The organism is Pseudoalteromonas sp. TB51 (assembly GCF_000498055.1).
Taxonomy (GTDB): Bacteria; Pseudomonadota; Gammaproteobacteria; order Enterobacterales; family Alteromonadaceae; genus Pseudoalteromonas; species Pseudoalteromonas atlantica.
In genome coordinates, this window is sequence record NZ_AUTO01000315.1 from 1 (window position 1) to 44,166 (window position 44,166).

40 protein-coding genes, 1 other RNA gene and 4 pseudogenes are annotated in these 44,166 nt (G+C 40.6%); 13 read left to right on the forward strand and 32 right to left on the reverse strand.

The features are described 5' to 3' along the window. From L650_RS0119280 to ssrA, 7 genes are all read right to left on the reverse strand, one after another. A partial coding sequence (locus tag L650_RS0119280; protein ID WP_029774095.1) for a DUF927 domain-containing protein occupies positions 1 to 2,319 on the reverse strand: 2,319 nt, incomplete at its 3' end. A gap of 30 nt (positions 2,320 to 2,349) precedes the next feature. Beyond that, positions 2,350 to 2,676, reverse strand: a complete 327-nt coding sequence (locus L650_RS0119285; protein WP_029774096.1) for a hypothetical protein — start codon at positions 2,674 to 2,676, stop codon at positions 2,350 to 2,352. Between the two features lie 8 nt (positions 2,677 to 2,684). After that, positions 2,685 to 2,942: a helix-turn-helix transcriptional regulator gene (locus L650_RS0119290; RefSeq protein ID WP_029774097.1), complete on the reverse strand. Its 258-nt coding sequence runs from the start codon at positions 2,940 to 2,942 to the stop codon at positions 2,685 to 2,687. 94 nt (positions 2,943 to 3,036) lie between these two features. Continuing rightward, positions 3,037 to 3,732, reverse strand: coding sequence for a hypothetical protein (locus L650_RS0119295; RefSeq protein WP_029774098.1), 696 nt, complete (start codon positions 3,730 to 3,732; stop codon positions 3,037 to 3,039). Between the two features lie 93 nt (positions 3,733 to 3,825). Continuing rightward, positions 3,826 to 4,257, reverse strand: a complete 432-nt coding sequence (locus L650_RS0119300) for a hypothetical protein (protein ID WP_128081076.1) — start codon at positions 4,255 to 4,257, stop codon at positions 3,826 to 3,828. 12 nt (positions 4,258 to 4,269) lie between these two features. Next, positions 4,270 to 5,517: an integrase domain-containing protein gene (locus L650_RS0119305; RefSeq protein ID WP_029774100.1), complete on the reverse strand. Its 1,248-nt coding sequence runs from the start codon at positions 5,515 to 5,517 to the stop codon at positions 4,270 to 4,272. Between the two features lie 165 nt (positions 5,518 to 5,682). Beyond that, positions 5,683 to 6,039, reverse strand: a transfer-messenger RNA (tmRNA) gene (gene ssrA, locus L650_RS23930). Between the two features lie 266 nt (positions 6,040 to 6,305). On the opposite strand from ssrA, the gene L650_RS0119310 reads away from it, so the two are divergent. Beyond that, complete coding sequence (locus L650_RS0119310; protein WP_029774101.1) at positions 6,306 to 7,931, forward strand: DUF342 domain-containing protein; 1,626 nt, start codon at positions 6,306 to 6,308, stop codon at positions 7,929 to 7,931. On the opposite strand, the gene rnt is transcribed toward L650_RS0119310, so the two are convergent. Then, positions 7,915 to 8,607 carry a ribonuclease T gene (rnt, locus tag L650_RS0119315; RefSeq protein WP_029774102.1) on the reverse strand — a complete coding sequence of 231 codons (693 nt, stop codon included), beginning with the start codon at positions 8,605 to 8,607 and terminating at the stop codon, positions 7,915 to 7,917. The genes L650_RS0119310 and rnt overlap by 17 nt on opposite strands. 363 nt (positions 8,608 to 8,970) lie before the next feature. On the opposite strand from rnt, the gene L650_RS0119320 reads away from it, so the two are divergent. Continuing rightward, the gene (locus L650_RS0119320; protein ID WP_024032261.1) at positions 8,971 to 9,849 is read left to right on the forward strand and encodes a flagellar protein MotY; all 879 of its coding nucleotides are present in this window, start codon (positions 8,971 to 8,973) and stop codon (positions 9,847 to 9,849) included. A gap of 13 nt (positions 9,850 to 9,862) precedes the next feature. Here the strand turns inward: L650_RS0119320 and L650_RS0119325 are convergent, their stop codons facing one another. Then, positions 9,863 to 10,750 carry a DMT family transporter gene (locus L650_RS0119325; RefSeq protein ID WP_029774103.1) on the reverse strand — a complete coding sequence of 296 codons (888 nt, stop codon included), beginning with the start codon at positions 10,748 to 10,750 and terminating at the stop codon, positions 9,863 to 9,865. 206 nt (positions 10,751 to 10,956) lie between these two features. On the opposite strand from L650_RS0119325, the gene L650_RS0119330 reads away from it, so the two are divergent. Further along, on the forward strand, positions 10,957 to 12,159 hold the full coding sequence (locus L650_RS0119330; RefSeq protein WP_029774104.1) for an aromatic amino acid transport family protein: 1,203 nt from the start codon (positions 10,957 to 10,959) through the stop codon (positions 12,157 to 12,159). A 44-nt stretch (positions 12,160 to 12,203) separates the two neighbouring features. Here the strand turns inward: L650_RS0119330 and ggt are convergent, their stop codons facing one another. After that, positions 12,204 to 13,877 (reverse strand): gamma-glutamyltransferase, encoded by a 1,674-nt coding sequence (ggt, locus tag L650_RS0119335; RefSeq protein WP_029774105.1) that lies wholly within the window; start codon positions 13,875 to 13,877, stop codon positions 12,204 to 12,206. Positions 13,878 to 13,972: 95 nt separating this feature from the next. Next, positions 13,973 to 14,493: pseudogene (locus L650_RS0119340) on the reverse strand (GNAT family N-acetyltransferase). Between the two features lie 57 nt (positions 14,494 to 14,550). On the opposite strand from L650_RS0119340, the gene L650_RS0119345 reads away from it, so the two are divergent. Then, complete coding sequence (locus L650_RS0119345) at positions 14,551 to 14,919, forward strand: hypothetical protein (protein WP_024032265.1); 369 nt, start codon at positions 14,551 to 14,553, stop codon at positions 14,917 to 14,919. Positions 14,920 to 15,155: 236 nt separating this feature from the next. Here L650_RS0119345 and L650_RS0119350 read toward each other — a convergent pair whose 3' ends face one another. Next, positions 15,156 to 15,494, reverse strand: a complete 339-nt coding sequence (locus L650_RS0119350) for a P-II family nitrogen regulator (protein WP_004588371.1) — start codon at positions 15,492 to 15,494, stop codon at positions 15,156 to 15,158. A 179-nt stretch (positions 15,495 to 15,673) separates the two neighbouring features. Here L650_RS0119350 and L650_RS0119355 point away from each other — a divergent pair, with 179 nt between their 5' ends. Next, positions 15,674 to 16,225: a GspH/FimT family pseudopilin gene (locus tag L650_RS0119355; RefSeq protein ID WP_029774106.1), complete on the forward strand. Its 552-nt coding sequence runs from the start codon at positions 15,674 to 15,676 to the stop codon at positions 16,223 to 16,225. 79 nt (positions 16,226 to 16,304) lie between these two features. Further along, on the forward strand, positions 16,305 to 16,835 hold the full coding sequence (locus L650_RS0119360) for a GspH/FimT family pseudopilin (protein WP_024032267.1): 531 nt from the start codon (positions 16,305 to 16,307) through the stop codon (positions 16,833 to 16,835). Between the two features lie 14 nt (positions 16,836 to 16,849). Here the strand turns inward: L650_RS0119360 and L650_RS0119365 are convergent, their stop codons facing one another. From L650_RS0119365 to murJ, 13 genes and pseudogenes are all read right to left on the reverse strand, one after another. Further along, complete coding sequence (locus L650_RS0119365; protein ID WP_024032268.1) at positions 16,850 to 17,272, reverse strand: type IV pilin protein; 423 nt, start codon at positions 17,270 to 17,272, stop codon at positions 16,850 to 16,852. 9 nt (positions 17,273 to 17,281) lie between these two features. Continuing rightward, the gene (locus L650_RS0119370; RefSeq protein ID WP_029774107.1) at positions 17,282 to 20,506 is read right to left on the reverse strand and encodes a PilC/PilY family type IV pilus protein; all 3,225 of its coding nucleotides are present in this window, start codon (positions 20,504 to 20,506) and stop codon (positions 17,282 to 17,284) included. 1 nt (position 20,507) lies between these two features. After that, positions 20,508 to 21,011 carry a hypothetical protein gene (locus L650_RS0119375; RefSeq protein ID WP_029774108.1) on the reverse strand — a complete coding sequence of 168 codons (504 nt, stop codon included), beginning with the start codon at positions 21,009 to 21,011 and terminating at the stop codon, positions 20,508 to 20,510. Beyond that, the gene (locus L650_RS0119380) at positions 20,999 to 21,994 is read right to left on the reverse strand and encodes a PilW family protein (protein ID WP_029774109.1); all 996 of its coding nucleotides are present in this window, start codon (positions 21,992 to 21,994) and stop codon (positions 20,999 to 21,001) included. Before L650_RS0119380 ends, L650_RS0119375 begins: the two co-directional genes overlap by 13 nt. A gap of 1 nt (position 21,995) precedes the next feature. Further along, positions 21,996 to 22,522, reverse strand: a pseudogene (gene pilV, locus L650_RS0119385) (type IV pilus modification protein PilV). 263 nt (positions 22,523 to 22,785) lie between these two features. After that, complete coding sequence (locus L650_RS0119390) at positions 22,786 to 23,490, reverse strand: LytR/AlgR family response regulator transcription factor (RefSeq protein WP_029774110.1); 705 nt, start codon at positions 23,488 to 23,490, stop codon at positions 22,786 to 22,788. After that, complete coding sequence (locus L650_RS0119395) at positions 23,487 to 24,521, reverse strand: sensor histidine kinase (RefSeq protein WP_029774111.1); 1,035 nt, start codon at positions 24,519 to 24,521, stop codon at positions 23,487 to 23,489. Before L650_RS0119395 ends, L650_RS0119390 begins: the two co-directional genes overlap by 4 nt. Positions 24,522 to 24,561: 40 nt before the next feature. Further along, on the reverse strand, positions 24,562 to 25,491 hold the full coding sequence (gene ispH, locus L650_RS0119400) for a 4-hydroxy-3-methylbut-2-enyl diphosphate reductase (protein ID WP_029774112.1): 930 nt from the start codon (positions 25,489 to 25,491) through the stop codon (positions 24,562 to 24,564). Further along, the gene (gene fkpB, locus L650_RS0119405) at positions 25,491 to 25,931 is read right to left on the reverse strand and encodes an FKBP-type peptidyl-prolyl cis-trans isomerase (protein WP_004588360.1); all 441 of its coding nucleotides are present in this window, start codon (positions 25,929 to 25,931) and stop codon (positions 25,491 to 25,493) included. Before fkpB ends, ispH begins: the two co-directional genes overlap by 1 nt. Then, complete coding sequence (gene lspA / locus L650_RS0119410) at positions 25,928 to 26,428, reverse strand: signal peptidase II (RefSeq protein ID WP_004588359.1); 501 nt, start codon at positions 26,426 to 26,428, stop codon at positions 25,928 to 25,930. The genes fkpB and lspA overlap by 4 nt, the downstream gene beginning before the upstream one ends. 12 nt (positions 26,429 to 26,440) lie before the next feature. Continuing rightward, positions 26,441 to 29,215 (reverse strand): isoleucine--tRNA ligase, encoded by a 2,775-nt coding sequence (gene ileS, locus L650_RS0119415; RefSeq protein WP_029774113.1) that lies wholly within the window; start codon positions 29,213 to 29,215, stop codon positions 26,441 to 26,443. Between the two features lie 29 nt (positions 29,216 to 29,244). Further along, on the reverse strand, positions 29,245 to 30,171 hold the full coding sequence (ribF, locus tag L650_RS0119420) for a bifunctional riboflavin kinase/FAD synthetase (protein ID WP_029774114.1): 927 nt from the start codon (positions 30,169 to 30,171) through the stop codon (positions 29,245 to 29,247). 84 nt (positions 30,172 to 30,255) lie between these two features. Further along, complete coding sequence (gene murJ / locus L650_RS0119425) at positions 30,256 to 31,794, reverse strand: murein biosynthesis integral membrane protein MurJ (protein ID WP_411157030.1); 1,539 nt, start codon at positions 31,792 to 31,794, stop codon at positions 30,256 to 30,258. A 294-nt stretch (positions 31,795 to 32,088) separates the two neighbouring features. Between murJ and rpsT the strand changes: the two genes are divergently transcribed. Beyond that, positions 32,089 to 32,349 carry a 30S ribosomal protein S20 gene (gene rpsT / locus L650_RS0119430; protein WP_004588355.1) on the forward strand — a complete coding sequence of 87 codons (261 nt, stop codon included), beginning with the start codon at positions 32,089 to 32,091 and terminating at the stop codon, positions 32,347 to 32,349. A gap of 111 nt (positions 32,350 to 32,460) precedes the next feature. Here rpsT and L650_RS0119435 read toward each other — a convergent pair whose 3' ends face one another. Then, a complete protein-coding gene (locus L650_RS0119435) occupies positions 32,461 to 32,844 on the reverse strand; it encodes a response regulator (RefSeq protein WP_004588354.1) in 384 nt (127 codons plus the stop codon). A 102-nt stretch (positions 32,845 to 32,946) separates the two neighbouring features. On the opposite strand from L650_RS0119435, the gene L650_RS0119440 reads away from it, so the two are divergent. The 3 genes from L650_RS0119440 to smrA all read left to right on the forward strand — a co-directional run bounded on the left by L650_RS0119440 (position 32,947) and on the right by smrA (position 34,447). Continuing rightward, complete coding sequence (locus L650_RS0119440) at positions 32,947 to 33,384, forward strand: hypothetical protein (RefSeq protein ID WP_029774116.1); 438 nt, start codon at positions 32,947 to 32,949, stop codon at positions 33,382 to 33,384. 106 nt (positions 33,385 to 33,490) lie between these two features. Next, positions 33,491 to 33,736, forward strand: a complete 246-nt coding sequence (locus L650_RS24660; RefSeq protein ID WP_083901815.1) for a hypothetical protein — start codon at positions 33,491 to 33,493, stop codon at positions 33,734 to 33,736. A 129-nt stretch (positions 33,737 to 33,865) separates the two neighbouring features. Next, the gene (gene smrA, locus L650_RS0119445) at positions 33,866 to 34,447 is read left to right on the forward strand and encodes a DNA endonuclease SmrA (RefSeq protein ID WP_024032280.1); all 582 of its coding nucleotides are present in this window, start codon (positions 33,866 to 33,868) and stop codon (positions 34,445 to 34,447) included. A 148-nt stretch (positions 34,448 to 34,595) separates the two neighbouring features. Here the strand turns inward: smrA and L650_RS24375 are convergent, their stop codons facing one another. Both L650_RS24375 and L650_RS0119455 read right to left on the reverse strand, forming a co-directional pair. Beyond that, entirely contained in the window at positions 34,596 to 34,736 is a 141-nt protein-coding gene (locus tag L650_RS24375) for a hypothetical protein (RefSeq protein WP_024032281.1), read from the reverse strand. 96 nt (positions 34,737 to 34,832) lie between these two features. Continuing rightward, the gene (locus L650_RS0119455; protein WP_029774117.1) at positions 34,833 to 35,753 is read right to left on the reverse strand and encodes a 2-hydroxyacid dehydrogenase; all 921 of its coding nucleotides are present in this window, start codon (positions 35,751 to 35,753) and stop codon (positions 34,833 to 34,835) included. Positions 35,754 to 35,915: 162 nt separating this feature from the next. Here L650_RS0119455 and L650_RS0119460 point away from each other — a divergent pair, with 162 nt between their 5' ends. Then, on the forward strand, positions 35,916 to 37,622 hold the full coding sequence (locus L650_RS0119460; RefSeq protein WP_029774118.1) for a GNAT family N-acyltransferase: 1,707 nt from the start codon (positions 35,916 to 35,918) through the stop codon (positions 37,620 to 37,622). A 363-nt stretch (positions 37,623 to 37,985) separates the two neighbouring features. Here L650_RS0119460 and dapE read toward each other — a convergent pair. Next, a pseudogene (dapE, locus tag L650_RS0119465) lies at positions 37,986 to 39,144 on the reverse strand (succinyl-diaminopimelate desuccinylase). Positions 39,145 to 39,405: 261 nt separating this feature from the next. On the opposite strand from dapE, the gene L650_RS0119470 reads away from it, so the two are divergent. Then, positions 39,406 to 40,059 carry an OmpW/AlkL family protein gene (locus tag L650_RS0119470; protein ID WP_004588347.1) on the forward strand — a complete coding sequence of 218 codons (654 nt, stop codon included), beginning with the start codon at positions 39,406 to 39,408 and terminating at the stop codon, positions 40,057 to 40,059. A 60-nt stretch (positions 40,060 to 40,119) separates the two neighbouring features. Here the strand turns inward: L650_RS0119470 and L650_RS0119475 are convergent, their stop codons facing one another. After that, the gene (locus L650_RS0119475; RefSeq protein ID WP_004588346.1) at positions 40,120 to 40,656 is read right to left on the reverse strand and encodes a thioesterase family protein; all 537 of its coding nucleotides are present in this window, start codon (positions 40,654 to 40,656) and stop codon (positions 40,120 to 40,122) included. Between the two features lie 103 nt (positions 40,657 to 40,759). Here L650_RS0119475 and L650_RS0119480 point away from each other — a divergent pair. Continuing rightward, a pseudogene (locus L650_RS0119480) lies at positions 40,760 to 41,253 on the forward strand (hypothetical protein). 18 nt (positions 41,254 to 41,271) lie between these two features. Here L650_RS0119480 and tyrR read toward each other — a convergent pair. Next, positions 41,272 to 42,828, reverse strand: coding sequence for a transcriptional regulator TyrR (tyrR, locus tag L650_RS0119485; RefSeq protein WP_004588344.1), 1,557 nt, complete (start codon positions 42,826 to 42,828; stop codon positions 41,272 to 41,274). Positions 42,829 to 43,037: 209 nt separating this feature from the next. Next, positions 43,038 to 44,166, reverse strand: a 1,129-nt coding sequence (gene bcsG / locus L650_RS0119490; RefSeq protein ID WP_029774119.1) for a cellulose biosynthesis protein BcsG, incomplete at its 5' end; no start/stop codon positions are given.

The window sequence follows — 44,166 nt, forward strand, 5'->3', positions numbered from 1 at the left end:
CCCCACCAAGGCAAACTTTGCGGCGGCGCGTTGAACTTGACCACCAGCCTCAGCGGTTAAATTAGATGAAACAAACTTATCAACCTCTTTAACGAGCCAAGCCACCAACTCTTTAAAATCTTGTTGAACCAACATTTTTATAAATTCAGGAAATGCTGTTCCGTGGTTGTTTTTCATGTTGCGGTTTAAGTGATTCGATAAGTCAGCACCACCAGCGAACTCATGGCAATCATTAAATATCCCTTTGTTTTTCTTATCTGCTTCACTATCGTTAAAAGTGGCCTTTATTCCGATAAAGCGCATTTCCATACCGCCAGTGACTTTTTTCCCCCCTTCTAACAAGTATTGTTCTAATGTTTTTTCGCCATTAGTTAAATAAGTCAATTTCCATCTATGTTGTGAGTCTCCTGCTTGGCCACGTTCATTTGCTCTGTGTTTACCTTGGCCATTACCTAACATATAGATAATATCGCCGATGATCCTTGAGTCGACTTGGTTAATTTCATCAAGTGCCAGCAACATATCTGAATGAGATGATGCAAGGCTTTCTAATGCGTTATCTGTAGCTCTAAAAGTACATTTATATTTTTCAGGGTTGCCAAAAACTGAGCACGCAACATTTAACAAAGTAGATTTACCCCACGAACTATCCCCAAAAAAATGAAAACCCATTGACTCATAACCCATAAGCTCAACCAGTGGCGCAGACAAAGCCGCACTAACCGCGAATAAAGCTAAGGGGTTACCAGAGCAATATTTACTTATATTACTTTTCCATAGCTCTAATGTGCCATTGATACCCAATTTACACATTGCTGGGCGCTCGCTGTAATACATAACATTAGAATCAGAGCCTATTACGCTATCAGGTAATACAAATGACTTATTATGCCACCCCATTTTATAAACTAACGACATACGCCTACTTGTTTCATATTCTTGCAAGTATTCTAATATCTTTCTTTTTGCATCTCTGTGGGAACTAATATCCAAACCTCGCTCTAATAGCCCCCTAATAACTTCTGAGCCGCCATCGGTAGCAAAAGCTTGCATTGGTATGTTCCAAAGCTTTTCCTGTCCGTCAAAATCTTTAAAACGCAGTAAAATGCCCCAGTTACGCCCATCACCTAGCCCACTCCGAGACCTAGCAATTAACTCTATTGGGCTGCATAAACGTTTACTATTACTTTTATCATCTGTGTACCAGATACCACGGTCATCCATGTTATAACCAAAGGGAACAGAATCATCGCCCGCTTTGCTTTCAGGTAATTCACTGGTAAGTAATAAACCTTTATCCAAGGCGGTTTTAATATGCTCTTGAGTCCAACCTAGCCCAATAGCGTCAAATGCATCGGCTTTATCAGGCCACTTACCACCACTTTCTAAAGTGCCGTTATAAGCTGGCTTATAGTCTTTAAATAAACCCATCCCAATTACATTAAACGATTTAACACCGGCCTTATCTAACTCGGCTTTCAAACCATTAATAGCTGTCTGACCTGCATCATCGTTATCAGGCCAAAAAGTAATGGCTTTATCTTTTAAGGGGGTAAAATTTGTTTTAGTGATCGCTTTAGAGCCACCAGCCCAACATGTAACAAAGCTATTGGGGAATAATGCCACGGCTGCATCTGCGGCCTTTTCTCCCTCACAAATAACAACCTCATTAATAGTCTTAAGGCTGTTAAGTCTATACAGTGGTCTATTGTCTAGTAATTGACGCCAGTACCAACGCTGCGAACTGCTGCCAATAGAACCAAATGCTAGTGGCCTATAATCTTTTTTTCTGTGACCAGCTTTATTAGAATCAAACCGCATAACACGCATTACTAATACGCTATCAGTAGAAAGATAATCCCAATACTTCGACGGCTTACCGTTTTTAGGATGCTCTAACGGGCACTTACTTTGTGCGCTTGCTGGTGGGTTAAAGTTCGGCTTAAATTCATTAGCAGTATTTGCTGGTTTAGATTGCCTTTGTATTGGCGCACTTGTGTTTATAGTGTTATCAGCTATCCCTAAAAACTTGCTTAGGCTTTTAGCTGCATCCCCTTGGCTACACTTCTCAACATATGCAACAAGGCTAATCAAGTCAGCCCCACCGTCATTAGTAGCAAAGTCTTTCCAAACACCTGTATTTATATTTATTGAGAATGAGCCTTTAGCCCCATCGTTCCGCGTAGGGTTCAAGGCTACCCATTCGCCTCCCTTTCTAACACCATCGGGAACCCAATTGACAATTACATGTTCAGAGCTGGCTAGGGCTGTATCATTTATCTGCTTGAAATTTATATTTGGTTTATTATGGCCGCTCATACAGAACAAAGCTCCTAACTAATATTTGTATTAAGCTGCTGGTTTAAAACTTGGGGTATAACCAAATTCATGCACCAGTACGTGATAAGCGGCCTCTAAGTTTTCTGTATTGTTTGTCAGCCAGTAACGGGGGCAGATAGTCGTCATATTATTTTGACAACGAGAAAATTCACTTTGCCTTGAGAACTCAAGAAAGTGAATAGCTCTAAATTTTGAGATAGCCTCAGCTAAGGATTTATAATTAAACTGTTCTATTGCTTCAAACCTATTAAGCGTTCCACCTTGATAAAAATGATGAAGCAATAATGCTTTTATTGGCGGTTTCTTTGCTGGTGGAGTTAATTGAATATGATTCATAGCGCCACCTATACCGCAGACTTACGAGCGGCCACCAGCTCACTAACTAAGGTTTTTACTTCCTCGTCAGTTTTGCCAGCACCACGAGCGGCGATAACCTGTTTAACTTCGTGCTCATACCAGCCCGTAGCTCTACAGCCAAGACTGAACGCAGGGGGGAATATATTTGCAGTTATTTGACGATAAAGGGATGCATTCGACAAACCAAATAAAGCTAATACCTCTGGCTTACGTATAATTTTTAATTCTGTTTTCTCTGTGTACATCGTGCTATTTCCTAGTGTCTAACGGGTATAACACGATATTCTGTACATTATTGCTTTCTTAGGAATGGGGTTTATTCGCAAATTAATTTTAACTTTATCCCCCGTTGGTATCTAAGCTTTGTAAATGCTCTAAAGCATCTTTAATATGATTCGAGGGATCTTGTAAGGGAGTGCCTATAATGAGTAGAGCTAACTTCACGACTTGCCATAAGGCTATTTCTGGGGTTCGCTTTCCTCGCGTAACATCTCGCCAAGGCATATTACGAGTGTCTATCGTCAGTGTAGTAACCGAGTATTTAAGCCAGTGTTTTATTATATGCTCGACTAAAAATGATAGTGCGTTATCTCTTGTGTATTTGTCTTTATGAATATCATTTAGCTGTTGCTGTGCTGCTTCAAGCATTATTGATAATTCATCAGCAGGATTGTTCGTTAGTCTGTTTATATTCTTGCTACCAGATAAATCAAATTCAGAAAAATAACAATGCTGAGAATAAATAGCTTGTGCATGGGAGTCTAGCGACTGTAGTGCATTTATAGACTTAGTTAAGCCATTTATTATTTTATTCAATTTACTAATCGTTTCTTTACGCTTATCTAAAAGGTCATGATCAGCTTTTATCAATAAATATTTAGTAATGGTTGTTTCTAAAGAGCAAATAAAATGCTCCTCATCAATAGTATTGCGGAAAAACCCTTTTAAGTATGACTTTAAAGTATTTATATCAGATTCTTGAAAACTAAAAGAGTTAACCCATTGCCCTGAGTTTTCACCCCAAGTATTTTCCATATCGCCCCCGCGATACCCAATAATTAAGAACAAAGCCAGAGGCGCTTGGGTGTGCGCCCTTTTCGGGAGCTATCCTAGGCTTTGCCAACTCGGTTAAGCTGCTTGTGCTGCTGGTGGGTTCTCTATCATGCTTTCGTACAACTCAACTAAGTCAAATAACATTGAGTGTGCAGCACATAACGCATCCGTGTAATTAATTTTTAGCTCGCAAGATTTAGATTCGTCATATCCAATTTCCATTACACAACATTCAACTCCAGCACTTGCTAAAACTGCGTTTTTATAGCTTTTTGTTAATGACGCTAAGGGTATTATTTGTGGTTCATTCTCAGTGAAGTGCTCAATTAAATCATTACTATCACTTAAATATCTTAAAGCTTGAGAAACTGAGTTATAGGCACTATTTAAAGCCCCTTGTTCAAACTTCTGCCCTAATAACTCAAGACAATAAAGAACCCCTTTAGCCTCCTTATGCTTCGTCATAACTTCACATACTTTTTCTTTATCTAAATTAATGTTCATCACTTATACTCCATATTAACCATTTACAAGCCTAAGCCCTTTAACGCCACCAGCTAAAGTAATACTGTTGATTGCTGCATCTTCTATATGACTAGACCACCATTGCATCAAATGCCGTCTACGTTCCAAATAATCAGCCCTATTGTAAGCTCTACGCACTTCGTTTTTATCGACATGAGCAAGCGCCGCTTCAATAACATCAGCGTCAAATGCTTGTTCATTTAATACTGTACTAGCTAATGCCCTCAAACCATGTGAAACCAATTTTCCACCGTACCCCATGCGCTTTAATGCCATATTTGCGCTTTGACTATTGGCATGTTTGCGGGGGTCTCTATCAGCGGGGAATAAATATTCTCTATGGCCGCTTATAGGGTGTAAGGTTTCAAGTATCTGCAAAGCTTGATCAGATAAAGGAACTGTATGCTCTCGTTTCATCTTCATACGTTCCGCAGGAACTATCCAAACACGATTTTTTAAATCAAGTTCAGCCCAACGCGCCCCAGCCGCCTCTGTAGGTCTGACCATAGTGTGAAGTTGCCATTCAATTAAACACCTTGTAACTAGCTTAATGCTAGTAGTGTTAAGGCTTTTCATTAGTTGGGGCAATTCATCGGGCTTTATTGTTGCCATCAATTTAGCTTTTGGCGCTTCAAAAGCATCACTAATACCAGATAGCGGATTGCTGTATATAAGACCAGTGTTAACTGCAAAGCTCATAACCTCGTTAACTCGTTGGCATAAACGCCTAACAGTTTCCAAGTTACCTTTTGCAGCTATCGGATTTAAAACTTCTATTACGCTGGTGGCCGTCACTTTGCTTATAGGCCGCTCGCCAAGTTTGGGGAATATATGAAGCATTAAAGAACGCCATATATCAATGGCGTAATCTGGTGATACTTTTGTTTTCTTCACTAAATGCCAGTCACAACAAACTTTATAAAAAGTATTTGAATGCGCTTGTTCTACTGCTAGTTGCTCTTGCTCCCTAACTTCTTTAGGGTCGCTATTATCGGCTAATTGCTCTCGGGCGCTTAACCGTTTCGCTCTTGCCTTAGCTAAAGAGACATCAGGGTAAACACCAAAGCTAATATTCTTCCTTTTCTTGGTGTAAGGATGGGTGTAGTTGAATAACCAAATTTTAGAGCCGTTAGGCTTTACACGTAACATCAGCCCTTCACCATCAGATAAGTTATATTCCTTTTCTTTAGGTTTAGCCTGTAAAATCTCTGTATTTGTCAGTGGTTTAACTATTTTAGCCATGATGTAACACCAGTTTAGTAACATTGATTGGAGTGTTACATATAATGTTACTATAAAAGTGAGATGTTACGATATTGAATGATATTCACAGACATTAAAAAACCCTTTAAAACGTTAATTTTAAAGGGTTTTTGATGCTTCCTGATACTCTAGGAAACCTTGAAGTGGTGGAGCTGGGGGGATTTGAACCCCCGTCCGAAAAGCCTCGACCGTCGGTACTACATGTTTAGTATTGTCATTTAATTAACCTTTAAATCCCGGACAAACACGGTAGATAAAGGCGAGGCCGCTTAGTTTTAACGCTTCAACCCCGGCCAGGGTTTCCGTCGCGATCAGGTGTTAGGGTGACACTCCAAAATCCAGTCCACAAGAATACATGGAAGGAGCGCTAGCCAGCCTAAGCTGCTAGAGAGTAGTTATCGTCGTTTGCGATTACTTTAAATTGCGGCTTTTTTACGAGGCAAACCGCACCTCGACATGCACCTCAGGCTTCTTGAATTCCGTCGAATCCTAATCAGCCCCTGAAATATGAATTTCTTTCAGTGGGGGCAGTATAACTGAGTAAACGACTGATACTCAAGGGGTGTGACACTTTTATTTTAGCTAACTGAATCAACTGAACAGTAAACAAGCACAAGTTTGTAAAAAAGCAAACAAATACTGAACATTTACTTAACATGTCGGTCAAGTTGTGCTCAAATAAGGAGTTAAATTTTACACTAGCTATAAGGCTTTAGTAGTAAAAGTAATAATCATAATAACAGGCATATTACGTAGGGAATTTATAAATGTCGGTTTTTTTATTTAATGAACAAACGGGCGAGCTGGCGTTATCTGCACACCCTATTGATAATGGATTTCCGGTGACGAGTGCTCAACTTATTGAGCTACTTGAACAGTCGGATTATTGCGAGTTTGAAGTACTCTCTAGCAATATTGGTAAGTTATTTTCACCGAGTAAAAATTATCAGCAAGAATCATTAGTAATTGCCAAAGCCACGGACGCGAGCATTGTTATTAACGTTGATGAAAAAAACATGGTTGCAGAGGCAACGCTTACCACGGCCAAAGGCGGCGCATTACTCTCTATGGAGGCAGCTCAAGCAGCTTTAGTTAAAGCCGGTGTAAAAAAAGGCATTAGTCCTCGTGCACTTGATACGTTTTTAGGTCAGCAGTTTTCTCACCCTGCAGGTACATCATACAGCGCTATTGTGGCTCATGGCCGAAACCCTAAAGAAGGCAGTGATGCGAGGTTTGTTCGCCTTTGCTCTACTGCGCAAGACCGCGTACTTAGCCCCCAAGCAAAAGAAGGTGGCAAGGTCGATATGAAAGACCTTGGCGCGATTATTACGGTAAAGCCCGGCACCCCTTTAATGCAGCGAGTAGCAGCTACTCCAGGTGAAGATGGCTATACGGTTTTTGGCGATATGATCAAGGCAACGCCTGGTAAAGAACACCAATTACAGCCCTTTGAAGGCACAAAAATAGATCCTAATAACCAAAACATGCTCATTGCCGATTGTAAAGGTGTGCCTGTGGCCTTACCTAGAGGCATGCGGGTTGACGATGTTTTGTGTTTTCATAATGTAGATGTAAGTACAGGCCACGTTGATTTTGATGGCAGTGTAATTATATCTGGTGATGTAAAAGATGGTATGCGGGTTAAAGCCAATGGCGATATTACTGTATTAGGGTTTGTAGAATCAGGCACGATTGAAAGCCAAAGCGCGGTAACTATTATGCTCGGCGCTATTGGTCGTAAGCGTGAAAATGAAGAAGCATTTACTTGCGAAATTTCTGCCCAGCGTACTATTTCTATTGGCTATGCCCAGTACTGTAATATTAAAAGTGCGCAAGATTTATTTATAGAACGCCAAGCATTGCATTGTAATTTAAGTGCAAGGCGCTTAATACGTGTGGGTAAAGCAGGTAACCCTCGCGGCAAAATAATTGGGGGGAATATTCTTGATGCTATGCGTATAGAAACAGGTGAGCTAGGTGCGCCGGCAGGGACTAAGACCCGTGTGTTTTTAGCTCAAAACTGGCATGAACTGCGCTCAAAGCAGTCTCAAATAATTGATTTTGAAAAAGTATTAGCAAGTAAAACATCTGCACTTAAACAAGCTAAAGAAAAAGCGATAAAAATTCCAGTTGCTGCTCAACGCCAACAGCTACTAGATAAAATTGCCGCTAATGAGCAGCATATAAAAACTCGCGCTATGCACGTACAACGTCAAAAAAGATTGGTGAAGCAAAAAATTTCTCAGCTATTGGCAACTAGCCGACTTAAAATTAACGAAATAATGCACCCAGGTGTGGAGCTTAAAATAGCAAAAGACACAAAACAGTTTTCGCGTATTTACCCACCCCACTTAGTAAAACTTTCTGAGGGAAAAATCACTCAGTCGTTTTAGTATCCTCTTCGGTGTTTTCAGTTTCTTGGGCGTCACTTTCAGGTAGTGGCGCTAATGGCCAGCCCCCTAGCTCTTGCCAACGGTTTACTATTAAACAATATAGTTCTGCTGTGCGTTCTGTATCGTAAAGTGCCGAGTGTGCTTGGCTGTTATCAAACTCAATCCCCGCGGCTCTACATGCTTTAGCTAGTACCGTTTGGCCTAAAGCTAACCCTGCAAGCGAGGTTGTATCGAAACTCACAAATGGATGAAATGGCGTACGCTTAATATTGTTACGCTCAATGGCTGCATTTAAAAAGCCATGATCAAAAGCGGCATTATGTGCCACTACAACTGAGCGTTGACACCCAGCAGCTTTTTGCGCTTTACGTACTGCTTTACAAATTTCTTTAATTGCTTCGTCTTCTGGTACAGCGCCGCGCAACGGGCTAAACGGGTCTATGCCGTTAAATTCAATTGCGGCTTGTTCAATATTAGCGCCTTCAAAAGGCTCTACATGAAAATGAACGGTATGATCTATGCTGAGTAACCCTTCGTCATCCATTTTTAAAATTGATACGGCAATTTCAAGTAAGGCGTCGGTTTCTTTATTAAAGCCGGCGGTTTCTACATCAATAACAACAGGAAAAAAGCCGCGAAAGCGTTGTGCGAAAAGTGTTTGCTCAGTATTTGCCATAGTCTTCTTGGTTTATGAGGATAAGCTCACTATTATGTCAAAATTGGGGGCTACTCGGCTAGGGCTTTATAAATTATTTAATTAATATATTGTAGGCATGCTATTTGCTTTTAAATAACTGCTAATTGTATTGGCTGTTATTAATCCCCATCGCATTAAATTACGGATACCAGTATGGCGCCTAGAAAATAGCGCAATAACAAGGCGAAAATTATTTATAGCTTTGTTTTACATCAGTAAGTTTAACGCAGTGAGCAGGCTATTTAATACGATACGAAGATTATGTTTTTAATTAAGTTGGTATAGAGCCCTACTTTAGCCGTACGCCAAAATATTGGCTTAGTAGATTAACCGGAGCGTTTTATGAAGTGTAAGTTGTTTTTTATTAGCGTAAGCCTTGGCACCGCCTTGATGAGTTATTCATCGCAAGCGGCTATGCGCCAATACAGCGCAAATCAAGATAACTCCAATTGGGAAGTTATAAAAACAACGCGCTTACAGTGTCAATTAAACCACGAAGTGCCCTACTACGGTGAGGCCATATTTAAGGCATCGGCCAGTAAAAACAAAAACCTAACTTTTAATCTAGATATGGTTGTGCGCCCCGACAATTACGATATAGCCGGTTTAAAGGCGGTGCCACCAGCATGGCGTTCAGGCCTGCCCGCGCGTGATATAACCACGATGAAGTTACTTAAAAAGTTTGATGGTGAGCTTGGTAATAAAACCGCATGGGAAATGCTAACTGAACTTGAAAAAGGGTTTCATCCTACCTTTTACTACCAAGACTGGCAAAATAGTGCCGACAAAATTGCCGTTGGTATTTCAAGCGTTAATTTTAAGCAAGCCTATTGGGCGTTTTTGCAGTGCCGCGATGAACTTTTACCATACAGCTTTGAAGATATTTCATTTACTGTAATGAACTACCAATCAAATAGCAGTAAGCTCACTAAAGAGTCGCAAAAGCGCTTAGATAAAATTGCTGAGTATTTAAAAAATGATACCAGTATTGAGTCTATAAGTATTGATTCGTATACCGATAGCTACGGTGGCCGTTGGAATAACTTAGATTTATCGCGTAAGCGTGCTAAAGCTATAAAAGATTATATGGTCAGCTTAGGTGTTGATGAGGGCAAAGTACAAACCACAGGCCTAGGTGAAAAACGTTTTGTTGATACTAACGAAAATATTTTAGGGCGAAATAAAAACCGTCGTTTAATTATTCAAATAGCAAAAATGTAACCGCCCTAAACTGCTAGCTACCGCTGCGCCGCTTTATGAGCTTATCGCCAAACTGAAAAAACGTTAGGCTCAAAAATATAATTATGGCTCCTATAATGAGCTCCTGACTTAAAGGCTCGTTATTAAGTAATGCGCCTAGCGCTAATGCAAAACTTGGTGTAATTAAACTACTTAAGGCTACAGTACTGGCGTTTAACTTTTGTAATACATGAAAATACGCTAAAGCCCCTACAATCGAGCCAAAAATACCTAAATACGCAATACTCCATAACGAGCGAGCACCCCAATAATCCATACTTATTTGCCCATCTACCAGCCACCACAACAGTCCAAATAAAGGAGTAACAAAAACCAGCGCTCCAAAAGTGGTTGCCATAGGATGAATAGCAATTTTTACACGTTTGATCATCACCCCACTGAGGCTAAATAAAGTAACCGCCAATAACACATACATCAGCCCTATGCCCTGAGTTTGTGAGGTTTGTAGCTGGTTATAACTTACAAAATAAAGGCCTATTAATGCACAGCTCAGCGCTATTAATTTAATAGGGCTAAATTTAGGCTCATTAAGTAACCTTTGTGCTAAAAAGCCAGAGAGAATAGGCGCAAGGCCAAACACTAATGAAATAATACCTGAAGGTACTGTGGTAGCTGCCATGTAACTTAATGACATACCACCAAAAATACCCAAACTGGAGTACGCATATAACGTGCACGCGTTTTTGCTCCAAGGTACACGAATATTGGCTATAGCAACAATTAACCCAGCAACAAATAAGCCTATAATCATGCGCATTAAAACGGCGAGCGTTGGTGCTACAGTTTCACTGCTCCATACAATACCTAATGGCGTAGTACACCAAATAATGACAAGTAGTAAATAAGATAATTTAACTGGCACACGCCATTCCTTTGCACTGAGGAGGTAGAAACCCTATTAAAGTAAATTATACGCGCGAAAGTAATACGCAGTACATATATAAACGTCTAAATACAGCTGTAAATTCATAGTTACATTATTATTTACCGGCATTTATTACAAAACTATTTATGTTTTAAGTAACTAGTTATATCTTGAGTGCCTCTCACACATTTTAGGATAGTTAAGTGCTTAAAAATAAAACAATAGGCAGCATGTTAATTGTTGCAGGCACCACCATAGGCGCAGGAATGCTGGCTTTACCAATTGCCTCTGCAGGACTTGGGTTTAATACCGCGCTTGCACTGATAATAGCCAGCTGGTTATTGATGACCTACACCGCTTTATTAATGCTAGAGCTCCACCAATACGCCCCTAGAGATGCAACGTTAAACACCTTAGCAAAGCGCTGGTTAGGCAAGCGCGGCCAGTACGTAGCTAACTTTTCGATGATATTTTTGTTTTACGCCCTGTGCGCAGCCTATATAGCCGGGGGTGGCGCGCAGTTGCAGTCGCGTATTAGTAGTGATTTGAGCATAAACATAGCGCCCCAAATTGCCTCTATTGTTTTAGCCATTGTAATAGGTAGCGTGGTTACTTTAGGCACCAGTAAAGTAGATAAACTTAACCGCGTGTTATTTACGATTAAAATTTTAGTACTAGGCAGCTTATTTTATATGCTTACACCCTATGTACAAGGTAAGCACTTACTTGAAATGCCCGTTGAGCAAGGGCTGATTTTATCTGCCTTACCCGTTATTTTTACCTCATTTGGTTTTCATGGCTCTATTCCGTCAATTGTTAAGTATGTGGGGCTAGAAACAAAAGTATTGCGTAAGGTAATGATTGCAGGGGCTGCTTTACCTTTAGTGATTTATATTTTTTGGCAACTGCTTAGCCAAGGGATTATGCAGCAAAGTGATTTACTCAATAGTAATGGCTTAACAGGCTTTGTAGAGAGTGTGGCAAGTATTTCGCATAATCCGCAGGTAACAAGCGCTGTTACACTGTTTGCCGACTTAGCATTGGCCACCTCTTTTTTAGGTGTTAGCTTAGGGTTATTTGATTTTTTTGCTGATGCATTTAATAAAGGCGACACCAAATCAGAAAGAATAAAAACCGCACTAATTACTTTTATTCCCCCTTTAGGATTTGCGTTATTTTACCCTCAGGGATTTATAATGGCGCTAGGCTATGCAGCCATCGCCCTTGTGGTATTAGCAATATTTTTACCGGTTTCTATGGTGTATAGGCAGCGTAAATCGGGCCCTCAAACGGGATACCAAGTGCGAAGTGGTAATATGGGATTAGCGGTTGCAGGGCTGTGCGGCATTGTAATTATTGTCGCTCAATTTATGCAAATGTTGGGATTAGTACCCGCTATTGGTTAATAACAAAACTAACCCCTTTAGCTTAAAGGGGTTAGTTAAAAATGTTAAAATACCCGAGACTCACCCCGGCCTGTAGCCTGAGAAGCTGCTTGTAACTCACCGTCTTTATTTACAATAACCTGCAAATCACCAAAGCGGCGCTCATCCAGTGTGTAGCCCATTTTTATAAGTTCAGCTTGTGTGTTTTCACTGAGCCCTGCATGTGTTCTGATCACGTTTTTAGGCCATAACTGATGATGAAACCGCGTGCTATTAACAATATCGTTGGCGCCCATGTTAAATTCAACCGCATTTAAAATAGATTGATACACCGAGCTAATAATTGTTGTGCCCCCAGGCGAGCCTGTGACCATTTTAACGCTGTTGTTTTTGAGCAGTATGGTTGGCGACATTGAGCTAAGCATACGCTTTTGTGGCTGAATTTCATTGGCTTTACCGCCGAGCGCACCAAAGGCGTTCATTACCCCAGGTTTAGCGCTAAAGTCGTCCATTTCGTCATTTAATATAAAGCCTGCCCCTTCAACCACAACGCCACTACCAAAGCTTAAATTAATCGTTGTGGTATTAGCCACTGCATTACCCATTTTATCAATAATAGAAAAATGCGTGGTTTGCTCACTTTCTTTGAGGCCTGGTTTTATGTTTTCGGTCGTTGAAATAGCTGTTAAAGAAATATCTTTACTGCGCGCTTTTAGGTAATCAATATGAGTAAGCTCAGTCACTGGTACATCAAAAAAGTCCGGATCGCCCAAATACTCTGCTCTATCGGCAAACACACGTTTACCTATTTCAGCAAGTAAATGTACGTATTGAGTAGAGTTATGTACCAGCCCCATTTCGCTTTTTTTAAGCTCAAACATTTTTAGCCACTGCAAAATAGCTATTCCGCCAGAGCTAGGCGGTGGAGAGGTTAATACTTCATAACCGTTCCAGTTAGCTTTAATCGGCGTGCGCGACACAGCCGTGTAATTAGCCAAATCAGTTTCGTTAATAATGCCGCCGTGCTGGTGCATAAAGTTGGCAATAATGCGGGCTGTTTCGCCTTTATAAAACCCGTCTTGACCGTTATCTCTTATGCGTTTTAAAGTAGCGGCTAGCTCAGGCTGTTTAAAAATCTGATTTGCTTTTATATCTGCAAAATAGTGTTTAAAATTTACATTTATATTTTGTTTGTCTAAATGAGCAATGTATTGTGCGACCCCTTGAGCCAATTTGGGCGGCGCTTTAAAGCCTTGCTCTGCTAAGGTAACCGCAGGCTGTACTAATGTTTGCCATTTTAAGGTGCCGTGTTTTTGATGCGCCAGCCACATACCGGCGACGCTCCCTGGTACACCACTTGCGTGAATACCATAAATTGACTTGTTTTTAATTACATCGCCCTTGGCATCTAAATACATATCTCTGTGCGCTGCTTGGGGAGCCGTTTCGCGATAGTCTATAAAGTCGCCTTTTCCCTCTTTTTGAATAAGCATAAAGCCTCCCCCGCCAATATTTCCGGCTTCGGGAAGCGTTACCGCTAATACAAATTGCGCAGCAATAGCCGCATCAACGGCATTTCCACCTTGCTCTAAAATAGCTTGTGCTGTATCTGCACTAAACGAGTCAGGCATTGCGACAGCGCTTTTAGTAACTTGCTCTGCCTGCACGCTAAATATACAAAATTGTGCAATCAACACACTCTTTACAATGAGCCGGCTTGGTCGAAAAAATAACCCCATAAAACATCCTTACTTTATTATTTGAATCTCGCTTGGCTCATTTATGCATACCATAGAATGTTAGGTCAATGTTTATACAAGTAATATTTTGTATGCTATAACGCCTTTGCGTATAAAACGGCATCCAAATCGCCTTGTTCATCAGTGTGTATATAGTTTTTGACCCAGGTAAACCCCAGCTTTTGCATGACGCTAATTGAGGCTTTATTATCGGCCAGTGCCATTGCTGATAGTGTTTTTATCTCTGGCTGCATTTTTAANTAGCCGCTTCCGTTGCATAACCCTGACCCCAACTAGATTGCTTAAAGCGCCACCCTATTTCAATATTTGTAAAATCGGGAGTTTGAGTAAAAAAGTGCATAGGCCTAATCAGCACCCACCCTATAAAAAAGTCCTCTTTTTTAAGGGTGATTTTCCACAGCCCCCAGCCTTTGTTTGCATTTTTATAGGCGAGCATTCTGGGGATCCCTATTTCTTTAATTTGTTTTAATGTCGAAGGCGTTCCTCGGTTTATGTATTTCATTACCGCGGGGTCTTGATCTAGTTCATGCAGCAGCGGCCAATCGTGTTCATTCATTAATTTGAAATTTAAGCGTGTTGTTACAGGTGTGTTCATCTTCGCTGTTCTATTATTAAGTGGAATTAATTATTTGTCTCTAAGGAGAGATAGCACATGAACAAATTAGCAGGTTTAGCTTTATTAGGCACTTTAATTACACTAACGGGCTGTGAAGATGCTCAGGAAGTACAAGAAGATGCAAAAGATAAAAGCGCGCAAATGCAAGAGCAGCTTGGTGATACATGGAACGATGTAAAAGATAAAGCCACAGAGCTTAAAAATGATGAGTCATTAAATGAGCTGCTTGAACAAAGTAAAGCAATGGGCTTAGACATGTACGACGATGGCAAAGAGATTGCCGTTGATGCATGGATAAAAAGCAAAGAAGCAGCGGGTGAATTAACCGAAAAAACAAAGCAAAAAGCGCAAGAAATTGCCGAAGAAATTGAAGAAGCGCGTGAAGAACATGCTGAAAAACAGTAATATTATTGATACTAATTCATTTAATTAAGTAATTTTCTTTGGGGTAAAAACATTGTTTAGTAAGTAAAAAATTGCTATTTAGGTGTTCTTAACAAGCGTTTTAACGCACTTAGCGTGAGGCTTAGCCCCTTAAAATACTTAATTATTATTGCTGATTAGTATTAAATAGTATTTACAAAAAAAGGCTGCAAATAACATTATTTGCAGCCTTTTTATTTATGCGCTTATTACTATAATTAAATTGCTTCTTCGTCTTCTTCTGCGGTGCGTATACGTACCACACGCTCAACATCTGTGACAAATATTTTACCATCACCAATTTTGCCTGTTTGCGCTGTTTTTACTATTACTTCTATAGCGCGTTCAACATCTTCATCGGTTAGCACAATATCAAGTTTTACCTTAGGTAAAAAATCCACCATGTACTCAGCGCCACGGTAAAGTTCTGTGTGACCTTTTTGACGACCAAAACCTTTTACTTCACTTACAGTCATACCCGTGATACCTACATCTGATAGGGCTTCGCGTACGTCGTCTAACTTAAACGGTTTGATGATTGCTTCTATTTTTTTCATGCTCACTACTTATTAAAGCTTTAGTTGCCTCGATTTTAGACAATCATGGAGTTCATAGCAAACAAAGCAATTGAATTCGATGATAAAACAACCAAGCGTGGTATAATTACTTATAAGTCTGAATTATAAATCTTTCTCAACTAGCTATAATAATAACAAATGTAGTAGGTATAAATAATATGAAAAAATTCCAAACCGGTTTAACTTTATTAGAGCTCATGGTGGCAGTAGCCATAGTCGGTATTATCGCCTCAATAGCTCTTTGGGACAGTAGCGATATGCTTGAAGAAAACCGCGCTGAGAACTTCTTGCTTGAACTAAAGCGCAATATTAGCTTTGCTCGCTCACAAGCTGCAAGTACAGATGAAATTGTTGTTTTGTGCCCTACTGGCCAAGGTAAAATTAAAAACAGCAGAGACACTTTCAACTGCAACAAAAAGTGGGACGAGAATAAAATTATAGTTGTATTTATCGATGTAGATAACGATGGGCACTATAACGGCGCTTCCGATACACTGCTTAGAGTCATGGAAGAAATATCAGATAACGACAAGTTAACCTTTACAGGAAATGAGCGTCGTTTGCGTTTTAATACCAGTGGACGAATTACCACAAACCCAGGTGACTTTGTTTTTTGCCCCAATGGTGGCACTGAAAATAATAAAGCGCTTACTTTATCTCAATCAGGTACTGCTTTTTATGCCGGTGACAGCGCACTTAAATGCGGTTAAAAAACACACAATTTAAGTTGTCATATTTTTATCATTTACTACACTGAGCTAATACATTTTTTGACTCAGGGCTTCAGGGATGAGGTTATCTACCCAAACTCAGGCTGGCTATACGCTTTTAGAATTAATGGCATCTATTGCTATTGTGAGTATTGTTAGCCAAATTTCTCTATCGGTTTTTCCTGACTTTTTAGCGAAAAACAGAGCCGACAATCATGTTAATTTGCTGCACAGAAACATTAATTATGGCCGCCTTTACGCCATTGAAAATGGCACTTATGTTACTTTGTGTGCTTTAAAAGATAATCAATGCACTAAAGATGAGTGGGATGGGCAAATGTCGCTGTTTATTGATAACGACAAGTCTACGTCATTAGACACCGACGACTTATTAATAAGCACATTTGAAAAAATCCATGATGCAGATTCTATGCAATACCCCCGAAGTGCAATTACCTTTCGGCCCGATGGCTCTTTAAATGGTTTTCAAAATGGAACATTTATATATTGCCCAAATAAAGATAAAGCCAACCTTGAGGGGCTGGCTTTATCTGTCAGTCAAACAGGCCGTATACGAATTAAATCAACCGACAAATGTCAGAACGACTAGTTAACCCGATTAAGTTAACGTCCCCAGCAATACTCAACATCTGAATTACCTTTACTGCCTTTAGCGCCTTTATAGCCTGTGTCAGTAATTGTAATTTGCGTGCAGTCACCGTCGCCTTTTACAGCACCCGCAATAGGTTTTGCAGTAATTGTAAACGTATTATCGTCATCATCCACATCAATCGACAGCTCAAAATGGCCGTTTTCTGTGGTCTCTTGTATACCTAAGTCTGAGAATGTCTCTGTGTACTCACGATTATCTACGAAGTACTGCTCTTGTTTGTTTGCAGCGTCTAAAAGCGCCGCTGCGGCCTCGGCCCGAGAAGAGCGTTTTACATACTCAGTATAATTAGGCAGTGCTATTGAGGCTAAAATACCTACAATAGCTACGGCTATCATTAACTCTATCAACGTGAATCCGCGTGCTTGTTTATTCATTAATATTCCTTAATCATCAATTTCATCATTTTCTTCACGTTTATAAATATAGGTTTGTTGGGTTTTAAAGCCAAACCCTACACTATCATCGTCATTCACTAATTGTACGGTACCATCTACAACCGTTAAGCCTGGGCCCATTATTTCTACTGGCTTCATTGGGTTTTGTGCATCTTCGCCTTTTATTCCCGGCCCAATTAGGTAAAATTGGCTTTCTTCGGTCACTTCAATGGTTGGGTTATCATCACAAAAGCCGTCGCCATTTCCATCGGCACAAGAGGGGCCTTCACCAAAGTACAATTGTGGTGTATCAGGTACATCATAGCTAGTGGTAAACTTTAAGTCGTCATATACCTTGGTGCCATAATGTAAATGGAACGCATACAACGAGCCGCCACCGCCACTTAACGAACATTGGTTCTCTGTAGAGGTTTCTGATGATGGAGTAAAGCTTGTATAGTAAGCGACACCGCCCACCACTGTGGCTGCTGCTAAAGATTTTTCACCGGTGCCTAATTCATAGCGCCAGCCTTTAAATTTAGCTAAATCGACTTCTAAATCAACAAACTCATCTACATCATCAAGAGCATTACCAAACGGGTCGCTGTTCATTAGCATTAAATCTGCTGGTTTAATCGCTGTAGGGGCGCTAGTGAATGACTGAGTTACTGTATTTTCATCTCTTATCATAAACAGCTGATCGTCTTCATTTGTACCTGTTGGTTTTGAGCGATTTCCGCTGCCTATTACAATAGCGTCATACGGCGTATCTAAACGTGTAATCACTGTTTCACCATTAATCGTTGTTTCACTTACTTTGCTATAAAGTGTACGCGCAACCAACGGCTGGTAAAAAAAGCGGCGGTCTTGGCTTGCTAAACTGCTACCTAGCTCTGCAAGTTTAAAGTGCGTAAAATTACTGGTGCTTGTGCCTGGCATGTCTATACGCCAAATATCGCCCCCGGTATCGGCAGCATAAATTCTGTCAATGTAACCATCGTAATCTGAATCAAGCGTAGAAACATTTGCTGCAATCGAGTGCTTACCTTTAAATCCATTTTCGTTTGGCGTTAAAGCCCATACTTTTTTACCTGTTTCAGCTTCTACTATATAAATACCGCGACCAACAGAGTCTTCACTTCTTACCACGGCATCTTTATTTGTATCGTACCCTGCACCAAAAACGAGTAATGGCTTATCACCAAATGCTTTTATGTACGCTATTTGGGGTTTTGACCACGTTTGAGCTAGCTCTTTAAAATCGCCAGTCCCCCCTTCTATAGGGTTATCCCATAGTTTTTTAGGCTGATCGGGGTTAGTAATATCAAAGGCGTAATAGTTTTTTCCACCACGGCGCATACCTGCAAATGCCCACACGTCATCACCATCGCTTGCATCAACAATACCATCGTTAATGCCTTCGTCATTTAAGCTTTTATCACTAAAGTAAACACTGATTGGGCCGTCCATCCCGTAGAGTTTACCGGTGTCCTCATTGCGTAAAGGCTGAATAATATCGTAAAGATCAGAAGGAATGAACGCCCAGCTTTCGCTCACTTGGTTATTGGTATCATCGTCTTTAAACATATGTAAAAAGCCGGCATTAGTACCAATCAATATACGTATGTCGTCATTGCCATAGTCGATTGCCACTGGCTTAGAATGTAAAGGGTCGCCAAAAATATCGCTGCGTTGATCGGTGTTTGAGCCATCGTTGTCTTCATCGTCAACATCTATCCCCATTGCCCATTTTATATCTGAACTAGCTAGGCTAATCGGGTTATTGGTGACTAAATCTAAAATATCGCTCACAATATTAGTAGTAAACTCAACTATATCGCCTTGCTTATCTGTATAGAGGTTGCGCCTGTCTTCAGCTGGAGTCCCCGTGAGTGTAGCTAAATGATAGTTTACACCCCCTTGTGCAACTAAGTTACCATCGGCAGACTGGCCATCTGGCAACCAAAATGTTTTAGCATCGGTGTCGATTAAACCATCAGAATCAAGCGCTGTATTATCTGCAGAGTCAACTATTTCGCTGCCTGATACTTTTAATTTTTTTAAATTCCCACCCCATCGGGTGTTTGTTTCTGGGTAAAACATGGCAAAGTAAATGGCATCACGGCTACGTGTTTGGTCTACGTTGTTACTTGCTACCGAAGGCGAAGAGAAGCTATCGTTTACTTCACGAATACGAGAAATAGCACTATTTAGCGAGTTAGAAAGCTCATCTGGGGTGCTTGCTGGTAAGTTTTCACCGCCACCCAATAAGGCTGCACGTCTTAAAAGTTCTTGCCCGCTTGCACTCATACCTGAACCAAAACCTATAGTGTATAAGCGGCCTGTTTCGTGGATATCGGCAGTGGCAGGATATAAATCAACGGTAACATCACTTGTACCATGAATAATTTTAGCCATTTGGTGTAAGTAGTTACTGTAATAACTATCGGTATTCCAGTTTAATGGCTCTCCAAAGTACTTTTCGTGTTCATCACTAATATCACTATCGCTGCCGTTATCATTAGAAGGGTCGCCATCAGTCATATAAATAATGTTGATTGAATTATCGCAACGAGCCGCTTCAGCTTCACTGTCTGCAAAGGGTGATATATAGGTGAATCTTGTTTCCGGCACATAAACCGTATTACAAACTTGTCGGCGATTCCACCAAGGCCCTTTCCAAACGCAAGACTGTTGCTCAACTTGGACAGTAGTACTGCTTTCAACACTTGTATCACGCTCTAGAGTTGTAACACCTTCTCCGTATTGAACCTCTTGACCAGTAATATACAAATATGCTTCCCAAAGTGTCTCTGTGAGTGGCGTCCCCCCATCTGCTGGTAAACCAGCAATAGAGCTACGCACTATGGATGAATCACTACCAACACCATTTACAACATACCCACCAGCTGAATTTCTTTCAAAGCGCATTAGGCCAAAATCAATAGAGTCTTCGTTATCTGATACCACTTTATTCATGGCAAATTGCGCAGCAGCAAGACGGCTATCTATACATAAGTTATATAAGCCTAAAAAGTTATTAAAACCACAGTTATTACCATTAGAGGATGAAAACGCCATACTGCCTGATGTATCAAATATGAGTAAAACCCTTGGTTTCTCATCTAAATCTAAATCATGATTGACATAAAGCTCTATATCTTCAGCAACTACTGAGGCGCTCAGTGCTAAACCAAGTAAAGAGACCAATGGCTTATTAAGATTAAATTTCATTCTAAATCCCCTTACTTATACTGGCCATTTCTTGAGCTACACCTGTTACAATTGTAAGTTCGTGCTTTGCTTTAGAGCCATATTGAATAGTGGTAGAAACTTGCAGCATGTTACACGATATACCGGCAGTAAAATTAAATCGCCGTGGGCATTCTAAATCAAGCGCCCCCTGATTTAGGTTTACCATTTTGCTTTGCATATCGTCGTGCGTGGCTATTACCATCCCTTCATCATCTGCGCCTGCATGAGTTGATACTTCATCTGGCGTTAAAAAAAACTGGTTTGCCGCACCTTTGCTTGCCTCATCAGAAATCATTCGCTGTACTTCTCCAATAAGCTCATTTTCAGCGACTTCTCGCTCTTGAGCTGCATTGGTAATTTTTATATCTACACTACTGCTGCTCATTAATGTAACGGCAATTCCCGTTACAGCAATGACCATAATAAGGGCTGTAATAAGCACAACACCTTGTTGTTTATTTGCGTGTTTACTTAGATACGCCATAAATTTGCTCCCACGTTATTTAAACGAATTGTGGTGGTAAATACTGTTCTTCTGTAAGTATCGGTAAAAGTGAGCTCTCGGGAGTCTTCATCTTCACCTAAAATATATGTCTGATTTTTTATTTTAAGACCCGGATCTGGCTGCAATGCTCTAACTAATAAAAAAACCTGCACTGTTAGAATACTTTTGCGGTTTTCCCAGTCAGAGTGCTGCATGTCCTCAATACTTCGGTACGAATCAACACGGCTATCACTGTCTGTATCTAAACCAAATACAAAGCGCATGTTTTCAACGCCCTCCATTATGGTTTCGGCCTTCATGTTGGCGCCATTTAAGCGTTTACGCATTAATGCTGGTACTGTAAGGCTTTTATTATTTACCGTATAAGTTTGCTCTGCGAGGTAATAAACATGATGGCTATAAGGCCACACCGTGGCATTAACGTTTAAACTACCCGCAGCTACAACGCCTCGGGTAAATTCTGCGCTTTCTTGCTCAGCTATAAAATAGTTTTCATCCGCTTGTGTTTCATTAGTGGCGCCATCTACCGTGAGCTGCTCACCTTGTAAAAACTTGATTTGTAAAATGTCAGTTCCTGCAATTGGCTTACTTATACAGTTAAGCTCACTTGTTGAACTGGCCTCTTTTGCATAAATAGTTCTGAAATTGCTAGAGGATGCTAAATCTGGAAAGCTGCCGTTATTAAGCCCTTCAAAGCAATCACCACCAGGGTTAGCTAACGTTTGTGTGTTTGCTGCAGTAAACGAATCATCATAATAAGTTCCCCAAAAGCCTACCTGTTCTATATCACGCTGCATAATATTAATGGCTAAGCGGCCTGACTCTTGTAACTCGCCTATTGTCATTGTGTCTTTTGTGGTTACTTTCATACCAATATAGGTAAACATCACCCCACCTAAAATAAGCCCACCAATAAATAATGAAATCATCATTTCTATTAGTGTAAAACCTTTTTCTCTCATGTTAGCTCCTTAGGTATATATAGCTATTTAATGCAACCAAACGGCGTTTTTTATCGTCAGTACCGCATTTAAGTGCTTTGGTTTCATCATTGGCATTAAACTCTTGGCGGCCTTGCCAAGACANCCTGCTGCAGCCGTAGGGTTTATACATACAGTGGCATCATCGAGAGAGCCGGTGTTTTCGCGTGCACGAATGGCGCGTTTCCACTGCTGTAAATCAAGGGCTGCAACTTGCGCTGCAGTGCATGACCCACTAAAACAAGCCGTAGAGGTAGACGTTGATGTTTTACTGGTGAAAGTTTGCGTATATAAAGTAACTAGCTGTGCGGTATCATTTGCTCTAATGCGCTGAATAATATCATTTCCTAACGCCACCGCGGCTGCGCGCTGCATAGAGTCAAAGCTTGCCTGCTTAGCTTTAGCTTGCAGTGCAACAGCGCCTAATAAGCCAAAGCTTAAAATAATAAACGCAATCAGCACTTCAATTAAGGTAAAGCCTTTTTGAGGTTTTTTGTGAGGTGAATGCATAGTAAAAACCAAATAAATTTTATCTGATTATAAGTTTATGCATTGAAAATGTAGATGCAATATATACTAGGACAAGCGGTTAAATTTGTTGATAAACGGTTAACAGCATTACACCAATTGAGCTTTGATGATTAAAGTTACTCTATCTGGAGGCGATTTAACTCCAGCGCAATGCTGCTAATTTAGTGGGCTCAATAGCGGCCTCTGCCTTACTTAAAAAGCCAAGCAACCTACTACAAATTCAACCTAAAATATAACAGGCTCTAACATAGCGCATTTTTTACTGTTTTTAGCTCTCGCCTACTTACGCTTAATTGCTCCTTACATCCGGCTAGTTCTACGCTATGTACACCAGGGCTTTGAGTATGCAAGGCAACAAGCTTTTGTTTGTTTATGAGCGTGTTTCTGTGAATACGCAATAATTGCGTTGGGAAGCGTTGCTCAAGTTGTTTTAAGCTTTGTTCAATTAGGGCCTCGCCCTTTTTAAATACCATATTGGTGTATTTTTCTTGGGCATTAAAGTAATACACTTGATCAAGTTCAATACTTTTTATTGTGCCACCAAGCTGATAACTAATTTTTGTAGATTGCTGCTTTTGCATATGCGCTTTATTTAAACGCCCTACTTGCGCTAACACTTTATTTAATGCCTGTTCAGTAACTGGTTTTACTAAGTATCCTGCGGCACTGAGCTGTAGCGCATCAAGTGCATGCTCGGGGTAAGCCGTTACAAATACTATTGCCGGTGGCACGCTCAGCGTATTTAGTTGCTGTGCTACTTCTAGGCCATTAATACCCGGCATATCTATGTCTAAAAAAACCAAATCGGGATGAACCTGCTTGATAATGGCAAGCCCCTGCGCGCCGTTATCACCTTCGCCTTTAACGAAAATATGCTCGTTGTGCTGCAGTAGCCGCTTTATTCTAGCGCGAGCTAGTGGTTCATCATCAATAATTACAACATTCATTGGGGGTTCTCAAACTGCTTAGGGATCACCACTTTTACTCTAAATACATCCTCTTTTTGTGTGATCGTTAGTTGTGCTTTTTCTTTGTAATATATAAACAATCGCTGGCGAATATTTTCAAGTGCCATGCCGTTATTTGGTCTTTTTAAAGCCTCATTATGAGTGATAGGGTTAGAAACAATCAATGTTAAATACCCTGTTGTGACGTGTAGCTCTACACTAATAACGGCCCCTGTTTCACTGGGCTCTACCCCATGGCATACCGCATTTTCTATTAACGGCTGAAGGGTTAAGCACGGAATACTAATATCTGGTAAATCAGCAGGCACTTGCCAATTAAGCTTTAAACGGTTGCCAAAGCGCCAAGTTTCCAGCGCAACATATTGTTTTGATAAGGTCAGCTCATCTTCGAGAGAAACGCGCTGCCCCGAGCGCATAGCCGCTTGCGACAGCGCCGCAAGCGCAAGTATTGCTTGCTCTGCAGCATCGGCATCATGATGTGTTAGCTCGGCGGCGGTATTAAGGCTATTGTACAAAAAATGAGGGCGAATTCTGGCTTGCAAAGCATCAAGCTCCGCGCGGGAGAGCGCTTTTGTTTGCTGCTCTTTTTCAAAATAAATCAGTAAAAACTGTACAAATAAAGCCGTGATCAAAAAAACAATTAAGCAATTTCGTAATACAAAATAAATACTCGTTTCATTATTTGTAAAATCTAAAAAATAGCGGGCACACAGCACACTAAATAAAGCGGTACTGACTAAAAAGGAAATAAAAAAAGCAAAAAGTTGGGTGGTTTGCGGCTTTCTTTGTAAAACACCCCGAAAAGAGTATAAAGCAGAAATACTAACCAAAACGGTCAAATGAGAAAATAAACTAATTACGCCAAGGCTTTGCCAGCTATCCCCCTCAACAAAAGGAGCAAACGCTAAGATGGTAGCTACAACTTGGGTAACAATAAGCGTGGCAAGTACCCCGCGCTCATTAAAAAGAGCCGAAAAAAGCAATGTTTCACCTTGCGGCAACTTGCTCATAACGGCTCTCCTTGTAATCTAAATAATTAATTTATATAGATTAACGCAGCTCAACAGGAACGGCAAATACGATATTCTCTTCTTCACCTGGGTTTTCAACTACCTGCTTGCCGCCTAGCTCTTTTAAGCGTGCAATAACTTGCTGTACAAGCACTTCTGGCGCAGAAGCCCCCGCAGTTACTCCCACAGCGTTAGTTTCGCCAAACCACTGTGCTTCAACATTTGTTGCATCATCGATTAAATAAGCGGTTGTGCCCATTTTATCTGCAAGTTCACGTAAACGGTTAGAGTTAGAGCTGTTTTTTGCCCCCACAACTAATAGCACATCTACTTTGTCTGCTAAATCACGCACAGCATCTTGACGGTTTTGTGTCGCATAGCAAATGTCATCTTTGCGCGGGCCATCAATTGCTGGGAATTTTTCGCGCAGCGCATCAATTACATCTGCAGTGTCATCTACTGAGAGCGTTGTTTGGCTACAATAAAATAGGTTATCAGCATTTTTAACGTTAAGTTTGGCAACATCTTCTGCGGTTTCTACAAGGTAAATACCACCGTCGTTATTGTCATACTGCCCCATAGTACCCTCAACTTCTGGGTGACCATGGTGACCAATTAAAATACACTCAATACCTTTACGGCTCGCTCGCGTTACTTCCATATGCACTTTAGTAACTAATGGGCATGTTGCGTCAAACACTTTTAAATCGCGGCGTTTAGCTTCTGAGCGTACCGCTTGCGATACACCGTGGGCGCTAAAAATAACAATGCTGTCATCAGGTACTTGGTCTAGCTCTTCAACAAATACGGCACCACGGTTTTTTAAACCATCTACTACGTAGCGGTTATGAACGACCTCGTGGCGTACGTAAATTGGCTTTTCAAAAATATCTAAAGCGCGCTCTACTATGCTAATTGCACGGTCTACCCCTGCACAAAAGCCTCGCGGGTTCGCTAATAAAATATCCATTAGCCTTGCACCTCAATAATATCTACTTCAAACGTTAAACGTTGGCCTGCTAACGGATGATTAAAATCTATAGTAACGGACTCACCTTGTACTTCGCGAACCAGTCCTGGCAGCTCAGTACCATCTGGCTGAGTAAAGGCAATAATTGCGCCGACTTTAGCTGGCGTTTCTGCACCAAATTTACTGCGTTCTACATAGTAAATATTATCTGGATTAGGTTGGCCAAAGGCGTCTTCTGGTTCTAACTCAAACGTTTTGCTTTCGCCTGCACTTAAACCTAGTAAGCACTTTTCAAAATTAGCCGTTAAGCTGCCATCACCCATCGTTAACTTGGCTGGTTTATTATGCACCTTGGTTGAGTCTGCGGCAGAGCCATCTTCTAGTTTAATAGAAAAGTGAAAAATAACCTCTGAGTTTTCACCAATTACAGCTTGGCTCATGCTTTATGCTCCTTCGGACTTTCGCCTGTAAAGGCATCAAATAATAATAATGCTGCACCAATACAAATTGCACAGTCGGCAATATTAAATACTGGAAAATGCGAGTTTTTATAAAACACATGTATAAAGTCAATTACATAACCATAAGCAACACGGTCATATAAATTACCAATAGCGCCAGCAAGCACTAACGCATAAGCACTACATAATATTTTATTTGTCGCTGGTAAACGCTTTAACCACCACACTAATAGCGCACTAATAGCAATGGCAATAAAACTTAAAAACCAACGTTGCCAGCCACCCGCTTCACTTAAAAAGCTGTAGGCCGCTCCATAGTTATGTACGTAGGTAATACTAAAAACAGGCAGTAAATTAATCGACTCTTGATAAGCCATGGTATTTACAACAAGTGTTTTAGTGGCAAAGTCTATTACAAGCAGTAATAGACTTAACCAAAGCCACACTAAACCACTTTTTTGGGCTAGTTTGCTCACTGAGTAAAGCTCCTAAGCGAATTGACGCTTTTCACCTTCGCCGTCAACATTGCTTACACAACGACCACAAATTTCAGGGTGTGCAGGCTCTGAACCTACATCATCGCTGTAATGCCAACAACGCTCACATTTAGTTGCATCTGTGGCTGCTACGCTAATGTACAAACCTTCAATTTCGGTTGTTTGTGTATCACTTGGCTGGCTATCTACTGCAGATACAGTGACCGCAGACGTTAGTAATACAAAACGTAGTTCATCACCTAATGCTGCTAACTTATCAGCCAGTGCTTTTTCGGCGTATAAGTTAACGCTTGCTTGTAACGTTGCGCCAATTACTTCTTCTTTACGGGCTGCTTCTAATACGCGGTTTACTTCGTCACGTACATTTAGAATCGCTTGCCAGTCATCGTTGCTAAATTGGCTGTTTGTCGGTGCGTGTAAACCGTCGTACCATACCGATGTAAATACGTAATCGCTACGCTCGCCCGGTAGTGCTTCCCAAATTTCTTGAGCTGTAAAGCTCATAATTGGTGCCATCCAACGAGTCATTGCTTCAGCAATATGATAAAGCGCAGTTTGACAAGAACGACGTGCATGACTGTCGCTTTTTGCTGTGTACTGGCGGTCTTTAATTACATCTAAGTAGAACGAACCAAGCTCACCTGTACAGAAGTTCATTAGCTTTTGCGTTACTAATAGCATTTGGTAGCTATCGTAAGCTGCTAAAATTTCTTCTTGTAATTGGGCTGCACGGCCAACAATCCACTTATCAAGCTCAACCATATCATCAACAGCAACTTGGTCTGTTTTTGGATCAAAACCACTTAGGTTAGCTAATAAGTAACGGCTANCCGTCATTTCGGCGGTGTAATCGGTAGAAGCTACCCATAAACGTAAAATGTCAGCGCCAAGTTTATTCATCACGTTTTGTGGTGAAATAACGTTACCTAACGACTTTGACATTTTGCGGCCGTTTTCATCTACGGTAAAGCCGTGCGTTAGTACTTGCTTGTAAGGTGCGTGACCGTTAATAGCAACTGAGGTCATCATTGATGACATAAACCAACCACGGTGTTGATCAGAACCTTCTAGGTATAAATCTGCTGGGCCAACTAACTCTTCTCGTGCATCAACAACACATGCATGTGTTACGCCCGAATCAAACCATACATCTAACGTATCTTGTACTTTCATGTATTGCTTGGCATCTTCTTCGCCTAACAAGGTGGCAGGCTCTAGGTCATACCATGCTTGAATGCCTGATTTTTCTACCAGCTCTGCAGCTTGCTCAATAAGCGCTTGCGTATTTGGATGTAAAGCACCAGTGTCTTTATCAACAAATAAGGCAATTGGCACACCCCAAGTACGTTGGCGTGAAATACACCAATCTGGGCGACCTTCAACCATGTTCGCAATGCGGCTTTCGCCCCACTCTGGCAACCATTGGGTGTTTTTAATTTCGCTCAACGAGTCTTGACGTAAGTTAGCCTGATCCATGCTTACAAACCACTGCGGTGTAGCACGGAAAATAATAGGCGTTTTGTGACGCCAACAATGCGGGTAGCTATGCGTAAGCGCATGATGATGCATTAAAGCACCGCGCTCTGTTAGTACGTCAATTACACTGGCATTAGCTTTAAATACATGCTGACCAGCAAATAATTCTGTATCAGGTAGGTAAACGCCATTCGCGCCCACAGGGTTTGCTACTTCAAGATTGTAATTTAAGCCTGCCGCGAAATCTTCTTGACCATGGCCTGGCGCGGTATGTACCACACCCGTACCTGAGTCAGTAGTAACATGGTCAGCTACAATTACCGGTACATCAAAATCGTAAAATGGGTGAGCAACGTGTAAGTTTTCAAGTGCTGCACCTTTAACATAACCTAGTACGTGGAAATGATTAAAGCCATAACGGTCCATTGCATCTTTAACAAGCTCTGAGCCTAAAATTAAACGTTGCTGTGAGCCTTCATCATCTACTTGTACTAAGGCGTACTCTAAATCTGCATGCACTGCTACCGCACGGTTAGCGGGTAAAGTCCACGGCGTTGTAGTCCAAATAACAGTACCTACACTGCCTTGGCCTTTATGGCCATCGGCTAAATCAAAGGCATTTACAACCGCGTCTTGATCTGCAAATGTAAAACGTACGTCAATCGCTGGAGATTGCTTATCTTGGTACTCTACTTCGGCCTCTGCTAATGCAGAGCCACAGTCTGTACACCAATGCACAGGCTTTGCACCTTTATGAAGGTGGCCATTTTTAATAATACGACCAAGCACGCGAATAGCGTTTGCTTCAAAGTCATAGTTCATTGTTAAGTAAGGTTTGTCCCAATCGCCAAACACACCTAAACGTTTAAAGTCTACTTTTTGACCTTCAACTTGCTTTTTAGCGTAAGCACGGCATTTTTCACGAAACTCGCTCGCGGTTACTTTAACGCCTGGCTTGCCTACTTTTTTCTCAACCATTAACTCAATTGGCAAACCATGACAGTCCCAACCAGGCACATAAGGTGCATCAAAGTCAGATAAAGTTTTAGACTTAACAATTATGTCTTTTAAAATTTTATTTACTGAGTGGCCTAAATGGATATCGCCGTTTGCATACGGAGGGCCGTCATGCAAAATAAAGGTCTTTTTACCTTTTTTAGCGCTGCGAATTTGACCGTACAGGTCGTCTTCATACCATGCTTTAAGCATTTTTGGTTCACGTTGTGCCAAATTGCCACGCATTGGAAACTGTGTTTCCGGTAAATTCAAAGTATGTTTGTAGTCGCTCATTAATCCTACTTTCCGTATCTATCGGCTACCTAATTTAAACCAAAACACTGTTTTGCGGCGGCAACATCGGTTGCAATTTGTGCCGTTAACTGTGTTAATGTCTCGAATTTTTTCTCATCGCGAAGTTTTTTTATTAACCCCACGTGCATAAACTGTCCATATATATCTTGTGCAAAGTCAAAAAGATGAACTTCTAACAAAGCACGAGTTCCATTAAAAGTGGGCTTGTTACCAATATTGGCTACCCCATAAACGTGTTTCCCGGCAATGTTTGCTTTTACGGCAAACACCCCATTTACAGGGCAAACTTGGCGTTTAAGCGCTATATTTGCAGTTCGAAAACCAAGCTCTCGCCCTCTTTTCCAACCATGTATTACACGCCCTGAAATAGCATAATTATGCCCTAGCATTAACTTAGCATTTTCTAAGTCGCCTGCGGCTAATGCTTCACGTATTAGTGTGCTGCTTACTCTAGCATTTAATTGGCGAAAACTCGCGGTGCTTTTTACATCCATGCCCGCTTGTTTGCCCATACTGAGCAGTAAATTAAAATTCCCTTGGCGCTGTTTACCAAATTTAAAATCATCACCTACTGTGAGTGCTTTAACGCCTAGCTTTTTAATTAAAATATCACTAACAAATTGCTCAGCGTGCATATTGGCAAATTGTTGGTTAAAGCTAATACAAATAACCCGCTCAATACCTAAGTTACTTAGTAATCTGAGTTTGTCACGTAACCGAGTAAGTCGAGCTGGCGCATTGTTTTTAGCAAAAAACTCTTGCGGCTGCGGCTCAAATAACATCACAGTACTAGGTAAGTTATGTGCTTTGGCATCTGTTAACAGCCCTTTTAATACTTCGCCATGGCCTAAATGCACACCGTCAAAATTACCAATAGTCAACACACAACCATAATGCTGCGCTCGAATATTGTGTATACCTCTAATTAACTCCATGCCACCTAATGCCTTTTTCAGCGAGTATTATTAACGACTTTAAAATCGTTCAAAACCACAGGGCTGCCGATTATAATCTTTTTTTTAGTTTGATTCAGTAGTTGCTACACTTTTTATCGTATTTAGTCTTACACCAAGTAAAAACAGCACCGCAAAGTAACTTATTGCAGCAATTACTAGCAATACAATTAACAACATTACTTGCTCATAAAAATGCCATGTAGCCCAATAATAAAGGCTGCTGACGTACCACGTTAAAGCGCCCATTACCAAGCTTGCTACTATGCACTTTACGCTAAAGCGCAGGCTCATTGCAGAGAACTGATACACGTTTTCTTTTTTAAGTTGCCTGTAAAGTAAAAAAGCATTGCAGCTGGCCGACATAGACGTTGCTAAAGCAAGCCCTAAATATCCTATAAACGGGGCTAACATAATATTAAATACCATATTAAGCACCAGCGTAATAATACCAATGCGCACAGGTGTTTTGGTATCTTGGCGCGAGTAAAAACCCGGCGCTAATACTTTAATAAGCATAAAGCTAACTAACCCTACCGAGTAGGCAACCACCCCTAGGCTTACCGCTTTAACATGATCAACATCAGCGTCTTTAAATGCACCGTGATCAAATAGCACAGTAATGATAAGCGGGCTTATAATCATTAAACCAACCATGGCGGGTATGCCTAAAAAAATCACAAAACGCACACCCCAATCTAACGTATGCTGAAAATCACTGAGCTTTTTACTGCTATGTAATTTAGAAAGTGCGGGTAAAATAACAGTGGCAATACCAATACCAAATAAACCAAGTGGAAACTCAATTAACCTATCTGAGTAATAAAGCCATGCGATAGAGCCCGTCATTAATAGCGAGGCAATCATGGTGTCGAGCAAAAGGTTAATTTGGCTTATTGAAACACCAAATAATGCCGGTAGCATAAGCTTACGCACTTTTTTAACGTTCTCGTCTTGCCACGCCCAGCGAGGACGTGCCAGCATTTTTGCTCGGTATAAAAATGGTAACTGAAACAACAATTGCACCACCCCGCCCACAAATACACCAATAGCTAACGCATACGCCCCCACGCTAAATTTGTCGTGAAATAAAATGGCGCAGGTAATAATTGAAACATTAAGTAATACGGGCGTAAAAGCAGCCACTGCAAAACGGTTATACACATTCATTACTGCACCGCTAAGTGCTACCAAACTAACAAATAACAAATACGGAAAAGTTAACTTTAATAAGGAGCTTGCCAGCACAAACTTTTCTGCATTAGGGCCACCTTGCCACCAATCTATAAACCAGCCAGTACCAAATAACGCGGCAATAACAGGCGAGGCAATAACGCCAAAAATAGTCACACAAAGCAAAATAGTGCCCAGCGTACCGGCAGCCTGTGCTACAAATAACTTAACTTTATCATCGCCATGGTGTTCTTTAATTTCGCTAAGTACAGGCACAAATGCCTGAGCAAAAGCCCCCTCTGCAAATAGACGGCGTAAAAAATTGGGAATACGGTTAGCAAACAAAAAAACATCAGCAGCTGCACTAGCACCTAATAAGTTTGCAACGACAGCGTCTCGTACTAACCCTAAAATACGCGATATCATTGTCATACAACTTACAATCATACCGGAGCGAAATAATCCTTTTGACACCTTAAACCTACTTAAAAACCTTTAGTTAGCGCAATTATGCCACAGTCTTTTTTATAAATCGCTTTAAAGCACTAGGCTGGGCGTCTGTGCTTTGTTACAATAGCGATATTAACTGCTAAAGCGGCAAATTGATGTTCGTTATAAGGAGCAGTTTTTCTTGAGTTGTTAAATTTAAATTGACATTCATGATAAAAACAGGCATATTCCACGGCCTTTAATTTAAGCTTTATTTAAGATTGTTAGGAGCAAACCTTGGCTAACATCAAGTCTGCAAAAAAACGCGCTATCACTAGCGAAAAAAACCGTCAGCACAACGCAAGCCGTCGTTCAATGATGCGTACTTACTTCAAAAAAGTAACCGCTGCTATTGAAGCTGGCGATAAAGAAGCTGCACAGCAAGCTTTCTCTGTTGCTACACCTATCCTAGACCGTTACGCAACTAAGGGTCTAATTCATAAAAACAAAGCAGCTCGTCATAAGAGCCGTTTAGCAGCTAAAATTAAAGCGCTATAATTTGTTTTATGATTAAAAAACCGGCCTAGGCCGGTTTTTTTATATCTAAAATTTGGTATTTAGCAATCCGCTGAACTCAAAGCTAATCTAACGCATTACTATTAAAGCTGGTTAAACATTTTCCAAATCGGGATAGAACTTTTTCAACATGGCCGCAATTTTTTTAGGCGTAAATGGCTTAACCACAAACCCCTTAGCACCTTTATCAATGGCTTCTTTAACATTTTCTACTGCTGAATGGGCCGACACCATCACCACATTAGTTTCAGGATTAATATCATTAATTTGCGCGATTAATTCTTTACCATCGCCGTCAGGCAGTTCAATATCTAAAAAAATCATATTGTAATTAGCTGCTTGGCACTCGCTAATGCATTGTTTAGCCGTTGAAGCCTCTTTAACGTTTTCTATTCCTAAGTGCATGAGCGTTTGGCTCAAAAAACTACGCACTGTGCTAACATCATCTACTATTAAAATTGATAGCTGCGTATCCATGTATCTTCCTCGTAGGCTAAAAGCATTGTATAAGTTATTATATAACTAGATATTTAATCATTTTATTATAGAGACCTACGCTCAAAAGGCCAGATTTGCTTTATGTCAAACAACACAAAAAAACAATCATTGCTTGGTAAAACACCACAAAAAAGAAAAACCCCTGTAAAAAAGCCCCGCAATAGGCCGCAAACAGCACCGCAATCTTCAGCTAACCCAACATCTACCCCAGCAGAGCAGCCTGTAAAGTCTAAAAAAGGGTTACTTATTACGCTGGCTGTCATTTTTTCCGTAGCCATTATTTTTCCAAAACCAACTTTGCTCACCTATAAAAAATTAGGGTTAGTGAGCGAAAGTATTTATTGGCCTGGGGTCTTTGGGTATGGCCGTACATTACTTGATTCAAACTTACACCCGCAGCTAGACGAGAAGCGCAATGCCCTTTATTTATGCGCAGATATGAAGGCGCCGCAAAGCTGTCAAAAGTACCAACTAATAAAAAATAATGGCTTTTTTGCAGCACTAACTAGCTATATTTAGCATTAAAAAAACTAATCTGAAAATTTAAAATTACTTGGTTGAAAGGTGTGCAAAAGATCAACATAATGGCGCTCCTTTTTTCAACAACTGAACTATTGAAACGACCATGCTAAACGAGCTAGATTGGCTTTTAAACACTGTATTACTTGCACTAGGTTTAGGTGCATTCTTTATTAACCACATAACAATACTGCGTGTTGCAGCGATTAGTGCATGTGGTCTGTTATTTTTGTCTTTTAGCTTGGATTTAATGTCGTCGAGTGTTATTTCGAATATGAGTTTAGTGTTGATCAATACATTTTACTTGTTCAAAGTATATACGTTTGGACAATTTAATGTAACGCAGAGTTAACATTTCCCCTTAGAATATTTTATAGCCCAGCCTTGCTGGGCTTTTTTATTTGAAAAAATTAAAAGGCTTGGGGAACAGATTGAACTAAGATAAAATTTATCTCGTATTAATCCTCATTTAGGTCTTACTATGTCTTTATCTGATTTCGATTTATTTTTATCTTCTATGGAAGATGTAAAACCTATAAACCACGATACTGTAACTCCCCTTGCAAGTAATCCCAGTGCCACCCTTGCCCAACAAGAAAAACGCAAAGCTGCCGAGCTTAGCCTTGCGAATGACGAAAATTACTTACAATCTGAGCATGTAGAGCTTTTAGACCCGCATGCATTACTCAGTTTTAAAAAAGATGGCGTACAAAGCGCAGTATTTAAAAACTTACGCTTAGCTAAATACCAAGTTGATGCCACATTAGATTTGCATGGCCAATTACTTAAAAACGCACGCACAACATTATTTAACTTTATTACTGATTGCCACCAGCGAAACATTCGCGTTGTATTAGTTCGCCATGGCATTGGTATAAAAAATAAAGCTAAGCCCGGTATACTAAAGAGCTATGTTAATAAGTGGCTACAGGCTCTACCCGCGGTATTAGCGTATCATACCGCTTTAAAGCACCATGGTGGCAGTGGCGCAACGTATGTGTTGCTTAAAAAAAGTGATGAGAAAAAGCACGAAAACCGAGAGATCCATGCTAAACGGTACTAAATAACTTATTTTACTAAATACCAGTAACGAAGCGCACTTTAGTAATTAAATGGCCTAATGAAAAGTGGGTACTCTTTAATGATCTGGCTTTATTAAGCCAAAAACAAATTAATAGAGTCCCCTTTTTATAATGTGTCTACAAGTGCACTTATTCACTTTGTGAAGTTTGTGAACTTTTGCTTTGTGGCACTTGATCGGCACTTGCTTGGTTAAACCAAGCAGACACGCCTAGCACTATAATAGAAACCACTACTAAACTTAGTTTTACTCCGCCTTGACTTGATTTCATACGTTACTCTTATTATTTTTATTTTAGTGACTAAACTTCACAATAATTAAAATTACAAATGTTAACAAGCTGTTTGTTAAACTGTTTTGCTATCTATTAATAACCTTTTGTTCTATTAACCCGATTATTTAATGTAAGGCTACTTTTTAGGCGATTAATGTTTTCTGCAATTTGCGCTGTTACGCTATTTAAATCAGATAACGCGGCGCAGTGTGGTGTAATCGTTATTTTAGCATTATGCCAAAATGGGTGGTCGTGCGGTAGCGGCTCTTGGGTAAATACATCGAGCGTGGCAGCCCTTAACATTTCACTGTTAAGTGCGTTTATTAAATCTTGCTCTACTAGGTGCTCACCTCTGGCAACGTTAATTACACAGGCATGAGCCGGTAACTTAGCTAATAAATCGGCATTAATAATACCCTTAGTATCTTTAGTTAGCGGCAGTAGGCATACCAAGTAGTCAATTGTAGGCAGCATTTCATTAAGGCCTTGCTGCTGAGAATATAGATGCACCTGCTCATCGCTTTTATCAGTTTTTGACCAAGCGCTTACTGTAAAGCCATTCAGGGTTAGTTTTTTGGCGCACGCTTTACCTAGCTCACCAAAGCCTAAAATACCCACGTGATTATATTTATATGCGCGCTTAGGTTTATAATTGCATTGTGATTGCTTAACAAAATACTCTTTTAAACGCAGCTTGTGCGCAAGTACATGGCCTAGCACGTACTCTGCCATATCTTGAGCAAGCTCAGTATCAACAATGCGAACCACGTCTACCTCTTTAGGCAATAAAGACATATTAATACTATCTACACCCGCCCCAAACGATGACACCGCTTTTAAGTTAGGTAATTGCTGCCACAAATCATCTGGTGCATTCCAGGCTAATACAAACTCTACATTGTTGAGCTTTTTACACTCTGGCCATTGCATTATCTCTTCATTGGGTAATAGCTCTTTTAGCTTTGCAATTAGCTTTGTATTATCTCGCCCGGTAATGGCTACTAATACCGACATAGAGGCTCCTAATTTTATTAAATAAATTTTATCTACACTAATAAACAACTGAGCAGCTCGTTATTTGCTCTTTAAAAAGTCACACAACTGCAAAGTAAATGTCACACCCTTTTTTTACTCTAAACAGGATGGCGAATAGGCCAAATTGTAAATGAGGTTAATATGATAAGCGTTGATAAAGTAATAGCAGCAAACTTACCACAATTAGAGAACTCCCCTAAAGTAAAAGGTTTAGTTAAAAAGGGGCTTGGCTACTTATTACATGAACAAGAATTTGTCGCCTTTGGCGATGCTTACCCCCATTTACAAGGGCTAGAGTTTGTTGAACAAGTGCTTGATGAGCTTGACTTTGATACCCGCTACAAACCAAAACAAATTGAAAACATACCCAGCGAAGGTAAGTTAGTTATTGTGGCTAACCACCCCATTGGCTCGCTCGACGCACTTGCGCTGATAAAAGTACTTTCCAGCGTTAGGCAAGATTTAAAAGTGGTTGCCAATCGCATGCTAATGTCGGTCACCCCTATGCATTCATTGCTGTTGCCAGTGGATAATTTATCGGGAACCAGTAAAAAACAAGAATTAAGTAATATACAAAAACACTTAAAAGATGAAGGTGCGTTACTTATTTTTCCTGCGGGAGAGGTCTCGCGTTTAAGCCCTACCGGTATTAAAGATTGCAAGTGGAACAGTGGCTTTTTACGCATGGCTAAAAAAGCAAACAGCCCTATTCTACCTATTTATATAAAAGCTAAAAACAGTCCGCTTTTTTATGGCACCTCAATGATTTACAAACCACTTGCGAGCTTATTATTAGTAAAAGAAATGTTTAAGCAGCGACAAAAGTCATTAGAGTTTGAAATTGGTGCTTCCATTCCGCCTGAGTCATATTTAATCGAAAACTTAAAAGATAAAGAAATCGTTAATCTCATTCGCAAACAACTTTATCGCCTTACCACTAAAAAGCCCCTTCCCCTTAAAACCCAAACCCCTATTGCAATACCCGAGTGCCGCAAAGAGCTTAAAAAAGCCATAGAGAGTTGTCAGTTATTAGGCAAAACACAAGATGGCATGCATATTCATTTATACCAGTACACTGGCAGCTCACCAGTGTTTAGAGAGCTTGGACGACTGAGAGAAATTGCCTTTAGAGCGGTAGGTGAAGGCAGTGGAAAACGCCGCGACATCGACAAATATGATATGGATTATCAACACTTAGTGCTATGGGATCCTACGCAGCTAGAATTAGTGGGGGCATATCGCCTTGCTTGTGCAAAGGAAATAATAGAGAAACATGGCCGAGAAGGCTTATACACCGATAGTTTATTTAGTTACACACAAGCAATGAAACCGTATTTAGAGCAAGGTATAGAGCTTGGCCGCAGCTTTGTGCAACCTAAATATTGGGGGCGTAAAAGCTTAGACTATTTATGGTATGGTATTGGCGCATTTATTAAAAACTACCCGCAATATCGTTACTTATTTGGCGCGGTGAGCGTCTCTAACGCCTTGCCTGAACAAGCAAAAGCCATGCTCGTGCATTACTATCAACATTATTATAAATCAGAGCAACACCTCGCCACCCCCAATAACGAGTTTAAATTAAGCGAGCAACAACTCACTCAGTGTAAAACTGTTTTTAGTGGCAACGATGTAAAAGAAGACTTTGTAGAATTAAAACATGTACTGGCCAATATGGGGGCACAAGTTCCTACACTATTTAAGCAATATACTGAGCTGTGCAAGCCTGGCGGCGTAAAGTTTTTAAGCTTTAGTATCGACCCCGACTTTAACAACTGTATTGATGGGTTAGTGCTGGTAGATTTACAAAACGTAAAAGAAAATAAAGCCAAGCGCTATTTAGGTTAGGGCGTGTTGAACTTTACGGATTGAAATTTGTTCAATCTAGGGGCGATTTAATCGCGGCGCGAGGTTTGTAACCTAGTGGGCTAAGTAAAAACCGAGCAAAGCTTCCGCGTCCTGCTCACGCCCCTTACCTACATCCATGTAGGCAACAAAGAGTTTATCGCCCCTAGGCAGAACCCGAAGGGCAGCGCATGTTTGGCATTTATGCTGCGTTATCGCCTATTTATGGGGAATAACCACACTTCATAGGCTCTGCCTTGCCTAAAAACCAAACATACTGCTGCAAACTCAATCATTAAAGATCAACACGCCCTACTCAAATAAGCAGCGAGGTGATTCTCGCTGTTTATTTTTATTGGGCGATTACTATTTATGGCTAAAAATTCGCGTTAATAAGTCTGTGTAAATGGCCTCAATTTTAAGTAAATCATCAACCGGAACATGCTCGTTTACCTGATGAATGGTACTATTTTTAACGCCGCACTCAATAACTTGGGTATGCTGGTTTGCAAAAAATCGCCCATCCGAAGTACCGCCACTGGTACTTAACATGGGGTAACTCCCTGTTTGCGCATAAATGGTGTGCTCTAACTGCTGCAATAAACTCCACCCGTTTGTTGGTGGCGTATAATAGGGCTCACACGCTCGCTCCCATTCAACCTCAAGGTGCTGAGCGTATTCACTCAGCGCCGCTGATATACAGTGCTTTATTGCATTGCTTGTATAACCATGGCTATATCGCACATTAAAGGTAATTTCGCATTCACTAGGCACTAAATTATCAACAACATTATTTATATTAATGCCGGTCACTTGCAAGGTGGTTTTAGAGCTTGGCTCATCGTCAGGCCATGTTAAATTACTTAAACAATTTACAATATTACCTGCGATATGCGCAGCGTTTATAGTGTTCTGTGGGTAGGCAACATGTCCGGCCTTGCCGTGAACTTTTATACGAGAAGAAATAGCGCCTCGGCGACCATTTTTAATTGTATCGCCTACGTGTGTAGAGCTTGTCGGCTCACCAACAATACAGCCATCAAGCTGTATATTATTTTTTGCTAAACGCGCGGCTATTACCTCTGAGCCAAATACGGCCTCTCCTTCCTCATCGGAGGTAATAAGCCAGTAAAAACGCCCTTTTTTACTTTTAGTCTCTTTTAATAGTGCCTTAGTAGCACCAAGCATAGCNGCCGCGACCATACACGGCACTATTAATAATATTGCCGGCAAAAGGCGGGCTTAGCCAATTGCCCGACTCTGCGGGCACAACATCAATATGCCCAGAAAACGCAACACATGGCCCTTCTTGCTCAAAATTAACGTAGGCAATTAAATTGGTAACGCCTTCACAAATAAACTGCTCACAGTTAAAGCCAAGCGCAGTTAACTCATTGCTAAGCCAATCTATGGCACCGCCTTGGTTAGGCGTTACAGACTCAAACCTAATAAGCGTTTGCGTATTTTTTACCACCGCGCTTAAAGGCTTACTTACACTGTTTTGTGATACTTTTGCAACAGACATAACAACACACTCAATAACCATAAGAGAGATTATTAAAGCGCGAGAATATGACCAAATAATGGCAAAGTTAATACAGTGCGATGACCGTTAAATACATAGCTGTGTCAATTAATTAAAATACTTTTTGCACTGACTTTAATCTAAATCAAGAAAAGGGTTCACATACTTCAAACATTTTTGAAACTTTGATCTAGAACAGGTTTTCAACGCTCGGAGATTGTAATAATAGCGTCAATCAAAAAGTAGTTATTGGAGCACAACATGAAAACCCAAATCAGCATTGCCTTACTTACCTCTTTACTTGCTATTACCCCTGCAGCGCACGCTAACCTTAGCGTTAATGTTGGCGCTATTAATGTAAATCCTGATAACAGCAGCTCGGCAATTAACGAAGCGCCAACACTGGGTCTAAAAGGCGACTCTGACACGCAGCTAGGTATTACAATCGATTATGCATTTAACGATAAGTGGGTGGTAGAGCTTATTGCCGCTACGCCGTTTTCGCACGATGTAAATGGCGCGGGTGGGTTAGCTGGCAATAAAATTGCCGACATCAAACAGCTTCCGCCATCATTGGTTGCGCAATACCACTTTTTAGATACAAGTTACGCGCTACGCCCGTTTATTGGTGTAGGGTTAAATTACACCACCTTTTTTGACGAGCAGCCTTCTCAAGCGCTAAAAGCAACCCTAGGTACTGATGATGTTGAAGTAAAACTCGATGATTCGTTTGGCTTTATTGCACAAGTAGGCGCTAACTATAAAATCGATCAACATTGGGGGCTACATGCCATGGTGTCAATGATTGACATAGATACCGATGCCACAGTGTACGCAAACGGTGCAAAAGCCCTTACATCAACCGTTGAGCTTGACCCAGTCGTTGCCATGTTTGGTGTTAGGTACAGCTTTTAATTAAGTTTGCAGCGCCTATGTTCTATGTGTTTAAGGCCGTAAGGCCTTATTTTATGAAAATTATTTAGGAAGGTTATTCACCTTTTTTTGCTCAAGCATTTCTTTCCAGTGCATAATTTCGCTTGGTAAAATAGGCGCTACACCATCAAACTCGGCTACTTCAAGCATTTCTTCAATACTAACAATGCCTTTTTTGTTTTTAAACACACCGCGCACATACGCTATAGCGTGCAGGCCACGCGCAGAATGAAACTTTTGTTCAATGTAAAAATATTTATGATCCCACCCCACCAGCTTGGTACTAATGGTATAACGCTGCATAGGTTTAATATCGCGAATATAAGTAATGGCTGTAGCATTAACAATAGGAAACCAACGGCGCTTCATTACTTGTTTTAATAGACCAATTCGCTCAATCATCCAAGTGCGCGACAAGTCCATCATAGCCAAATAACGCGAGTTTGTTAGATGCAGGTTTATATCGCAGTCTGTTGGCAGCGCTTTGTAATCAATATCAACAGTATCAAGTAACTGTTGGTAGTCGCGGTTGCGCTTAATTTTAAAAAATAATAAAAGAAGTCTAATATATAAGTTCACGAGAAGGTCTTACCAGTATAAAGTTAACTCAGTGTAACATAGCCACTTGTTAAGGCGAATGTTCTGTTTTAATCTCAAATTATAAATATAAAAAAGTCATAGTATGAAATATAAATTAGCGACACTTTTCACAACCAGTTTATTATGCATTAGCACCAGCGCACTAGCCGATTTTACAATTAAAGGCCCAGGTACGGTAACTTACCCAACAGGTATAGAAAAAACCTTTAATTTTGGCTTTGCATGGCAGCAGCAGCTTGGTAAATTTTCGATAGGTAGCAAAAGCTACGATATGTCGCAATTACCTAACTCATACTCGGTAGCAATCACTTTAGCTAAAGATGAAAGCCAAGTGTGGGTACAAGAGTTTAATAATGGCTTTATTGAAGCGTTTGATGGCAAATAGGTAAACATACTGTCAGTTTAAAAAAGCAGCAATTTAAAGACCCCGTAAAAGGCAATTACGTGATTGAGCTGAATGGCCGCAGTTACTTTTTTACTCGTAATAACGCAAGCATAGTGATTAATTTTGATGAAAATGGCATAGAAACTATCGCCATTGATGGGGTTACTAAAAACATGGGCACTAAGAGCTAGTGCCCAGTAAAGCGGCTATTAAACTTTAACAGTTTTGCGATTAATACCGTAATCTCGTAGTTTATTTGCCACTGCAGTGTGGCTAAGCCCTAAACGCTTAGCTAACTGTCTTGAGCTTGGGTAAGCCGGATACAATTTGCGTAGCAAGGTTGCTTCAAAACGTTTTACAGCTTGATCTAACGACCCTTCAAAATCTGACTCTAAGTAGCCTAAATCGTGGGTAAAGGTGGGCAATTGTAAATGCTCTACACGTAGCTCGCTATCATCAAGTAACGACACCGCTCGATAAATTGCATTTTCTAGCTGACGCACATTACCTGGCCACGGGTACTCTTGTAAAAAGCGTAAGCACTCTTGTGATAAAAGCGGAATTGCGTGGCCGTTTTGCTGTGCGTACTTTTGAATAAAGTGCTCGGCTAATGGGCCCACATCAGCTTTACGGTCTCTCAGTGGTGCAATCTCTAATGTGAGTACATTAATTCGATAGTATAAGTCTTCTCTAAATACGCCCTCTTGCACCATCGCGGGTAAATCTTTTTGTGTGGCTGCAATTATACGCACATTTACTTTTACTTCGTTTTCGTCGCCCACTTTTCTAAATGTGCCGTCTTGCAAAAAGCGCAGCAGCTTTGTTTGTAGCTGTGTAGACATTTCGCCAACTTCATCTAAAAACACAGTACCGCCATCTGCTTGCTCTAGTACCCCGCGTTTAGGTGCGGTGTTTTCTTCATATCCGGCGTAACCAAATAATTCAGATTCAGCCACATCATCGGGCAAAGATGCGCACGAAAGTGCAATAAACGGCTTAACCGAACGATTAGAGGCATAGTGGCACGCACGAGCAAGGAGCTCTTTACCTGTGCCAGTTTCTCCGGTTATTAAAATGGGGGCTTCTAGCTGTGACATTTTGCGTGCTTCGCGCACTACCCGGCGCATAGCAGTACTAAAGTTGTGAATTGTTGCAAAGCTTTCTTGTCCGTAACGTCTAAAGGCACTGACCTGCTGACCAAGGCGGCTTTGCGATTTTATATTTATAACCGCACCAGCTAACACGTCACCTTCACCACCTTGCGGGACGGCAATCGGTAAAATATCGGCAATAAAGTCTTCACCAGCAACATCTACCCGGGTTGTTTGTCCAAGTACTTCTTTGCCTTCTAACCAACGCGTAAAGTTAAACCCTTTTAGTAGGTTATTAATATTGGCCCCTACTACTTCTTTTTCGCTCAACTGTAGGTCTTTACAGGCAGCGTCGTTACACAAACGTACCCACCCTTTTGCGTCAATCGAAATAACACCATCGGGAAGTGCACGCAGCAGTGTATTTAATTCGTTATGCTCTCGCTCAGAGGGTAAAAAGGCGGTTGTGCGAACATCATGTACGCCATCAATCAAACGAATAGAAGGCATAATTTTTTGAAATTGCTCAAATTCAATTTCAGGAAAGCTTACATACATACGGCAATTTACCGAATCAACCTCAATCCCTTTTAAGTCAACATCGTAGTTTACTAAAATATTTAGGATCTCTTGGGCAATACCTACACGGTCGGCACAATGAATATCTAGACGCATACATCCTCGAATAAGGAAAAACTATATTAGCCGAATAATACGCTAACTCCGTTATTCAATACAGTAAATTGTAAACAAATTTGGACAAACCACCGCCTTTATCGCTGTAAACTCACGCCTATAAACATCAAACTGTAATAACGTACAGCTTAAAACTAAAAAACGCAGCGTGTAAGCTGCGTTTTAAAAGGGGTCATGCATATATGCTATTAATTTTGCGGGTATGGGGTCCAGTCTCCGCCATCTAATTGAATATAAGGACGCTGGTTGATATACATCATAATCGTGCCCTCATTTTCAGCAACTTTAGGCGCTTTAGGCAAATTTTCCAATAGATTAGCAACGCTATTATTTCCGCCAAATACATTGGTTTTCAATGTTTTGCTAACTATCTCAGAAAGTGCAAAGTAACTGGTTGATTTATTAACTACAATTTGCGAATAGTTTTGCACATCAGAGCCAATAAATTTAATAGCAACAGGAACGGAAACGATAGCTGGACTAGGAATTTCACGCAACCCTGAAAATTGTACTTTGTCACCTTTTAAGTTTGCGCCATGTTCTGGGACTATCATCAGCATGACATTACGCTCACTTTTTTCCAGCTTTTTAATAAAGCTTTTTATATCATTAAATAAATTTTTATGCCTTATTGAGTAGGTATCTTTACTATTAACTCTTGGCTGGTTCTCTAACTGATTACCATCATGCAAACTTGTAGTATTGTAGTACATAGCACAGGGTTTACAGTCATTTGATTGCTCTAACCAGGCGTTTAAAACAGCTTCGTCAGAGTAAATAGGGCTATCATCAAAACCTCTAAGCGCAACCGGCATTGAATCAATATTAAATGGCGTGCTATCTAAGCCACCAAACTTACTTATTAAACCTTTAAACTCATCAAAGTGGCCGTCGTGGTTCATTACCACATTGCTTTTGTAGCCTAAGTTTTCTAAATTTTTAAACAAATGACACTGCTCTGGCGCATTTTCAAATAAGGCAGTTTGGCTTGTTTGACCACAACTTGCTCGTAGAAGGCGAATTGCAGCAGGCCCAGAGTACGAAGTCGCCGAATTAAAATCAGAAAACACCACATCAAAATCGCTATATAAATCATCAAGGCTTACGCCAATGGCCTCTAGATCAGCCACGGCCATCGAGCAAATATTTAGTACTATGACATCAAATAACTCGCCATCATATTGCTGAGGGAATTGGCTTGCTAGCAAACTTTGCTGCTGATAAAACTCTTTTAATTGCTGATCAGGCGATTTTGCTTCTTGCGTTACCACTTGTGCTTGTGCACGAGGCGCCGCTGTTTGAACATTATTAGCCGCC

Coding starts and splice junctions, on each gene's coding strand:
- L650_RS0119305 (WP_029774100.1), bottom strand. CDS start 5,517: ATGGCTAAAATAGTTAAACCACTGACAAATACAGAGATTTTACAGGCT.
- smrA (WP_024032280.1), top strand. CDS start 33,866: ATGTCTTTATCTGATTTCGATTTATTTTTATCTTCTATGGAAGATGTA.
- L650_RS0119460 (WP_029774118.1), top strand. CDS start 35,916: ATGATAAGCGTTGATAAAGTAATAGCAGCAAACTTACCACAATTAGAG.
- rnt (WP_029774102.1), bottom strand. CDS start 8,607: ATGGCAAATACTGAGCAAACACTTTTCGCACAACGCTTTCGCGGCTTT.
- L650_RS0119290 (WP_029774097.1), bottom strand. CDS start 2,942: ATGTACACAGAGAAAACAGAATTAAAAATTATACGTAAGCCAGAGGTA.
- L650_RS0119470 (WP_004588347.1), top strand. CDS start 39,406: ATGAAAACCCAAATCAGCATTGCCTTACTTACCTCTTTACTTGCTATT.
- L650_RS0119295 (WP_029774098.1), bottom strand. CDS start 3,732: ATGGAAAATACTTGGGGTGAAAACTCAGGGCAATGGGTTAACTCTTTT.
- L650_RS0119355 (WP_029774106.1), top strand. CDS start 15,674: ATGAAAAAATTCCAAACCGGTTTAACTTTATTAGAGCTCATGGTGGCA.
- L650_RS0119395 (WP_029774111.1), bottom strand. CDS start 24,521: ATGAGCAAGTTGCCGCAAGGTGAAACATTGCTTTTTTCGGCTCTTTTT.
- L650_RS0119455 (WP_029774117.1), bottom strand. CDS start 35,753: ATGTCGGTATTAGTAGCCATTACCGGGCGAGATAATACAAAGCTAATT.
- fkpB (WP_004588360.1), bottom strand. CDS start 25,931: ATGAGCCAAGCTGTAATTGGTGAAAACTCAGAGGTTATTTTTCACTTT.
- L650_RS24375 (WP_024032281.1), bottom strand. CDS start 34,736: ATGAAATCAAGTCAAGGCGGAGTAAAACTAAGTTTAGTAGTGGTTTCT.
- L650_RS0119380 (WP_029774109.1), bottom strand. CDS start 21,994: ATGAGAGAAAAAGGTTTTACACTAATAGAAATGATGATTTCATTATTT.
- L650_RS0119360 (WP_024032267.1), top strand. CDS start 16,305: ATGAGGTTATCTACCCAAACTCAGGCTGGCTATACGCTTTTAGAATTA.
- ribF (WP_029774114.1), bottom strand. CDS start 30,171: ATGGAGTTAATTAGAGGTATACACAATATTCGAGCGCAGCATTATGGT.
- L650_RS0119390 (WP_029774110.1), bottom strand. CDS start 23,490: ATGAATGTTGTAATTATTGATGATGAACCACTAGCTCGCGCTAGAATA.
- L650_RS24660 (WP_083901815.1), top strand. CDS start 33,491: ATGCTAAACGAGCTAGATTGGCTTTTAAACACTGTATTACTTGCACTA.
- L650_RS0119435 (WP_004588354.1), bottom strand. CDS start 32,844: ATGGATACGCAGCTATCAATTTTAATAGTAGATGATGTTAGCACAGTG.
- L650_RS0119440 (WP_029774116.1), top strand. CDS start 32,947: ATGTCAAACAACACAAAAAAACAATCATTGCTTGGTAAAACACCACAA.
- L650_RS0119375 (WP_029774108.1), bottom strand. CDS start 21,011: ATGGCGTATCTAAGTAAACACGCAAATAAACAACAAGGTGTTGTGCTT.
- L650_RS0119365 (WP_024032268.1), bottom strand. CDS start 17,272: ATGAATAAACAAGCACGCGGATTCACGTTGATAGAGTTAATGATAGCC.
- ispH (WP_029774112.1), bottom strand. CDS start 25,491: ATGGATATTTTATTAGCGAACCCGCGAGGCTTTTGTGCAGGGGTAGAC.
- ggt (WP_029774105.1), bottom strand. CDS start 13,877: ATGGGGTTATTTTTTCGACCAAGCCGGCTCATTGTAAAGAGTGTGTTG.
- L650_RS0119345 (WP_024032265.1), top strand. CDS start 14,551: ATGAACAAATTAGCAGGTTTAGCTTTATTAGGCACTTTAATTACACTA.
- L650_RS0119285 (WP_029774096.1), bottom strand. CDS start 2,676: ATGAATCATATTCAATTAACTCCACCAGCAAAGAAACCGCCAATAAAA.
- L650_RS0119310 (WP_029774101.1), top strand. CDS start 6,306: ATGTCGGTTTTTTTATTTAATGAACAAACGGGCGAGCTGGCGTTATCT.
- murJ (WP_411157030.1), bottom strand. CDS start 31,794: ATGACAATGATATCGCGTATTTTAGGGTTAGTACGAGACGCTGTCGTT.
- L650_RS0119320 (WP_024032261.1), top strand. CDS start 8,971: ATGAAGTGTAAGTTGTTTTTTATTAGCGTAAGCCTTGGCACCGCCTTG.
- L650_RS0119370 (WP_029774107.1), bottom strand. CDS start 20,506: ATGAAATTTAATCTTAATAAGCCATTGGTCTCTTTACTTGGTTTAGCA.
- tyrR (WP_004588344.1), bottom strand. CDS start 42,828: ATGCGTCTAGATATTCATTGTGCCGACCGTGTAGGTATTGCCCAAGAG.
- L650_RS0119350 (WP_004588371.1), bottom strand. CDS start 15,494: ATGAAAAAAATAGAAGCAATCATCAAACCGTTTAAGTTAGACGACGTA.